General features: G+C 64.3%; 50 protein-coding genes and 1 pseudogene (2 of these 51 cut by a window edge). 16 read left to right on the forward strand and 35 right to left on the reverse strand.

The genetic code is table 11. The features are described from left to right. Positions 1–3,035: the 5' portion of a PAS domain-containing hybrid sensor histidine kinase/response regulator gene (locus CK222_RS03540; RefSeq protein ID WP_095799390.1), read on the reverse strand. The gene continues 451 nt to the left of window position 1, outside the view; 3,035 of the gene's 3,486 nt are visible here — the first part of the coding sequence; it begins with the start codon at positions 3,033–3,035; the stop codon falls past the left edge of the window. Between the two features lie 250 nt (positions 3,036–3,285). Between CK222_RS03540 and mscL the strand changes: the two genes are divergently transcribed. Together mscL and CK222_RS03550 are read left to right on the forward strand one after the other, a co-directional pair. After that, positions 3,286–3,708, forward strand: coding sequence for a large conductance mechanosensitive channel protein MscL (gene mscL / locus CK222_RS03545; protein WP_095799391.1), 423 nt, complete (start codon positions 3,286–3,288; stop codon positions 3,706–3,708). 103 nt (positions 3,709–3,811) lie between these two features. Then, complete coding sequence (locus tag CK222_RS03550) at positions 3,812–4,978, forward strand: pyridoxal phosphate-dependent aminotransferase (protein ID WP_095799392.1); 1,167 nt, start codon at positions 3,812–3,814, stop codon at positions 4,976–4,978. Between the two features lie 11 nt (positions 4,979–4,989). On the opposite strand, the gene hemA is transcribed toward CK222_RS03550, so the two are convergent. Then, positions 4,990–6,267, reverse strand: a complete 1,278-nt coding sequence (gene hemA, locus CK222_RS03555; RefSeq protein WP_066996827.1) for a 5-aminolevulinate synthase — start codon at positions 6,265–6,267, stop codon at positions 4,990–4,992. A 280-nt stretch (positions 6,268–6,547) separates the two neighbouring features. Here hemA and galE point away from each other — a divergent pair, with 280 nt between their 5' ends. Continuing rightward, a complete protein-coding gene (gene galE, locus CK222_RS03560) occupies positions 6,548–7,543 on the forward strand; it encodes a UDP-glucose 4-epimerase GalE (protein ID WP_095799492.1) in 996 nt (331 codons plus the stop codon). Positions 7,544–7,724: 181 nt separating this feature from the next. After that, a complete protein-coding gene (locus tag CK222_RS03565; protein ID WP_095799393.1) occupies positions 7,725–8,981 on the forward strand; it encodes a D-amino acid dehydrogenase in 1,257 nt (418 codons plus the stop codon). 85 nt (positions 8,982–9,066) lie between these two features. Here the strand turns inward: CK222_RS03565 and CK222_RS03570 are convergent, their stop codons facing one another. The 7 genes from CK222_RS03570 to CK222_RS03600 form a co-directional block, all read right to left on the reverse strand. After that, positions 9,067–10,431 carry an FGGY-family carbohydrate kinase gene (locus CK222_RS03570; protein WP_095799394.1) on the reverse strand — a complete coding sequence of 455 codons (1,365 nt, stop codon included), beginning with the start codon at positions 10,429–10,431 and terminating at the stop codon, positions 9,067–9,069. Beyond that, on the reverse strand, positions 10,428–10,742 hold the full coding sequence (gene rhaM, locus CK222_RS03575) for an L-rhamnose mutarotase (protein ID WP_067322795.1): 315 nt from the start codon (positions 10,740–10,742) through the stop codon (positions 10,428–10,430). Before rhaM ends, CK222_RS03570 begins: the two co-directional genes overlap by 4 nt. After that, positions 10,742–11,743: an ABC transporter permease gene (locus CK222_RS03580; RefSeq protein ID WP_095799395.1), complete on the reverse strand. Its 1,002-nt coding sequence runs from the start codon at positions 11,741–11,743 to the stop codon at positions 10,742–10,744. The genes rhaM and CK222_RS03580 overlap by 1 nt, the downstream gene beginning before the upstream one ends. Then, positions 11,740–12,717, reverse strand: coding sequence for an ABC transporter permease (locus CK222_RS03585; RefSeq protein ID WP_067322800.1), 978 nt, complete (start codon positions 12,715–12,717; stop codon positions 11,740–11,742). Before CK222_RS03585 ends, CK222_RS03580 begins: the two co-directional genes overlap by 4 nt. Next, on the reverse strand, positions 12,714–14,270 hold the full coding sequence (locus CK222_RS03590; RefSeq protein WP_245322491.1) for a sugar ABC transporter ATP-binding protein: 1,557 nt from the start codon (positions 14,268–14,270) through the stop codon (positions 12,714–12,716). The genes CK222_RS03585 and CK222_RS03590 overlap by 4 nt, the downstream gene beginning before the upstream one ends. A 119-nt stretch (positions 14,271–14,389) precedes the next feature. Continuing rightward, a complete protein-coding gene (gene rhaS / locus CK222_RS03595) occupies positions 14,390–15,385 on the reverse strand; it encodes a rhamnose ABC transporter substrate-binding protein (protein WP_095782942.1) in 996 nt (331 codons plus the stop codon). Between the two features lie 55 nt (positions 15,386–15,440). Then, the gene (locus tag CK222_RS03600) at positions 15,441–16,250 is read right to left on the reverse strand and encodes a DeoR/GlpR family DNA-binding transcription regulator (protein WP_095799397.1); all 810 of its coding nucleotides are present in this window, start codon (positions 16,248–16,250) and stop codon (positions 15,441–15,443) included. Between the two features lie 187 nt (positions 16,251–16,437). Between CK222_RS03600 and CK222_RS03605 the strand changes: the two genes are divergently transcribed. The 3 genes from CK222_RS03605 (at position 16,438) to ggt (ending at position 21,960) form a co-directional block, all read left to right on the forward strand. Then, positions 16,438–18,540 carry a bifunctional rhamnulose-1-phosphate aldolase/short-chain dehydrogenase gene (locus tag CK222_RS03605; RefSeq protein ID WP_095799398.1) on the forward strand — a complete coding sequence of 701 codons (2,103 nt, stop codon included), beginning with the start codon at positions 16,438–16,440 and terminating at the stop codon, positions 18,538–18,540. Positions 18,541–18,704: 164 nt separating this feature from the next. After that, the gene (rhaI, locus tag CK222_RS03610) at positions 18,705–19,997 is read left to right on the forward strand and encodes an L-rhamnose catabolism isomerase (RefSeq protein ID WP_095799399.1); all 1,293 of its coding nucleotides are present in this window, start codon (positions 18,705–18,707) and stop codon (positions 19,995–19,997) included. A gap of 223 nt (positions 19,998–20,220) precedes the next feature. Continuing rightward, a complete protein-coding gene (gene ggt / locus CK222_RS03615) occupies positions 20,221–21,960 on the forward strand; it encodes a gamma-glutamyltransferase (protein WP_095799400.1) in 1,740 nt (579 codons plus the stop codon). Here the strand turns inward: ggt and CK222_RS03620 are convergent, their stop codons facing one another. From CK222_RS03620 to CK222_RS03630, 3 genes are all read right to left on the reverse strand, one after another. Beyond that, the gene (locus CK222_RS03620; protein ID WP_067322821.1) at positions 21,961–22,308 is read right to left on the reverse strand and encodes a hypothetical protein; all 348 of its coding nucleotides are present in this window, start codon (positions 22,306–22,308) and stop codon (positions 21,961–21,963) included. Positions 22,309–22,427: 119 nt separating this feature from the next. After that, complete coding sequence (locus tag CK222_RS03625) at positions 22,428–23,816, reverse strand: sigma-54 dependent transcriptional regulator (protein WP_067322825.1); 1,389 nt, start codon at positions 23,814–23,816, stop codon at positions 22,428–22,430. Beyond that, positions 23,813–25,678, reverse strand: coding sequence for a sensor histidine kinase (locus tag CK222_RS03630; protein WP_095799493.1), 1,866 nt, complete (start codon positions 25,676–25,678; stop codon positions 23,813–23,815). Before CK222_RS03630 ends, CK222_RS03625 begins: the two co-directional genes overlap by 4 nt. A gap of 234 nt (positions 25,679–25,912) precedes the next feature. On the opposite strand from CK222_RS03630, the gene CK222_RS03635 reads away from it, so the two are divergent. Continuing rightward, positions 25,913–27,247, forward strand: a complete 1,335-nt coding sequence (locus tag CK222_RS03635; RefSeq protein WP_095799494.1) for a dicarboxylate/amino acid:cation symporter — start codon at positions 25,913–25,915, stop codon at positions 27,245–27,247. Positions 27,248–27,443: 196 nt separating this feature from the next. Next, complete coding sequence (locus tag CK222_RS03640; RefSeq protein ID WP_095799401.1) at positions 27,444–28,025, forward strand: histidine phosphatase family protein; 582 nt, start codon at positions 27,444–27,446, stop codon at positions 28,023–28,025. A gap of 12 nt (positions 28,026–28,037) precedes the next feature. On the opposite strand, the gene CK222_RS03645 is transcribed toward CK222_RS03640, so the two are convergent. The 3 genes from CK222_RS03645 to CK222_RS03655 form a co-directional block, all read right to left on the reverse strand. Next, entirely contained in the window at positions 28,038–28,802 is a 765-nt protein-coding gene (locus CK222_RS03645; protein WP_095799402.1) for a pseudouridine synthase, read from the reverse strand. A gap of 254 nt (positions 28,803–29,056) precedes the next feature. Then, a complete protein-coding gene (locus CK222_RS03650) occupies positions 29,057–29,641 on the reverse strand; it encodes a hypothetical protein (RefSeq protein WP_245307477.1) in 585 nt (194 codons plus the stop codon). A 9-nt stretch (positions 29,642–29,650) separates the two neighbouring features. Next, positions 29,651–30,091, reverse strand: coding sequence for a hypothetical protein (locus CK222_RS03655; RefSeq protein ID WP_066993921.1), 441 nt, complete (start codon positions 30,089–30,091; stop codon positions 29,651–29,653). Between the two features lie 356 nt (positions 30,092–30,447). Here CK222_RS03655 and CK222_RS03660 point away from each other — a divergent pair, with 356 nt between their 5' ends. Genes CK222_RS03660 through CK222_RS03680 form a run of 5 tightly spaced genes read left to right on the forward strand, consistent with a single transcriptional unit; the run spans position 30,448 to position 36,091 of the window. Next, a complete protein-coding gene (locus CK222_RS03660) occupies positions 30,448–31,701 on the forward strand; it encodes a sarcosine oxidase subunit beta family protein (protein ID WP_095799403.1) in 1,254 nt (417 codons plus the stop codon). A 13-nt stretch (positions 31,702–31,714) separates the two neighbouring features. After that, positions 31,715–31,984 (forward strand): sarcosine oxidase subunit delta, encoded by a 270-nt coding sequence (locus CK222_RS03665; protein ID WP_095799404.1) that lies wholly within the window; start codon positions 31,715–31,717, stop codon positions 31,982–31,984. Further along, a complete protein-coding gene (locus tag CK222_RS03670; protein WP_095799405.1) occupies positions 31,981–34,860 on the forward strand; it encodes a sarcosine oxidase subunit alpha family protein in 2,880 nt (959 codons plus the stop codon). The genes CK222_RS03665 and CK222_RS03670 overlap by 4 nt, the downstream gene beginning before the upstream one ends. Then, positions 34,853–35,377, forward strand: a complete 525-nt coding sequence (locus CK222_RS03675; protein WP_095799406.1) for a hypothetical protein — start codon at positions 34,853–34,855, stop codon at positions 35,375–35,377. Before CK222_RS03670 ends, CK222_RS03675 begins: the two co-directional genes overlap by 8 nt. Positions 35,378–35,428: 51 nt before the next feature. After that, positions 35,429–36,091, forward strand: a complete 663-nt coding sequence (locus tag CK222_RS03680; RefSeq protein WP_095799407.1) for a TetR/AcrR family transcriptional regulator — start codon at positions 35,429–35,431, stop codon at positions 36,089–36,091. Between the two features lie 50 nt (positions 36,092–36,141). Here the strand turns inward: CK222_RS03680 and CK222_RS03685 are convergent, their stop codons facing one another. The 3 genes from CK222_RS03685 to CK222_RS03695 all read right to left on the reverse strand — a co-directional run bounded on the left by CK222_RS03685 (position 36,142) and on the right by CK222_RS03695 (position 38,789). Then, entirely contained in the window at positions 36,142–37,041 is a 900-nt protein-coding gene (locus tag CK222_RS03685) for a dihydrodipicolinate synthase family protein (protein WP_095799495.1), read from the reverse strand. A gap of 300 nt (positions 37,042–37,341) precedes the next feature. Further along, a complete protein-coding gene (locus tag CK222_RS03690; RefSeq protein WP_066994002.1) occupies positions 37,342–37,695 on the reverse strand; it encodes a Rieske (2Fe-2S) protein in 354 nt (117 codons plus the stop codon). 11 nt (positions 37,696–37,706) lie between these two features. After that, positions 37,707–38,789, reverse strand: a complete 1,083-nt coding sequence (locus CK222_RS03695; protein ID WP_095799496.1) for an amidohydrolase family protein — start codon at positions 38,787–38,789, stop codon at positions 37,707–37,709. Positions 38,790–38,917: 128 nt separating this feature from the next. Between CK222_RS03695 and CK222_RS03700 the strand changes: the two genes are divergently transcribed. Then, positions 38,918–39,775, forward strand: coding sequence for a LysR family transcriptional regulator (locus tag CK222_RS03700; protein WP_095799408.1), 858 nt, complete (start codon positions 38,918–38,920; stop codon positions 39,773–39,775). A gap of 99 nt (positions 39,776–39,874) precedes the next feature. Here the strand turns inward: CK222_RS03700 and CK222_RS03705 are convergent. The 9 genes and pseudogenes from CK222_RS03705 to CK222_RS03745 all read right to left on the reverse strand — a co-directional run bounded on the left by CK222_RS03705 (position 39,875) and on the right by CK222_RS03745 (position 49,408). Then, a pseudogene (locus CK222_RS03705) lies at positions 39,875–40,471 on the reverse strand (DAK2 domain-containing protein). A gap of 164 nt (positions 40,472–40,635) precedes the next feature. After that, entirely contained in the window at positions 40,636–41,715 is a 1,080-nt protein-coding gene (locus tag CK222_RS03710) for an ABC transporter ATP-binding protein (RefSeq protein ID WP_095799409.1), read from the reverse strand. After that, positions 41,712–42,512 (reverse strand): ABC transporter permease, encoded by an 801-nt coding sequence (locus CK222_RS03715; RefSeq protein WP_067328485.1) that lies wholly within the window; start codon positions 42,510–42,512, stop codon positions 41,712–41,714. The genes CK222_RS03710 and CK222_RS03715 overlap by 4 nt, the downstream gene beginning before the upstream one ends. Position 42,513: 1 nt before the next feature. Continuing rightward, a complete protein-coding gene (locus tag CK222_RS03720) occupies positions 42,514–43,374 on the reverse strand; it encodes an ABC transporter permease (protein ID WP_067328488.1) in 861 nt (286 codons plus the stop codon). A gap of 61 nt (positions 43,375–43,435) precedes the next feature. Continuing rightward, positions 43,436–44,440, reverse strand: coding sequence for an ABC transporter substrate-binding protein (locus CK222_RS03725; RefSeq protein WP_095799410.1), 1,005 nt, complete (start codon positions 44,438–44,440; stop codon positions 43,436–43,438). Positions 44,441–44,505: 65 nt separating this feature from the next. Beyond that, on the reverse strand, positions 44,506–45,978 hold the full coding sequence (locus tag CK222_RS03730) for an aldehyde dehydrogenase (RefSeq protein ID WP_095799411.1): 1,473 nt from the start codon (positions 45,976–45,978) through the stop codon (positions 44,506–44,508). A 22-nt stretch (positions 45,979–46,000) separates the two neighbouring features. Beyond that, the gene (locus CK222_RS03735; RefSeq protein ID WP_095799412.1) at positions 46,001–47,038 is read right to left on the reverse strand and encodes an LLM class flavin-dependent oxidoreductase; all 1,038 of its coding nucleotides are present in this window, start codon (positions 47,036–47,038) and stop codon (positions 46,001–46,003) included. Beyond that, a complete protein-coding gene (locus CK222_RS33335) occupies positions 47,035–48,828 on the reverse strand; it encodes an alpha/beta fold hydrolase (RefSeq protein WP_095799413.1) in 1,794 nt (597 codons plus the stop codon). The genes CK222_RS03735 and CK222_RS33335 overlap by 4 nt, the downstream gene beginning before the upstream one ends. Further along, positions 48,821–49,408 carry an amino acid synthesis family protein gene (locus CK222_RS03745; protein ID WP_095799414.1) on the reverse strand — a complete coding sequence of 196 codons (588 nt, stop codon included), beginning with the start codon at positions 49,406–49,408 and terminating at the stop codon, positions 48,821–48,823. Before CK222_RS03745 ends, CK222_RS33335 begins: the two co-directional genes overlap by 8 nt. Before the next feature lie 135 nt (positions 49,409–49,543). Here CK222_RS03745 and CK222_RS03750 point away from each other — a divergent pair, with 135 nt between their 5' ends. Next, positions 49,544–50,221 (forward strand): GntR family transcriptional regulator, encoded by a 678-nt coding sequence (locus CK222_RS03750; RefSeq protein WP_067328502.1) that lies wholly within the window; start codon positions 49,544–49,546, stop codon positions 50,219–50,221. Between the two features lie 101 nt (positions 50,222–50,322). On the opposite strand, the gene pqqE is transcribed toward CK222_RS03750, so the two are convergent. From pqqE to CK222_RS03790, 8 genes are all read right to left on the reverse strand, one after another. Then, positions 50,323–51,444, reverse strand: coding sequence for a pyrroloquinoline quinone biosynthesis protein PqqE (gene pqqE, locus CK222_RS03755; RefSeq protein ID WP_095799415.1), 1,122 nt, complete (start codon positions 51,442–51,444; stop codon positions 50,323–50,325). Beyond that, the gene (gene pqqD, locus CK222_RS03760) at positions 51,441–51,737 is read right to left on the reverse strand and encodes a pyrroloquinoline quinone biosynthesis peptide chaperone PqqD (RefSeq protein WP_067328506.1); all 297 of its coding nucleotides are present in this window, start codon (positions 51,735–51,737) and stop codon (positions 51,441–51,443) included. Before pqqD ends, pqqE begins: the two co-directional genes overlap by 4 nt. Next, positions 51,734–52,492, reverse strand: coding sequence for a pyrroloquinoline-quinone synthase PqqC (gene pqqC / locus CK222_RS03765; protein WP_067328508.1), 759 nt, complete (start codon positions 52,490–52,492; stop codon positions 51,734–51,736). The genes pqqD and pqqC overlap by 4 nt, the downstream gene beginning before the upstream one ends. Continuing rightward, positions 52,489–53,427, reverse strand: coding sequence for a pyrroloquinoline quinone biosynthesis protein PqqB (gene pqqB, locus CK222_RS03770; protein WP_067329083.1), 939 nt, complete (start codon positions 53,425–53,427; stop codon positions 52,489–52,491). The genes pqqC and pqqB overlap by 4 nt, the downstream gene beginning before the upstream one ends. 536 nt (positions 53,428–53,963) lie before the next feature. Next, entirely contained in the window at positions 53,964–54,824 is an 861-nt protein-coding gene (locus CK222_RS03775; protein ID WP_067328510.1) for an ABC transporter permease, read from the reverse strand. 11 nt (positions 54,825–54,835) lie between these two features. Continuing rightward, positions 54,836–55,624, reverse strand: a complete 789-nt coding sequence (locus tag CK222_RS03780) for an ATP-binding cassette domain-containing protein (RefSeq protein ID WP_067328512.1) — start codon at positions 55,622–55,624, stop codon at positions 54,836–54,838. Between the two features lie 78 nt (positions 55,625–55,702). Then, complete coding sequence (locus CK222_RS03785; RefSeq protein ID WP_095799416.1) at positions 55,703–56,674, reverse strand: PQQ-dependent catabolism-associated beta-propeller protein; 972 nt, start codon at positions 56,672–56,674, stop codon at positions 55,703–55,705. A gap of 19 nt (positions 56,675–56,693) precedes the next feature. Then, on the reverse strand, positions 56,694–57,311 hold the 3' end of the coding sequence (locus tag CK222_RS03790) for an ABC transporter substrate-binding protein (RefSeq protein ID WP_095799417.1). The gene runs 630 nt beyond the window's last position; only the last 618 of its 1,248 coding nucleotides appear in the window; its start codon lies beyond the right edge, outside the window — the gene reads right to left on this strand; it ends in the stop codon at positions 56,694–56,696.

Here is a 57,311-nt window from a genome sequence, read left to right on the forward strand (position 1 = left end):
ACGGAAAAACGCGTGCCCTTGCCGGGGCTGGAGAAGATGCGGATCTCGAGCCTGAGAACCCTGGCGATGCGGTCGACGATGGAAAGGCCAAGGCCAAGGCCTTCGGCCTCGCGAGCGCCCTCGTCCAACCGGGTGAATTCGTGGAAGACGGTGTTCAGCTTGTCGGCGGCAATGCCGATGCCGGTGTCGATCACCTGGATCTCGGCCAGCTCGCCGCGCCTTCTCACGCCGACCAATATGCGGCCTTCGCGCGTGTATTTGATCGCATTGGAAACGAGGTTCTGGATCAGCCGGCGAAGCAAATTGCGGTCGGTCATCACGCCGAGCGACGACGGCATGATTTTCAGGCCGAGCTTCTTTTCGGCGGCGAGCGGGCGAAAATCGTTGCCGATCTGGCCAAGCAGCCCGCCGAGGCTGAAGGCGGTGTCCTCGGGCTTCAACGCGCCGGCGTCGAGCCGCGATATGTCGAGCACCGCGCCGAGGATGGTCTCGACCGATTCCAGTGAGGATTCAATGTTGGTCGCGGCCCTGCCGGCGGGCCCCTTGCCGGCCTTTTCGATCAGCGAGGAGCAATAGAGCCTGGCGGCGTTGAGCGGCTGCAGGATGTCGTGGCCCGCGGAGGCGAGGAAGCGCGTCTTGCTGAGATTGGCCTCCTCGGCAAGCATCTGCGCCTGCGCCAGCTCCTCGTTGACGCGGGTGAGCTCGGCGGTGCGGCTCCTGACCCGCTGCTCCAGCGATTCATTGGCCCGCTTCAGCGCCAGGTCCTGCTCGACGCGACCGGAAATGTCGGCATAGGTGGCGACGATGCCGCCGTCGGGCATCGGGTTGGAACGCAGCTCCAGGATGCGGCCGCTGGTCCTGAGCTCCATCTGCCAAGGACCGACGAAGCTGGTCAGCCGGTTGAGCATCGTCACCCGCTGGTCGGCGGCGATATCGCCGCGCTCGGCCAGATGCCGCAGGATCTGGTCGAGCGACACGCCCACTTGGCCCATCTCGTCAGGCAGATCGAACAGCGCCCGGTATTGCCGGTTCCAGCAGATCAGCCGCAAATCCCGGTCGAAGACGGTGATGCCCTGCTCCATCTGGTCGAGCGCGATCTGCAGCAGGTCGCGGTTGTGCTGCAGCGCCTCGGTGGCGTCGTCGAGCAGCCGGAAGGCATCCTTGGAGTCGCGGTCGTTGCGGCGGAACAGCAGCGACAGGATCAGCCGCGCCGACGACGACCCGACGGCGCTCGCCAGCAACTGCTCCGAGAAACGGATGACGTCCATGCTGGCCTGTTCCTTGCCGTGCAGGGAGACGTTCGCGTTCTTCTCGAAGGACTGGAAGGAGCGCTCGGTGCGCTCGACGCCGAGATAGCGGGAAATCGTATCCTTGAGGTCATTGACCGTGACCGCGGTGCGGAAGCGGCGCAGGCTTGGCATCGGCCCCGCCTCGCGCGGCACGAAGATCGCCGCCTGGATGCGCTCCAGCGGCACCGATGCGCGGGACAGCGAACCCATCACGAAGAACAGCGTGTTGACTGACAGGCTCCACAGCACGCCGTGGTTCAGCGGCTCGCCGAGGGTGCCGAACAGCGCCTGGGGTCTCAGCGCCTCGAAGCCGAACAGTCCATGGACGACAAAGTCGGAGCCGGGACCGACGAGCGAAGGGAGTAGCAGCGTGTAACCCCAGACCGCGATGCCGGCGACCATGCCGAGCGCGGCGCCCCGGCCATTGGCGCGGCGCCAGATCAGCCCGCCGATCAGGGCGGGCGCGAATTGCGCGATCGCTGCGAAGGACATCAGCCCGATCGAGGACAGCCGCGCGCTGTTGGTGCTCTCGCGGTAATAGAGGAAGGCGATGAACAGCATGATGAAAATCGACGCTCGCCGAACGTTCAGGATCAGCGTCGACCAGTCTTCGTTCTCCGAAGAAGTGGTCTTGAGCAATCGACGCACGAACAGCGGGATGACGAGATCGTTGGAAATCATGATCGACAGCGCCACGCTCTCGACGATGACCATGGCGGTGGCCGCCGACAGGCCGCCGATGAAGGCGATCATCGCCAGCACGTCGTGGCCGCTGAAAAGCGGCAGCGACAGGACGTAGAGGTCGCTGCTGGTCCTTGCGCCGACCAGCGACAGCCCGGCAAAGGCGATCGGCAGGACGAAGAGGTTGATCGCCACGAGATAGAGCGGAAACACCCAGGTCGCGGTGCGCAGCTCGGCCTCGCTGCGATTCTCGACGATGGTGACGTAGAATTGGCGCGGCAGCATCAGGATGGCGAAGCCGCTCAAGGTCGTCAGCACAAGCCAGGTGACCAAGGACGTGTTGTAGCCCATCGCCTGGCGCACCTCGGCATTCGCCCCGAGCGTCGCCAGCATGTCGCCGGGGCCGCCGAAGATGAGAAACGTGACCATAAGGCCTATGGCGAGGAAGGCGGCGAGCTTGACCACCGTCTCGACCGCGACCGCCAGCACCAGCCCGTCCTGGTGCTCGGTGGCGTCGGCGTGGCGGGTGCCGAACAGGACCGCAAACAGCGCCAGCAGCATCGCCACCACCAGCGAGATGTCGCTTACAAAAGGATCAAAGGAAGGCGGCGATCCCGTATAGTGCTCGATCATCAGGCTGACCGAGCCGGAGATCGCCTTGAGCTGCAGCGCGATATAGGGCACGGCGCCGACCGTGGCGATCAGGGTCGCGATCGCCGCGACGGCAAAACTCTTGCCGTAGCGGGCGCCGAGAAAGTCCGCAATCGAGGTGATCTTTTCGCTCTTTGCCAGCCGGACGATGCGGTTGAGCAGCGGGAAGCCGAACACGAAGACCAGCACCGGGCCGGTGTAGATGCCGAGGAATTCGAGACCCCGCTCGGAGGAGAGCCCGACCGAGCCGAAGAAGGTCCAGGAGGTGCAGTAGATGGCGAGGCTGAGCGCATAGATGGAGGGCCGTGCGCGGCCGAGCCCGGCTGCCACGGAGCGCCGGTCGCCGACGCTGGCGATCGCAAAAAGCAGCGTCACATAGGCGATCGCGATGATGACGACGAACCAGCCTTGCACGGTTCGAACTTCCTTCCTGACCGGCTGCTCGTCCGGTTATCAAACGCAACCACAGCTTTGACGCCAAGTCCACCCGCGGCTTTCGGCGCATAGGTGCGCGGTGACCTCGGAAGCGCGAACCGGTTAGGCACAAACCGACGGTTCCGCCCTTTTTCCGGTTTTGCAACTGGGGGTTTTTGTTATTGTGGCTTCGGGGTCGGCGCCGGAGAGCCGGGGCGGCAGCGCGGCCCGTAATGACAAGGAGGGTCGGATGCTGAAAGAATTCCAGGAATTCATCTCCAAGGGCAATGTGATGGATTTGGCCGTCGCCGTCATCATCGGCGCCGCCTTCTCCAAAATCGTCGATTCGCTGGTCAATGACATCATCATGCCGATCATCGGCGCGATTTTCGGCGGGCTTGACTTCAACAATTACTTCTTTGGGCTGTCCTCCAATGTGCACTCGGCCACGCTGGCCGAAGCCAAGAAAGAGGGAGCCGTTTTCGCCTATGGCAGCTTCATCACCGTCGTGCTGAATTTTCTGATCCTCGCCTTCATCATCTTCCTGATGGTCAAGGCGGTGAACAATCTGCGCAGGCGGCTGGAGCGAGAGAAGCCTGCGACTGCCGCGGCGCCGCCGCCGGCGGATGTCCAGCTTCTGACCGAAATCCGCGACCTGCTCGCCAGGAAATAACGCATCCAACGTTCTCGCTGGACCAAAATCCCGGCCGCTTGCGGCTGGGGTTTTCTGTTCAGTGATCTGGTAAGAGCGCAGCAAAACGAGCACGGATTTGTCCATGATCCTGAGTGAGACCTTGCGCGCAGAAGCCCGTGCTGCCCCCGAAAGCGGCATTGTCGCCGTCGTCAATCACGGCCGCTTGCGCGAAGGCCTGATTCCGCTCTGGGCCGGAGAGGGCGACCTGCCGACGCCTTCCTTCATCAGCGATGCCGCCGCAGGCGGCCTCGCCAATGGCGAGACCTTCTACACCTGGCAGAAGGGCATTCCCGAGCTTAGGCAGGCGCTCGCCCGCTACTATGCCAGGCATTTCGGCCAGCGCTTCGCCGAGGAAGAATTCATCGTCACCGGCTCGGGCATGCATGCCATTCAACTGGCCATCGACGCGATCGCCGGCAGCGGCGACGAGGTCGTCTATCTCTCGCCGGCGTGGCCGAATTTCGCTGCCGCCGCCGGTGTTGCCGGCGCTGTTCCCGTGCCGGTCACGCTCGACCAGTCCGGCAATGGCTGGTCCTGCGATGTCGACAAGATCGCAGCCGCCATCACGCCGCGTACCAAGGCGCTGTTCATCAATACCCCCTCGAACCCGACCGGCTGGACAGCCGACAAGGAAACGCTTCAAGCGATCCTCGATCTGGCCCGCACGAAGAAGCTTTGGATCATCGCCGACGAGATCTATGCGCTGTTCCACTATGGCCACGGCCGCGCGCCGTCTTTCCTCGATATCGCAACGGCGGAAGACCGCATCCTGTTCGTCAACAGCTTCTCCAAGAACTGGGCGATGACCGGCTGGCGAGTCGGCTGGATCAAGACCCATCCGGCGCTGCAGCAGGTGTTCGAGAACCTGATCCAGTATTCGACCTCGGGCGTCGCCCAGTTCATGCAGCGCGGCGCGGTTGCGGCCCTCGACGAGGGTGACGGCTTTATCGTCGAGCAGGTGGAGCGGGCACGTGCGGCGCGCGATCTGGTCTGCGACATCCTGGGTGCCACCGGCAAGGCGCGCTTCACCGTGCCGCAAGGTGCGTTCTACCTGTTCTTCACCGTCGACGGCATCACCGATTCCCGCGCCGCCGCCTTCGACATCGTCGACAACGCCAATGTCGGCCTGGCGCCCGGCACGGCCTTCGGCCCCGGCGGGGAGGCCTTCCTCAGACTGTGCTTCCACCGCCGCCTCGATCAGCTCGAGGAAGCGGCAAATCGCCTCGCGAAATGGATGAAGACGGTCTGAGACGGGCGGCTTCAGCCGCCTGATTTCGGCACCAGGAGTGGAATAATCCGGTCGCTCTTGGCGACGGCCGGGCGGCCGGAGGCGGCATAGGGGATGCCGAGCGCGTCCCAGGTCTCGACCAGCGCGTCCTGCAGTTCGGCGATCAGCGCGTCGGAATGGAAAGGTGTCGGCGTGATGCGTAGCCGTTCGGTGCCGCGCGGCACCGTCGGATAGTTGATCGGCTGGATGTAGATGCCGTGGACGCCGAGCAGGCGGTCGCTCGCCATCTTGCAAAGCTCGGGATCGCCGACCAGCACCGGCACGATGTGGGTGGCGGATTCCATCACCGGCAGCCCGGCCGCGGCAAGCACCTGCTTGGCCCGCGCTGCCTGGCGCTGCTGGGCGTCGCGCTCGGCCTGCGAGCGCTTCAGATGCCTGATCGAGGTGGTGGCGGCCGCCGCGATCGCGGGCGGCAGCGCGGTGGTGAAGATGAAGCCCGGCGCATAGGAGCGCACCGCGTCGATCACAGCGCTTGTGCCGGTGATGTAGCCGCCCAGCGTGCCGAAGGCCTTGGCCAGCGTCCCCTCGATGATGTCGATGCGGTCGGCAAGACCCTCGCGCTCGGTGATACCGCCGCCGCGCGCACCGTACATGCCGACAGCATGAACCTCGTCGATATAGGTCATGGCGTTGTAGCGCTCGGCGAGCTCGACGATCTGCTTGATCGGCGCGATGTCGCCGTCCATCGAATAGACGCTTTCGAAGACGATCAGCTTGGCGCGCTCGCGTCCTGCAGCCTGCAGCAGGCTTTCCAGATGCGCAACGTCGTTGTGGCGGAAGATCTTCTTCTCGGCCCCGGAACGCCGCACGCCTTCGATCATCGAGGCATGGTTCAACTCGTCCGAGATGATCAGGCAGTTGGGCAAGAGCCTGGCGATGGTCGAGATCGAGGCTTCGTTGGAAACGAAACCGGAGGTGAAAACCAGCGCCGCCTCCTTGTCGTGCAGGTCGGCGAGCTCATGCTCGAGCTCGACCAGCGGGTTGGACGTGCCGGAAATGTTGCGGGTGCCGCCGGCGCCCGAGCCCATCCGGCCCGCCGCGTTCTGGAAGGCGGCGATGACGTCCGGATTCTGGCCCATGCCGAGATAGTCGTTGGAGCACCAGACGGTGATTTCCTGGGCGCGACCGTTGGAGCGCCAGATGGCGCGTGGAAACTTGCCCACGATGCGCTCGAGGTCGGCGAAAACGCGGTAGCGCCGCTCGGCATGGAGCTGGTCGATCGCGTCTTCGAAGAACCGCTGGTAGTTCATGTCGGCTTCCCAATTTTGCGCCGGATCATAGTCACGGGCCTATGTTACGTCCACCGCGCCGCACCGGTCAAAATGCCACGCCCCGCGCCTGTTCCTAACGATGCCGGATCATGGCCTATTCCCGGGGATGTGAACCAGCTTTGTTTCGGTACGATGCCTCGGGCAGGCGGAACTGTTACAGACTTAACACTAAAATGGGAGGCTAATGGGCTTACGGCGGGGTTTCCAGCACGGCGGCTGTTGAGACAGTTTCCGATAAATCTTGATCAGCGAGGAAGCGATGACGGTTTTGGTGACGGGCGGTGCCGGCTATATCGGCAGCCACATGGTCTGGGAGCTTTTGGACGCTGGCGAAAGCGTCGTCGTGCTCGACAGGCTTTCCACCGGCTTCGAATGGGCGGTGGCGCCGGAGGCGAAGCTCGTCGTCGGCGACGTCGCCGATCGCGATCTGGTCGGCCGGATCATCCGGGAAAACAAGGTCGACGCCATCATCCATTTCGCCGGCTCGATCGTGGTGCCGGAATCGGTCGCCGATCCGCTCGGCTATTACGAGAACAACACCTGCAAGACACGCGCGCTGATCGAAACCGCCGTGCGCGAGGGCGTGCCACATTTCATCTTCTCGTCCACCGCAGCCGTCTATGGCGGCGCCGGGCTGGAGCCGGTGCGTGAGGACGCGCGGCTGGCGCCGGAATCCCCTTACGGCCTCTCCAAGCTGATGAGCGAGTGGATGCTGCGGGATGCCGCGATTGCGCACGACATCCGCTATACGGCGCTGCGCTATTTCAATGTCGCCGGCGCCGATCCCAAGGGCCGCACCGGACAGTCGACGCCCGGCGCCACGCATCTGATCAAGGTCGCCTGCGAGACGGCGCTCGGCAAGCGGCCATTCATGCAGGTCTTCGGCAAGGACTATCCGACACCGGACGGCACCTGCATCCGCGACTACATCCATGTGAGCGATCTGGCGGCGGCGCACCGGTTGGCACTGCAGCGGCTGCGCGATGGCGGGGAGAGCCTCGTCGCCAATTGCGGCTACAGCCACGGCTATTCGGTGCTGGAAGTGATCGACAGCGTGCGCCGCGCCTTCGGGCATGATTTCGACGTTCGCATGGGTGAGCGACGGCCGGGCGACGCCGCCGCCGTGGTCGCCAATTCCGATCTTGCCCGCAAGGAGTTCGGCTGGACGCCGCAGCGCGACGATCTCGACCAGATCGTCAAGGACGCGCTGGCCTGGGAACGCATCCTGACGACCAAGAACTCCGTTCGAAACTAAGCAGTTCAGGAAAGTGAGTGGCGGTTGGGTTCGGCGACTTCGCCGTAGCCTTCATCCGGAATTGCGTAAATGACACTGACCTGTTGGGCCAAGGGCTCGTCCGGCGCTTTTAGACGCGGTATTGAGGCTCATGCGGCAGTGCGCCGAAGGCGCACTATTGGAATGAGCCTTGAGGGACGGCATGAAGGTCTTGGTGCTCGGCGCCGGCGTGGTTGGCACGGCGGCCGCCTACTATCTGGCTAAAGACGGTCATGAAGTGACGGTGATCGAGCGCCATGAGGCAGCGGCGCGCGGCACCAGCCAGTCGAACGCCGGCCTGGTCTCGCCGGGCGACGCCACCGCCTGGGCCTCGCCGGCGGCGCTGAAGACCTTTTTGCGCGCGCTCTGGAACCATGACCTCGGCATCAAGGTCCGGCTGCGCCTCGATCCGTATTTCTATGCCTGGAGCCTGCGCTTCCTGCGCGAATGCACCATAGCGCGCCTGCGCGCCAACACCGACGTCAAGCTGAGGCTCGCGCTCTATTCGCGCGACTGCATCAATGCGCTCTCGGAGGCGACCGGCATCCACTACGACGAACGCAAGAAAGGCATCCTCTACTTCTTCCGCTCGCAGAAAAGCTTCGACACCGGCACCGACAATTACCGCTATCTCGGCGAGCACGGCCTACCGATCGAGATCGTCGGCCGCGACCGCCTAGCCGAGCTAGAGCCGGGCCTTGCCGGCGTGAAGGACAAGATCGCCGGCGGCATCTATTCGCCGATCGACCAGACCGGCGATTCCAAGCAATTCGTCGACAAGCTCGCCGCCTATGCGGCCGAGAAGCTTGGCGTCAGGTTCCTGTTCGGCACGACAATCGAGGGTCTCGACATCGAGGGCGACCGGGTGCGAGCCGTGATGACCTCGGCCGGACCGGTTGCGGGCGACGCCGTCGTCATCTCGATGGGACCCGAAAGCGGCCTGTTCGGCCGCCGCTACGGCATCGACCTGCCGGTCTACCCGGTGAAGGGCTACACCGTGACCGTCCCGCTCGAGGACGAGAGCAGGGGTCCGACCATGGGCGGCGCCGACGAGGACCGGCTGATCGGCTATTCGAGGCTGGGCAACCGGCTGCGAATGTCCTCGACGGCGGAATTCATAGGCTTCGATCGCAGCTTCAAGCCGCGTGATTTCAGAACCATCCTGGAAACCGGCAAGGACCTGTTCCCGGGCGCCTTCGACGAGAAGAAGGCGCTGCTTTGGGCAGGCCTGAGGCCGATGATGCCGAGTTCCGTGCCCATCTTCGGTCAGGCGAAATACCGCAACCTCTATCTCGACACCGGCCACGGCCATCTCGGCTGGACCATGGCTTGCGGCTCGGGAAAATTCCTGTCCGACCTCGTCGCCGGCCGCAAGCCCGAGATCGATCCGCAAGGGTTGCTTTACGCGACAGCGGGCTGAGACGTTCGGTCCGCAAGTTGCCACCGGCCTATGTCGGCGCTGGTCGGCGTGACCTGTCAAGTTGTGGCAAATACCATGGCGGGGATCACGTCCCGACGACCCGCTGCCACGCTCGCGCGTAATCATGCCAAGCCGGATCTGCGGGTAGCTCGGTCCGCTCGCCTTTGCTGATGACGGTAGCGCCGTCTGACGCCAGCAGTGCCGCGCCGATGCTCGTTCCTGTCGACGTCTCCGACGCAATGACAGCCCGTCCCGTTGCCGCCGCCAGCATGCGGATGAAAAGCGGGTTCCGCGCAAAGGGCCCTTCGACCGTCGTCCGCCCGTCGCCGCCAATCAACTCCAGGCAGGTCGCGGTCATCAGCGCCAGATAGAACGAGATGGCGGCGAAGCGCTGGCCGGAGGGCAAGCCCTCGGCGTTGACCCATTGCGCGGCATGGTGCGGGAATGGCCCAGACCCCTGTTGGGTTGAAGGCAGCAGCAAGGCCTGGCGTGCCAGCACGGCGGCAACATCGGCCTCGGTCCAGTCCTGCGCCTGGCCCTCGGTCAGCAGCGAAAACTCGCGTCCACCCATGAAGCGCGCCGACGGCACGGGATGGCCCTGCGCATTGACATTGACCAGCGTGTCGCGCGCCGCATCGAGCTCGACCTTCTTGCCGCCGACCGCCATCGAGACCACCCATGTGCCGGTCGAGACGACGGAGAAGGGCGGCCGATCGGACAACAGATGCGGCAGAAGCGAGGCGTTGGAGTCGTGCAGGCCGCAGAACACGGGAGTCGCGGGGTCGAGCCCTGTCAGTCGGGCAATCGCCGGCAGGATCGATCCGAGCTTGTCCTTCGCCCGACGCACGGGCGCCATCAGCGGACGCCAGCCCATCCTGTCGACCAGCGAGGAATAGTCGGACGTCCAGGGGTTCCACAGATCGGTGTGGCAGCCCAGCGATGTCACTTCGTTGGCGGCGACGCCAGTCAGCCGCAGCGCCCAATATTGCGGATACATGAGGATCGCGGCGGACTTGGCGAATTCCACTGGAAAGCGCTTTTGCTGCCAGAAGAATTGCGCGCCGAGATTAAGGCCGATGGGCAACCGCGGCGTGCCTGTTTCGGCGAAGGGAGCGCGTACGGCGTCGTAGTCGGCCGCAAGCTGGTCGGGGCCGTCGAACTCATAGTCGAGCACCGGCAGCACCAGTTCGCCGGCGGCGTCGACCAGCGCCCCGGTCGCGCCATGCGTGGTGATCGAGATCGCATCGATCCGCCGCTCGCGGTTGATATCGGCGAGGCTGTTCAGGATGAACGTCCACAGCGCCTCGACATCGTGATGGGGGTAGGGCGCCTGCCAAACGGGCGCGTTCGCGGTGCGGCGCAGCGCGATCTCGCTCGGCGTCGTGAGCTCGACCAGCGCCACCTTGGCGTTGGTCTTGCCGATATCGATGACGGCGACGTGGCGGATCATGCCATATGGAACATGGTTTCCAGCGGCACCGCCACCGGCTCATTGTCGGGTTTGGTTTCCATGAGGTCGGCCATATGCGCCCACCAGCGCTGCATCACAGGATGTTTCGGCAGGTCGGCCATGCCGTGATCGTCGCGTCGCCACAGCACGCCGAAGAGGATGCTGGTCTCCTCGTCGAGATAGATCGAATAGTCGGAGACGCCGGCATCTCTCAGCAGCTCCGCCAGCTCAGGCCAGATCTCGTCATGACGGCGCTTGTACTCGGCCTTCATGCCGGGATTGAGCTTCATCTTGAAGGCGTGTTTCTCCATCAGGCGAAACGTCCTTCGCGCAGCCGCCGCCAGACGATCGGCAGCGCAATGACGATGATCAGCAGCAGGCCGATGAAGATCGACATGACGATGCCGGGCACGTTGAGCAGGCCGAGGCCGAAGGTCACCAGCCCCATGATAAAGGCGGCAAGAACCACGCCGAGGATGCTGCCGGCGCCGCCGAGGATCGACACACCTCCCAGCACCACCATGGTGATGGCCTCCAGCTCATAGCCCTGCGCAATCGACGGCCTTGTCGAGCCGAGCCGCGACGTGATCAGCACCGAGGCGATGCCCGACATCAGCCCGGTGAGGCAAAACAGGATGAATTTGATGCGGTCGACGCGCACACCGGAGAACTGGCAGGCGACCGGATTGTTGCCAATGGCAAAGACGCGGCGGCCGAAGCTCGTGCGATGCAGCACGAACCAGTAGACCAGCGCCGCGAAAAGGAACAACGCCAGCTCGAACGAGAAGACCCACCAGACATAACCCTGGCCGAAGAAGGCGAAACTCTCCGGATATCCCTTATAGGCCTGGTCGCCGAGGATGATGAAGGCGATGCCGCGAAACAGGCTCATCGTGCCGATGGTGACGACGATGGAAGGCAGGCCGAGCCTGGTGACGAGCAATCCGTTGAAGGCGCCGCAGCCGAGCCCCACGGCGATGCCGATCGCGACCAGCACCGGCGTGCCGGCGCCCGCCTGCGCCGCCATGCCCATCATCGTCGAAGCGAGCGCGACAATCGCGGCAACCGACAGGTCGATCTCGCCCGAGATGATCAGCAGCGCCATTGCAAGCGCAATCAGGCCCTTTTCGGTGAAGTTGAAGGTCAGATCCGAGAGCGACCACGGGTCGAGGAAATAGGGCGAGGCGAAGCTGTTCACCGCGAAGATGAGGATCGCGATGACTACGAGCAGTGCCTCCCAGGAAAAGATCGCCGAAGAAAGCGGCTTGTCGAGCCGGTCGGGGATATGGCGCGGGGCAGGGGTGTCGGTCATGCCGCTTCCGCCTTTCTGAGGATGATGCGACCCTGCCGGCGCTCGCCGCGCGCGTTGAGCACCACGGCCAGGATGATGGCGCTGCCCGAGATCGCCATCTGCCAGAAGGGCGAGATGTTGATGACCGGCAGCGCGTTGGAGATGATGCCGAGGAAGAGCGCGCCGAGCACCGCGCCGCCGACCGAGCCAATGCCGCCGGCGATCGAGATGCCGCCGATGACGCAGGCGGCGATGATGTTGAGCTCGTAGCCGTTGGCGACTTCGACCGAGGCGATCACGTAGCGCGAGATCCATAAGTACCCGGCTAGCCCGCCGATCATGCCGGAAATGCAAAAGACGATGAACTTGGTGCGGCCGACATCGATGCCGGCATAGACCGAGGCGGTCGGGTTGACGCCGATGGCATAGATCGAGCGGCCGATCTGCGTGCGCGTCATCGCCAGAAAGAACAGCGCAATGACGAGAAGCGCGATCCACGACAGGACCGGCAGGCCGAGGAAGGCGGCGCGCTGGAAGTTGATGAAGTCGGGGCTCATCTGGTCGGCATTGACCCAGGCGCCGCCGGAGACGACGAAGGTGGCGCCGCGATAGATGGTGAGCGTGCCGAGCGTGACCACGATGGACGGGATATTCAGCCGCCACACCAGGAAGCCGTTGATGGCGCCGAGTAGGAGGCCGACAAGCAGTGCGATGACGATCAGCACCGGGATCGGGATCGCCGGATGGGCAGCGTTGAGCATCGCCACCACCATGCCGGTGAAGCAGAGGTTGGACGCCATCGACAGATCGATCGAGCGCGTCAGGATCACCACCATCTGGCCGAGCGCCAGGATCATCAGGATCGAGGTGTCGTTGAACACCTGGCGCAGATTGGCCGGATCGGCAAAACCGGGGAAGCGGGTCGAGATCAGCCCGATCAACAGGACGATGCCGGCGAGCAGCCAGATCTCGCGATATTTGAGAAAATTCTTCATGCCGCGATCCCCGCTGCGGTCCTGACCAGCGTCTCGGCGTCGAGGCCTTTGTTGTCGTAGGTGGCCGCGATACGGCCTTCACGCATGACCACGACCCGGTCGGACATGCCGAGGATTTCCGGCAGTTCCGAGGAGACCATGATCACCGATAGCCCCTGCGCCACGAGCTCGGCCATGAAGCCGTGCACGGCGGCTTTGGAGCCGATGTCGATGCCCTTGGTCGGCTCGTCGAGGATGATGACCTTCGGCGTCGTCGCCAGCCATTTGGCGATGACCACCTTCTGCTGGTTGCCGCCGGAAAGCGTGCCGACATCCTGGCTGAGCGACGAGGCGCGCAGGTCCAGCCGCTCGGTGTAGGAGCGGGCCAATGAGAATTCTTCCGCCAGCTTGAGCACACCGGATTTCGAGGTGCGCGCAAGCGAAGGCAGCGATACGTTCTGAAAGATCGGCAGGCCGATGACGACACCCTGCTTGCCGCGCTCTTCCGGCACATAGACGATGCCGGCCTCGATCGAATCCGCCGCCGATTTCGGCGCGATTGAGTTGCCGTCCAGCGAAATCGTGCCGCGGCTGGTGCGCGTAATGCCGGCGATCGCCTGCATCACCTCGCTGCGGCCGGCACCGACGAGGCCATAGAAGCCGAGGATTTCGCCCTTGCGCAATTCGAAGCCGATATCGTCGAACTCGGTCGGGTGCGACAGGCCGGAGACCGACAGCACCGGCGCGCCGATCTTCGGCTCGCGCTGCGGAAAGATGTGGTCGACGTTGCGGCCGACCATCATACGCACGATCTCGTTCTGGCCGGTGTCCTTGAGCAGGCCTTCGCCCACCATCTCGCCGTCGCGGAAGACGGTGTAGCGGTCGGCGATGCGGTAGATCTCGTCGAACTTGTGGCTGATGAAGAGCACCGCCTTGCCTTCGCTCTTCAGGAATTCGATCAAGAGGAAAAGTTCGTCGATCTCCTTCATCGAAAGTGCGGCGGTCGGCTCGTCCATGATGACGATGCGCGCGTCGATGGACATGGCGCGCGCCACCGCCACCAGATGCTTGTTGGCGATGCCGAGGTCCTTCAGGCGGGTGTCGGCGTCGATGTGGCCGGCGCGCATCGTCTCCAGCACCTCGCGCGCATTTTTGCGCATGGTGCGCCAGTCGATGGTGCCGAAGCGGGTGCGCGGCGCATGGCCGAGGAAGATGTTTTCGGCGACCGAAAGGTCGTCGAACAGCACCGTCTCCTGATGGATGGCGGTGATGCCGTGGCCGAAGGCGGCATGCGCGCTGGGCAGCGTCGTGGCCTGGCCGTCGATGCTGATTTCGCCGGCGTCGGGCTGGTAGATGCCGGTCATGATCTTGACCAGCGTCGACTTGCCGGCGCCGTTCTCGCCGATCAGCGCCGTCACCTGTCCGGGATAGAGCGACAGGCTGACATTGTGCAGCGCCCGAACGCCCGGAAAACTCTTGGAGATGCCTGAGAGCGTCAGGCGCGGGGCCAATTTGTCCTCGCCCTCGCGGGGAGGGTCGCGAACAACGTGAGCGGGATGGGGGTTGTCTAGCATATCAAATTAAGGTCCTGGTGCATGGAAGCGTCGTCATCCCCGCCCCGTCTCGCCAGTTTTGCTTCGCGACACCGCCTCGCCGACCCTCCCCACAAGGGGGAGGGTGCAAGCTCCTCAGATCAATAGATCTTTGAGAACTTCTCGATGTTGGTCTTGTCGAACTGGAAGGGCGGAGCCATCGCAGCCGAGTTGGTGTCGTCGAGCGTCACCTTGCCGACGCGGCCGATCGACAGCGTGGCGCCGGGCTTGGCCTCTTCTTTCTTCACCGCCAGGTCATGCGCGAGATAGATCGCCGAGTAGCCGAGGTCGATCGGGTTCCACAGCGCGACCGCCTGGCTGGCGCCGTTGTCGATGAACTTCTTGAACTCCGACGGCAGCGCGAGGCCGGTGACGTTGACCTTGCCGATCAGGTTCTCGTCGGTGACGACCTGCGCGGCGGCAACGACGCCGACGGTGGTCGGCGCGATGATCGCCTTGAGGTTCGGATAGGATTTCAACAGGCCCTTGGCTTCGTCGGTGCTCTTGGCGGAGTCGTCGTCGCCATAGACGGTGGCGACCAGCTTGATCTTCGGGAACTTCTCCGGCAGCACCTTCTTGGCCGCTTCGATCCAGGCATTCTGGTTGGTCGCGGTCGAGGATGCCGAGAGGATGGCGACATCGCCGCCTTCCGGCAGGTAGTCGGCGGCGAGCTTGATGATGGTCTCGCCGATCAAATTGGTGTCGGACGGGTTGAGGTGGAGCTGGCGGCCTTCCTTGGCGACGCCGGAGTCCCACGAGATCACGGTGATGCCGCGATCCATCGCCTTCTTCAGCACCGGCACCAGCGCATCGGCGTCATTGGCCGAGACGGCGATGGCATTGACCTTCTGCGCGATCAGCGAGTTGATCACCTCGATCTGCGCCTCCGCCGTCGCCTTGGTCGGGCCGGTGTAGATGACGTCGACGTCGCCCAGTTCCTTGGCCGCTTCCTCGGCGCCCTTGTTGGCGGCGTCGAAGAAGCCGTTGCCGAGCGACTTCACGACCAGCGCGATCTTGACGTTCTCGGCATAGGCGCCATTCACGAACATGGCGGCGGAAAAGGCCGCCGTGACCAGCAGTTTCTTCAAAAAGCTCATCGAATATCCTCCCTTGAGCGTTGCATTCCATCGCCGCTGCGGGCGCGAGTTGTCCTCAGGCCTGCAGTGAAGATTCCTCCTTGTCGCTTGACTGTTTGCGGGCGACCATCAGCGCCACACCCGCGGTTTCCAGCATCTTGGCTTCGCGGTCGTCGATACCTTCGTCTGTGATCACGGTCGTGATGCGCGACAGCCCGCACAGGATCAGGCTGGAGCGCATGCGAAATTTCGAGGAATCGACCAGCACCACCAGCTCGTCGGCCTGGTCGATCAGTTTTTGCTCCGCCTGGATCAGCAGCGGGTCGCCTTCCATCAGGCCGAGCGGGCCCAACCCTTGAGCGCCCATGAACATGCGCCGCGCATAGAAATTGCGCGTCACGTCATTGTCGAAGGGCGACAGGATGATGTTCTGCTCGCGATAGATCGTGCCGCCCGACATCATCACCGTGTTCTTCGAGTGCTTGAGCAGATGCTCGGCGATCGGGAACGAGTTGGTGAAGATCGGCATGCGGCGGCCGGTCAGGAAATGCACCATCTGGAAGGTCGTGGTGCCGCCATTGATGATGATTGGCTCGCCGTCCTTGCAAAGGCTCACCGCTTCCCGCGCGATCGCCCGCTTCTGCGCGGCGTTCAGCGTTTCGTTGACCGAGAAGGGCCGGCCGGCAAGGCCGATGACTTGCGGCGGTGAGATCGCCTCGGCGCCGCCGCGCACCCGGCGCAGGCGCTTTTGCACATGCAGCGCCGCGATATCGCGCCGGATCGTCGCCTCGGAGGAGTCCGTCAGGTCGACCATTTCCTGCACCGTCACCACAGGCTTTTCCTGGATGGCGGACAGAATGATCCTGTGGCGCTCTTTTTCGTGCATGGTTCCTCCCTGCCTGGCTATCAGGCACCAGAAAACGCGCAGTGTCAATCATTTCCGATCACATATTTTCATTGTGCAGTGCAATATGATCGATCTTGATCGTTTATGATTGACAAGAGGTCCTGTTGCGTAGACATTCCAACCAAATTGGACTGCGCATTTTTTAGCGTCCCAAGGGAGGATACCTATGCTCGACAAGCGCTCTGGCTCGCGCCTCGCCAATCTGTGGGACGACGCAAAGGCTGAAGGGATGAGCGGCCCCGAGCTTCTGGTCTATCGCTCGAACACGCTGGGTTCAGACAAGCGCGTCACCAATTATGGCGGCGGCAACACCTCGTCCAAGGTGTGGCAGAAAGACCCGCTGACCGGTGAGGACGTCGAGGTGCTGTGGGTCAAGGGCTCGGGCGGCGACAGCGCTTCGATCAAGCTCGACGGGTTTGCGACCCTCTACATGGACAAGCTGCGCGCGCTGAAGAGCCTCTATCGCGGCGTCGACCACGAGGATGAGATGGTGGGCTATCTGCCCCACTGCACCTTCAACCTCAATCCGCGCGCGGCCTCCATCGACACGCCGCTGCATGCCTTTGTGCCGAAGGCTTGCGTCGACCACATGCATCCCGATGCCATTATCGCGATTGCCGCGGCGAAGGACTCCAGAGCGATCACGAAAGAGGTGTTTGGCGAGGCCATCGGCTGGCTGCCCTGGAAGCGGCCGGGCTTCGAGCTTGGGCTTTGGCTGGAGAAATTCTGCCGTGAGAACCCCGACGCCAAGGGCGTGGTTCTCGAAAGCCACGGCCTGTTCACCTGGGGCGACACGCCGAAGGAATGCTACGAAACGACGACTTCGGTGATCAACCAGGCGATCGACTGGTTCGAGCGCAAATCCGAGGGCAAGGCGATCTTCGGCGGCGAGATGGTGAAGGCGCTCGAGGCGCCGGCACGGCGTGCCATTGCCGCGAAACTCATGCCGAGAATCCGCGGCATGATCTCGGAAAAGAGCCATAAGCTCGGCCATTTCGACGACCAGCCGGCAGTGCTCGAATTCGTCAATTCGAAAGACCTGCGCCCGCTGGCGGCGCTGGGCACGTCCTGTCCGGACCATTTCCTGCGCACCAAGATCCGGCCATTGGTGATCGAGTTCGATCCGGCAAAGCCGGATGTCGATGCCGTCATCGCGCGCCTCGCCGACGACATTGCGGCCTATCGGGTTGGCTACCAGGCCTACTACGACAGCTCCAAACATAAGGACTCGCCCGCCATCCGCGATCCGAACGCGGTCGTCTATCTGATGCCGGGCGTCGGCATGTTCACTTTCGCCGGCGACAAGGCGACGGCGCGCATCTCCGGCGAGTTCTACGTCAACGCCATCAACGTCATGCGCGGCGCCTCGACGGTCTCGTCCTATGTCGGCCTGCCGGCTCAGGAGGCCTTCGACATCGAATACTGGCAGTTGGAAGAAGCCAAGCTCCAGCGCCTGCCGAAGCCGAAGGCGCTGGCGGGACAGATCGCCCTGGTCACCGGCGGTGCCGGCGGCATCGGCCGCGCCACCGCCAGCCGCCTGCTGCGCGAAGGCGCCTGCGTCGTGCTGGCCGATATCGATGAGACCGCGCTTGCCGGCGCTCACGAAGAGCTGTCGAAAGCCTACGGCAAAGACTTCGTCCGTCCGGTGCGGATCGACGTGACCTCGGAAGATCAGGTCACGTCGGGCTTTGCCGAAACTTCGGTCGAGTTCGGCGGCATCGACATTCTCGTTTCCAATGCCGGCCTGGCCTCCTCGGCGCCGATCGAGGAGACGACGCTGGCGTTGTGGAACAAGAATATGGACATCCTGTCGACCGGCTATTTCCTCGTTTCGCGCGAGGCTTTCCGGCTGTTCCGCGCGCAGAAGATCGGCGGCAATGTCGTCTTCGTCGCCTCCAAGAACGGCCTTGCCGCTTCGCCCAACGCCGCCGCTTACTGCACGGCCAAGGCGGCCGAGATCCATCTCGCGCGCTGTCTCGCGCTTGAGGGTGCGGAGGCGCAGATCAGGGTCAACGTCGTCAATCCGGACGCCGTGCTGCGCGGCTCCAAGATCTGGACCGGCGAATGGAAGGAACAGCGCGCCGCCGCCTACAAGATGTCGACCGACGATCTCGAGGAGCACTACCGGTCGCGTTCGATGCTGAAACGCTCGGTATTTCCGGAAGATATCGCCGAAGCGATCTACTTCTTCGCGTCCGACATGTCGGCCAAGTCGACCGGCAACATCGTCAATGTCGACGCCGGCAACGCGCAGAGCTTTACGCGGTAAATTGTCAAAGCCAGCGCTGCCCCTCACCCTTACCCTCTCCTCGTAAGAACGGGGAGAGGGGGGCGCCAGCGCTGGAGCGCGTCCCTTCTCCCCGTCACTATACGGGGAGAAGGTGCCGGTAGGCGGATGAGGGGCAGCGCCGACGAATATTTGGGAGGGACAGAATGTCCAAACAGATCATCTCAGCCGACCTCGTCGCCAACCACAACTCAGCTCGCCAACCCGCCCTCGAGCGTGACTACGCCTCACTCGGCGAGCGCCTCGACCGGCGCGGCATCGCCATCGATGCGATCCGCGACCAAGTCGAAAAATTCGGCGTCGCGATCCCGTCCTGGGGCGTCGGCACCGGCGGCACGCGCTTTGCCCGTTTTCCCGGCCCCGGCGAGCCGCGCGACATCTTCGACAAGATCGAGGATTGCGCCGTCATCAGCCAGCTGACCCAAGCGACGCCTACCGTCTCGCTGCATATCCCGTGGGACAAGGCCGATCCGAACCGGCTGAAGCAGGCGGCGGCGCGTTTCGGGCTCGGGTTCGATGCGATGAACTCCAACACCTTTTCCGACGCGAAGGACCAGAAGCTCTCCTACAAATTCGGCTCGCTGTCGCACGCCGATGCCGGCACGCGCCGCCAGGCGGTCGAGCACAATCTCGAATGCATCGAGATCGGCAGGACGCTTGGGTCGAAGGCGCTGACGGTATGGATCGGCGACGGCTCGAACTTCCCCGGCCAGGTCAGTTTCGCCAAGGCCTTCGAGCGCTATCTCGACGCCATGCGGCAAATCTACGCCGGCCTGCCGGACGACTGGCGGCTGTTTACCGAGCACAAGATGTACGAGCCGGCCTTCTATTCGACCGTCGTGCAGGACTGGGGCACGAACTACATCATCGCCAAGGAGCTCGGCGACAAGGCCTTCTGCCTCGTCGACCTCGGCCACCACGCGCCCAACGTCAACATCGAGATGATCGTGTCGCGGCTGATTCAATTCGGCAAGCTCGGCGGCTTCCACTTCAACGATTCCAAATATGGCGACGACGATCTCGACGCCGGTTCGATCGATCCTTACCGGCTGTTTTTGGTCTTCAATGAGCTGGTCGATGCAGAGCTTTCGGGTGCCAAGGGATTCCATCCCGCGCATATGCTCGACCAGAGCCATAACGTCACCGATCCGATCGAAAGCCTGATGCTGTCCGCGGTCGAGGTGCAGCGCGCCTATGCGCAGGCGCTGCTGGTCGACCGCAAGGCGCTGGACGGTTTTCAGGAAGCGAACGACGCGCTGATGGCGACGCAGACGCTGAAGACCGCCTACCGCACCGATGTCGAGCCGATCCTCGCCATGGCGCGGCTGAGAACCGGCGGCGCCATTGATCCAGTCGCCGCCTATCGCGAGGCCGGCTACCGGGCGAAGGTCGCGGCGGAGCGGCCGGGCGTCGCCGGCGGTGGCGGCGGGATCGTCTGACACCCTCATCCGGCCGCTTCGCGGCCGCCTTTCTCCCAAGGCAGAAGAGGTTGGCGTCGGCGCTGACGAGCTCCTTCCCCCGCGGGAAGAGGTCGGACTGCCCCGAATTGCCCTTCGCAATTCGGGGCAGGTGAGGGGCTCTGCCCAATGCTACTCCAATTGTTATTGGACTAACGCGCTCCAACGGTCTTTCCTGGGTGTCCCCCCGCCTTGGAGACCCACCATGCATCTCACCCGCCGGACGCTGATCGCCGTCAGCTTTGCGCTCACTGTTGCCTTCACACCATCGGCCGCCGTTTTTGCGGCTTCGCCGGCTCCCGCCAAGGGCGAGCACGGCATGGTGGTGACCGCCCAGCATCTCGCCACCGAAGTCGGCGTCGACGTGCTGAAGAAGGGCGGCAACGCCGTCGATGCGGCGGTCGCCGTCGGCTATGCGCTGGCCGTCGTCTATCCGAATGCCGGCAATATCGGCGGCGGCGGTTTCATGACCATCCGCTTGAAGGACGGCCGTTCGACCTTCATCGATTTCCGCGAGCGCGCGCCCCTTGCGGCGACCAAGACGATGTATCTCGATAAGGAGGGCAAGCCGATCAAAGGTGCCAGCCTCGACGGTTATCTCGCCGTCGGCGTGCCTGGTTCGGTGGCCGGCTTCGAGATGGCGCGCGAGAGATACGGGACCTTGTCCAGACAGGATCTCATGGCCCCGGCGATCGCCTATGCCAAGGACGGCTTCGTCCTCAACCAGGGCGACGCGGCCTCCTTCGCCGGCGGCGCCGACCGGCTGGCCAAGGATCCGGCAGCGGCCGCTATTTTTCTGAAAAAAGACGGGAAGCCCTATGGCATCGGCGAGAAGCTAGTTCAGTCGGACCTTGCGGCCTCGCTCTCGGCGATCTCCGAGAAAGGCCCCGATGCCTTCTACAAGGGGCCGATTGCCGCCGCGATCGTCAAGGCGAGCGGCGCCAAGGGCGGCATCCTCGCCAAAGGCGATTTCGAGCAATACGCGGTGCGCGAGCTGAAGCCGGTGACCTGTTCCTATCGCGGCTACGAGATCATCTCCTCGCCGCCGCCGAGTTCGGGCGGCGTCATCATCTGCGAAATCCTCAATGTGCTCGAAGGCTATCCGCTGTCCTATCTCGGAGCCGGCTCGGCCGAGACCGTCCACGTCATGGTCGAGGCCATGCGTCATGCCTATGTCGACCGCAATTCGGCGCTCGGCGATCCCGATTTCGTCGACAATCCGGTCTCGAAACTGCTCGACAAGGGCTATGCCAAGGACATCCGCGACAAGATCGATCCGTTCCGCGCCGGCGTCTCGAAGGACTTGATGCCCAAGGGCTTCGGCGAGTCGAAGGAAACCACCCATTATTCTATCATCGACAAGGACGGCAACGCGGTAGCCGTCACCTATACGCTCAATGGTTCCTTTGGCGCCGGCGTCGTCGCCGACGGCACCGGGATCCTGCTCAACAACGAAATGGACGATTTCACCCAGAAGCCCGGCGTGCCCAACCTCTACGGACTGATCCAAGGCGAGGCCAACGCGATCCAGCCGAAGAAGACGCCGCTGTCCTCGATGAGCCCGACCGTCGTTGTGAAGGACGGCAAGCCGTTCATGGTCATCGGCAGCCCGGGTGGCTCGCGCATCATCACCATCACGCTGGAGGCAATCGTCAACGTCATCGACCACGGCATGAACATTCAGGAGGCGATCGACGCTCCGCGCATGCACCATCAATGGCTGCCCGACACCGTCTATGTCGAGCCTTTCGGGCTTTCTCCCGACACCGAAAGGCTGCTTGCCGGCATGGGCTATCATCTCGATCTCAGTGACCAGACCTGGGGCCAGGCGGCCGGCATCCTTGTCGGCGGCAAGAGCCTGGCGGAGATCGAGAAAGGTGGCGGCGCCCGCTACAACGGAGCCATCGACAGCCGCGCCGCTTCCGGCGAGGCGCTGGGCTACTGACTATACGACAAGGGTAATGGTCGAGGCAATCAGCAGCACCGCCGCGATGCCGACGAACAGCGCATACATGCGCGGCCGGTCAATCAGCAGCGCGTTGCCCGAAATCCAGGCCGAAGTGGCGCCGCCCAACGCAAACAGGAAGCCGTTGCGGTGGCCGAAGGTCATCGAGGCGGCCATCAGGCCACCGATGATCAGCGCGCCGAACACGATGATGACGGCAACGGCATATTTCTCGAAATCATTGCCGCTGCCCATCGCCGGTCCCATTGCGTTGAGATTCGGCAGATCGTCCGGATCAAAGGGGCTGGCCGAGCCGTATTCGTCTTGACCGAGGGATTCGCGCATCATTCGTTCTCCGCTGAGCGGCAACAAACCATCAACGCTTGCCAAGTGCAACCGGCAACGCCACCGCCATCATGCGTTCGCCACCCGGCTGGTGCCAACGTGCCACGGTTTCCTGGATAGCCTCAACGCCGAGGGCTTCGATCCGGTTCCACAAGCTTGATCTCTCTGGAAAAATCGCTGCGCACGATGCCGTGCCGCTGCAGCTTGTCGTAGAAGGTCTTGCGCGGAATGCCGAGCGCCTCGATCGTACGCCGGACATCGCCGCCATTGCGGCCAAGTGTCTCGCGGATGATCTCGGCCTCGTAGCGCTCCAGCCGTTCCGGCAAGGGCATCGAGACGTCCAAATCTGTCGGCTGAGCGGCGGGGCTGCTGCCGATCTCTTCCAGACCGAGCACGAAGCGCTCGGCAAAATGGGCGAGCTCGCGGACATTGCCGGGCCAGTCGTGTTCGCGCAGATGGCGCTGGACGGCGGCCGGCGCCGCGGGCACCTGGCGATGAAAGCGGGCAGCGGCGCGCTCGGCGAAATACCCGAACAGCAACGGCACGTCGTCCCGGCGCTCGCGCAATGGCGGGATCGAAAGCGTCACCACATTCAGCCGATAATAGAGGTCTTCGCGGAAATTGCCGCGCTGGCCGGGATCGCCGAGATCGATCTTGGCGGCGGCAACGACGCGCAGGTCGACCGGCCGGATTTCGTTGGTGCCGAGTGGCGTCACCTCGCGCATTTCGAGCACGCGCAGCATCTGCACCTGAGTGGAGGGCGGCATGCTTTCGATCTCATCGAGGAACAGCGTGCCGCCGCTCGAATGCTCGATGCGGCCGACGCGCTTCTTCTGCGCGCCCGTGAAGGCACCGGCCTCATGGCCAAACAATTCGCTTTCGATCACCGTCTCCGGCAACGTGCCGCAATTGAGCGCGACGAAATTGCCCTTGGCGCGGCGGCTCCAGCGATGCAGCAGGCTCGCCACCACCTCCTTGCCCGAGCCTGTCTCGCCGGTCACCAGCACATCGACATCGGTGTCGGCGATCTGTCTCAGCGTGCGGCGCAGCCGCTCCATAGCCGGTGTCTGGCCGATCAGCGGAAGGCCTTCCTGCGCCTGCTCGGCCGCTTCGCGCAAGGCGCGGTTCTCCATAACAAGACGGCGCTTTTCCGCGGCGCGCCATACACTTTGCGCCAGCCGGTCGGCCGCGAAGGGCTTGGTGATGAAGTCATAGGCGCCGTCCTTGATCGCCTTTACCGCCATGGCGATATCGCCGTGCCCGGTGACGAGGATGACGGGGATATCCGGGTCAAGGTCGACCACGAGGTCGAAAAGCTGCAGGCCGTCCATTTCGGGCATGCGGATGTCTGACACCAAGACGCCGGCAAAGCCGGCATCGAGGCCGGCGAGTGCCTCGCTTGCCGAGGAAAAGGCAGACACGGCAAAACCGGCGAGTTCGAGCGTCTGCTTCGTCGCCTTGAGCAGGTCACTATCGTCATCGATCAGGATGACCGGATTGCCGTCTGTCATCTCGGGCCAGCCTTCGAGAGATGGATGGTGAAGCGGGTGCCGGTCCCGCTGCTTGTCACCTCGATACGCCCGCCATAGTCGGCGACGATGTCCTTCGAGATGACGAGCCCGAGCCCCAAGCCCTTTTCCTTCGAGGTATTGAAAGGCGTGAACAGCGATTTCAGGATCGCCGGCGGAATCCCCGGTCCGTTATCGGACACGATCAGCGCGACGCCGTCGGCGGTTTCCGCGGCGGACACTTCGACCCGAGCACCGTCACGCCCCTCGAGCGCTTCCAACGCGTTCTGGAACAGGTTGATCAGCACCTGCTCCAACCGCAGCCGGTTCCCCATCACTTTCAGCGTCGCCGGCGGCAGCGTGATCGCCAGCGCGTCCAATCGGCCGGCAAAGCGGCTCCTGAGCAGCACCACTGCGCCTTCGATGACGCTGCGCAACTCGACCGGCTCGGCGGCGGTGCGACCCTTGCGGGCGAAAGCTTTCAGCTCCTCGGTGATGGAGCCGATGCGTTCGGTCAGCGCGGCGATGGCGCCGAGATTTTCCTCCGCCGGCGCCGTCTGCTTGCGTTCCAGGAAAACGCGCGCATTGTCGGCATAGGCGCGGATGGTCGCCACCGGCTGGTTGATCTCATGCGCGACGCCCGCGGCAACCTGGCCGAGCGTCGCCAGGCGGTTGGCCTGCACCAGCTCCTGCTGCATGACCTGCAGCTTGGCTTCGGTGCTGCGGTGGTCGGCGATCTCGGCCTGCAGCCGGTCGCGCGCGAGGCTGAGGTCCTGCGTGCGCTCGACGACGCGCCGTTCGAGTTCGGCGCGCGCCGCCTGCTCGGCAGCGATCCGCATCTGCGCGGACTGCCGGCGCCACAACAGATAAGCGGCCAAAGCGAGCAGCGGGACAAGGACGCCGAGGGCCAACAAACGCATTTCGCGCTGCGCCGCCGCGATCGGCGCTTCCGCCGGCACGAGATAGTCGAGGCGCCATGGCGTCGACGGCACGGCGGTGGATAGCCGCAGATACTCCGCGTCGCTGCCGCCGGGCGTGATGGCGTGCACCAGTGCGACATCGAGGCTCAGCGGTTGCGGCCTCGTGATGGGCAACGGCACCAGCGGAGCCTCGCCGAACTGCTGGCTGGCGCGGATGTCGGCCGCGACTGGAGCGGCCAGCGGCGCCGTCGTCATGAAGCGCCAGGAGGGCACGCTGGTGATCAGCACCACCCCATGCTCGTCGCTGACATAGGCCGGGCGGTTCGCCTCGTGCCAGTCGGCTTCGAGCTGGTCGAACTCCATCTTGACCACGACGACGCCGAGCGGGGCCGCCGCACTCCCGACACGGCGCGAAATGTAGAGGCCCGGGCGCTTGCTGACATTGCCGAGCGCGAAATACTCGGCCGTGCCGGATTGCATGGCGCCCGAGAAATAGGCGCGAAAACCGTAGTCATTGCCGACAAAGCTAACCGGCTCGCGCCAGTTGCTGGAAGCGATGGCCAGCCCGTCCGGGCCGGTGACGTAAAGCACCGAGGCCTTGGTGCCCGAAACCAGCCCTTCGAGCTTGCGGTTCAGCACGTCGATCGAGGCGGGGCTGCGCTCAGCGAGCGCGTCATGCACCTGCTGGTCTTCGGACAGAAGCAGCGGCAGCGCGCGCGGGTTTTCGAGCACCGCACGCAGCAGCGCCACCTTGAGATTGGCGTCGGTCCGCCCTTGCGCCGACAGCGCCTCGATCTCGGTCGAGCGTCCGTAGAGGCCGGCGCCATAGAGCGCTGCAAAGACGATGAGAAGCGCCACCGTCGCAAACAGCAGCCAGGCGCGCCGCGCCCGCCCGGCGAGCAGTTCGGGCGTCGAAGCGAGGGCAGCGGCGGGGCGTTGCAGCATCGCCCATTTGTGCATGATTTCGCACAAAGCACAATTCGAGCTATGCGGATCGCCGCACTGTGCTGTCGAATGGCAAAGCGCGTTGCGTCAGAAAACCAAACAAAATCAATGCTCGACGCCTTAAAGCGCAATCTGGCACGGCTGTTGCAAATGCATCCGCAGCAGCCGCGAGGCTGTGAAGGTCAACTGCCCCGGGAGGTCGAGCTTCTCGATCGGGGCCGAACGGAGGACATCATGCAGACGGCAATCGTTGCCGCGGAACCGCGCGGCAAAGTTCCCTTTTATCGGCATCTTTACGTGCAGGTCCTGGCGGCGATCGCCGCCGGCATCCTGCTCGGCCATTTCTATCCCGACATCGGCGCCTCGTTGAAGCCGCTCGGCGATGCCTTCATCAAGCTGGTCAAGATGGTGATCGCGCCAGTGATCTTCCTCACCGTCGCGACCGGCATCGCCGGCGTCTCCGACCTGCACAAGGTCGGCCGGGTCGCCGGCAAGGCGATGATCTATTTCCTCGTCTTCTCGACACTGGCGCTCATCGTTGGCCTGATCGTGTCAAATGTCGTCCAGCCCGGCGCCGGCATGCACATCAATCCGGCGACGCTCGACGCCTCGAAGGTCTCGACCTTCACCGAGAAGGCCCATGATACGACGATCGTCGGCTTCCTGCTGAACATCATCCCCGACACCATAACCGGCGCCTTCGCCCAGGGCGACATCCTGCAGGTGTTGTTCTTCTCGGTGCTGTTCGGCGTCGCTCTCGCTTTGGTCGGCGAGCGCGCTCGCCCGGTGGTCGACTTCCTGCAGGCGCTGACGGCGCCGATCTTCCGCCTCGTCGCCATCCTGATGAAGGCTGCGCCCATCGGCGCCTTCGGCGCCATGGCCTTCACCGTCGGCAAATACGGCATCGGCGCGATCGCCAATCTCGCCTTCCTGATCGGCACCTTTTACCTGACGTCGCTGCTCTTCGTGCTGATCGTGCTGGGCGCGGTGGCATGGTACAACGGCTTCTCCATCCTGGCGCTGATCCGCTACATCAAGGAAGAGCTGCTCCTGGTGCTCGGCACCTCATCGTCGGAGGCAGCACTTCCCGGCCTGATGGCCAAGATGGAGCGCGCCGGCTGCAATCGCTCGGTGGTCGGTCTTGTCATCCCGACCGGCTATTCTTTCAACCTCGACGGCACCAACATCTACATGACGCTGGCAGCGCTGTTCATCGCCCAGGCGACCGATACGCCGCTCACCTTCGGCGACCAGATCCTGCTGCTGCTCGTTGCCATGCTGAGCTCCAAGGGTGCCGCCGGCATCACCGGCGCCGGCTTCATCACCTTGGCGGCCACGCTTTCGGTCGTGCCTTCGGTGCCGGTTGCCGGCATGGCGCTGATCCTCGGCGTGGACCGCTTCATGTCGGAGTGTCGCGCGCTCACCAACTTCGTCGGCAATGCCGTCGCGACCATCGTCGTGGCGCGCTGGGAAGGCGAGCTCGACCAGAAGCAGTTCGCCGCCGCCATGGCCGGCCAGATGCCGGAGGAGGCAGACCTCGCGCTCTCAGGCGGCCTGCAGCCGGCCTGAGCGATCGAAACAATTCCCGGAAAATTGCCTCGGTGACTTCACCGTAGCCTTCGATCCGGAGTTGCACAGACAAAGAGCGCCCACCCAAGCCGAAACAGGCCGTGGCTCCGCCGCGGCCTGTTCTTTTTGTCGGACGCCGCATAGGGTGGCGCGGGCCGGCATTCTTGCCGGTGCATCCAAGCGTGAGGGCCGGCGGATGAGCAGCGCGTTTCCCGAGATCTACCTTGTCCGCCATGGCGAGACGGAATGGAGCGCATCGGGAAAGCATACCGGCCGCACCGACATTCCGTTGACCGCGAAAGGCGAACAGGCCGCACGCGGCGTCGCCGACCGCCTCAAGGAGCAGAGCTTCCAGGCGGTCTGGTCGAGCCCATCGCAGCGCGCCTTCGACACCTGCCGGCTGGCCGGCTTCGGCGGGCGCGCGCTCAAGAAGGCCGACCTGCAGGAATGGGATTATGGCGCCTATGAAGGCGTGACGACGAAGGAAATCCTTGCCGGACGTCCCGGCTGGCAGTTGTTTCGCGACGGCTGTCCGGGCGGCGAGACGGCAGCCGATGTCGGCGCAAGGGCCGATGCGATCGTGGCCGAAATCCGGACGGCGGCCGGCAATGTGCTCATCTTCTCGAGCTCGCATTTCCTGCGCGTGCTTGCGGCGCGCTGGATCAGCCTGCCGCCGGAAGGCGGCGAACATTTCGTCCTCGATACCGCGAGCCTCAGCATCCTCGGCTACGAGCACGACCTGACCGAACCGGTCATCCGCCGCTGGAACCAAAAGTAGTTCCGGCCCCTGTTAAGCGGCAAGCATCGCCAGCTCCACGGCCGTCAAATGCCGCGCCTTGCCCTTCGCGAGATCACCCAACTGCAGCCTCCCGATCGCCACCCGCACCAGCCTAAGCACCTCGATGTCGAAGGCGCCGAGCATGCGGCGGATCTGGCGGTTGCGGCCTTCGTCGAGCACGATCTCCAGCCAGGCCGTGCGCCCGCCGCTGCGCAAGAGCGCGATCGAGCTCGCCGTCAGCAATTCCCCGTCGACGACAGCGCCTTGGCGGAACCGCTCGAGCATCTTCTCGTCGGGCGCGGAAGCAATCTGCACATGATAGGTCTTGGCGACATGCGAGGCAGGATCGAGCAAGCCGTTCGCCCAGCGCGTGTCGTTGGTCATCAACAGCAGACCTTCGCTCGCTTTGTCGAGACGGCCGACCGGCGACACGAAGGGCAGGTCAAGATCAGCAAGGCAGTCATAGACCGTGCCGCGCCCGTCGGGGTCGTCGCGCGTGGTGACCAGCCCGCGCGGCTTGTTGAGCATCAGATACACTTTTCGTTCCGCGGCGACCTGTGCGCCATCGACTGCGATGCGGTCGCGATCCGGATCGACGCGCAGCGACGGATCGCGCGCCACCTTGCCGGCAACGCGCACGCGTCCTTCGGCGATCATCAGTTCGGCCTGCTTGCGCGAGCAGAATCCTAGCTTCGACAGCGCTCGGTTGAGGCTGACTTTTCCAGCGATCGGTCGTCGCGGGAATTCGGGAAGCTGTCGTAGGGGCTTGCGTGTCATCGGCCGACAGATGCCATGCCGGGCAACGCCGGCGCAACCTGGCCGCCGTGCTTGCACTTCTCGCATTGCCTTTCGCTCCCAGATCGGCCGCACCTTGATCCCGCGCCAGATCCCGGCCGGCCTGGTCGCCACGCTCGCTGGCGGTCCCGTGCTGATGTGACTGCTCCGGTGACGAGAAGCGGTGCAGCCAGCGTTTCGGGTGGTGACGAGTACCTGACTTTGCTGAACCGGCAGCGTCGTCGACCGCAATCAAATCACGGTTCCGGCGGAGCGCTCAACCGCCGGTAAGGGACGCCGTCGAAGGTTGCCGTCACGAAGCTCTTCACCGACATCTTGCGCTTATGGCCGTCGCTGCAGGCATAGACCGGCCAGCCGGCCTCGCTGCATTCGCTGGCCGCGCAGAGGCGGGCAAGGCAGTTGCCGACAGTCAGCCGGAAGCCGCCTTTGCCGGCGAAGCCCTGCAGCAGGCTGCCATCGGCCGAGCGCCATGTCCGCTGGCGAAATTCCGGCCGCAGGGCCAAAGGTTCGAGAGGGGCGGCGAGATTGGCGGTGCCGGTACGCGCCATGAGCTGAAGACGGTACCGGGCCATCCCGGTCGTATATGCGGTTACGAGGTCGGACTCACCCGAATACGCGGACGCCAGATCGGAGCGGTCGAAGAGAGGAGCCGCTCGCTCGCCTGCTTCTGTTGGCCTCGCAAGGGCAACAAGGGCGACAAGGGCCAAACAAGCTCGCACCATTTTGATTTCCAGCAGCCATGCATCTCCGGCCTGCCAGCGCCCCCGGCTGCCTTCCACACCATCCCGCCAATTGCTGCGCGGTGCAAGCCGCTGCGCCAATAACCCGTGTCACCCATTGGGCGCCGGCGGCAGTTCGAACAGGGTGGCGCCATTCTCCTGTCCCCGCTCGACATAGCCGATGAGCCGAAACCATTTTGCGACGTCCGGTCCATCGAGCCAGCTGCGCGAGTGCACGGGCAGGTTGCCGGCGAGCGCCTGGATGTGGCGGATGTGACGCCTGCAGAAGCGAACGGTTGCCGCTCTGAAGAAGTCCTCCTGCGCGGCAAACAGCGTGTCGGCCGCGTCGCCATGCTCATGCCAGGCGATAAAGGCGACGGCCTGCGCGCCCTCGACCAGCGCATGGGCCCGGCCTTCCTTCAGGTTCATCATCAGATTGTCGTAGGCGGCCTTGCTGTCCTTGCCGGCCGCCAGGTACTCGTCCGACATTCGCTTGGACAGGCCGCGGAAAACATCCTCGAGATCTCCGACCGTCGCTGCGCGTGCTCTCATTTCTCCTCCTGACAGCCCGGCGGGAGTTTGGCCCATGGGAGGAGGATCACCAAGCAAATGAGATCCGCCATGCGCCTGACACGCGCAAATGCATTTCACTTGGCTTAGATGGCCGGTTGCCGCGCTCCCTGCGAGGCGCAGCCTCGATTCCTCAATGGACACAGGTGTCCATTCAAGCTAAGTTCGCCCCGCGCGAAGGTGGACGACTTTGTCGAACCGCGGCAGAACGGGATGGGTTATGGACTTTCGAGGACGGGGCGAGTTGATTGCGCCGGTTCGGTACTGCGCCGCCGATATGGCGTCTCAAGGTTTCTTGGCCCGTTGCACTATCGCTCACGTGATGCGGGCCTGAGCGCATGACAAGGCACTATTCAGCGCTTTCGCTATTCAAGGAAGGCGTCGCCGGCCAGACGGGCTGGGAGAAGGCCTGGCGCTCGCCGGAGCCCAAACCGCGTTACGACGCCGTCATCGTCGGCGGTGGCGGCCACGGCCTCGCCACGGCTTACTATCTCGCAAAGAACCACGGCGTCACCAATGTGGCGGTGCTCGAGAAAGGCTGGATCGGCGGCGGCAACACCGGCCGCAACACAACCGTCGTCCGCTCAAATTACTTCTACCCTGAAAGCGCGGCGATCTACGGATTGGCGCATAGTCTCTACAAGAGGCTATCGAAGGATCTGAACTACAATGTGATGTTTTCCGCGCGCGGCATTCTCACCCTCGCGCATAGCGAAGCGGGAATGGAAACCGCTGCCCGGTCCGTCAACGCCATCCAGGTCAACGGCATCGATTGCGAATTGTTCTCGGTCGAGGACGTCCGCCGGGTGGTGCCGATCTACAATTTCGGCCCGGATGCCCGCTACCCCGTCTATGGCGGCACCTGGCAGCCGAGCGGCGGCACGGCCCGTCATGACGCTGTCGCCTGGGGCTATGCGCGCGCCGCCAGCCGTCTCGGCGTCGACATCATTCAGAACTGCGAGATCAGCGACTTTATCATTGAGAACGGGCGCTGCCGTGGGGTCGTCACGTCGCGCGGCGCAATCCGGGCCGAGCGTACGGGGATGGCGGTGGCCGGCCACTCCTCGGTGCTGGCGACGAAGGCGGGATTCCGGCTGCCGGTCAATTCCTATGCACTGCAGGCCTGCGTGTCCGAGCCGGTCAAGCCGATCATCGACACGGTGGTGATCTCGCCGGATACGGGCGTCTATGTCAGCCAATCGGACAAGGGCGAACTGGTGATCGGCGGCGCGCTCGACCGCATCCCGTCCTATGGCCAGCGCGGCAACTTGCCGGTGCTGGAAGGCGTGATCGCAGGCATGCTCGAAATGTTCCCGATCTTCGGCCAGCTGAAGATGATGCGGCAATGGGCAGGCATCGTCGACGTCGTCCCCGATTCCTCGCCCATCATCGGCGAATCGCCACTGCCCGGGCTTTTCCTCAATTGCGGCTGGGGCACGGGCGGCTTCAAGGCGATTCCCGCCGGCGGCACGCTGCTTGCCCATTTGCTTGCCACCGGCAGGCACCACGACATCAGCCGGCCTTTCGATCTCGACCGCTTCGCCCGCGGCCGGCTGATCGACGAGGCTGCCGGCTCCGGCATTGCCCATTGAAGGTGTAGAGAAGATGCAGCTCTTTCCCTGTCCGTTCTGCGGGCCGCGCGAAGAAAGCGAGTTTCACTATGGCGGCGAGGCCGGCAATTTGCGGCCCGACGGTGGCGAAGTGGGGGCCGAGCGCTGGGCCGGCTATCTCCACATGCGCGACAACCCGAAGGGGCCGACTCGCGAGATCTGGATGCACCTGACCTGCGGCGAGTTCTTCGCCATGAGCCGCGACAGCGTCAATCACAAGGTGTCGGGTTCCTCCGTGCTCGGCGACGCGGAGCATGGCGCATGAGCGCTTCGCGACTTGCCAATGGCGGCAGCGACATCGATCGGGCCCGCCCGCTGAGCTTCACTTTCGACGGCACGCGCGTCGACGGCTTTGCCGGCGACACGATCGCTTCTGCCTTGCTGGCGAGCGGCCGGGCGATCGTCGGCCGCAGCTTCAAATATCACCGGCCGCGTGGCATCTGGGGATCCGGCGTGGAGGAGCCCAATGCGCTGGTCGATGTCGAGAGCGCCGGCGGCCGCATGCCCAATGCGCGGGCAACGACCGTGCCGGCGCGGGACGGCCTCATGGTCAAGAGCGTCAACGCGTCGCCGACGGCGCTGGCCGACCGCAACGCGGTGCTGGACCGCCTTGCCCGTTTCCTGCCCGCCGCATTCTACTACAAGACCTTCATGTGGCCGGACTGGCACCTGTTCGAGCCGCGCATCCGCGCCATGGCCGGGCTTGGCGTCGTCGACCGCAATTGGAAGCCGCGTCCCGTCTCGGACCAGATCAACCACCATTGCGACGTCCTGGTGGTCGGCGCCGGACCGGCCGGCCTCGCCGCGGCTGCCGGCGCGGCGGCAGCCGGGCACTCGGTCGTGCTGGTCGATGAGCGGACGCATCCCGGCGGGTCGCTGCGCCACCGTGCAGGCGAAATCGACGGTGTCAAGGGTGCGGCATGGATCGATGCGACGGTGGCCCGGCTGAAGAGCAGTGGGCATCTCGTGCTCAGCGATACGACCGCCTTCGGCCTCTATGATCACAATCTGGTCGCGCTCAACCAGATTCACCGCGACGGCCGACCCGACACGCTGTGGCGCGTGCGCCCGCGCCGCATCGTGCTGGCGACGGGCGCGATCGAGCGGCCGGTCCCGTTCGCCAACAACGACCTTCCGGGCGTACTCTCCGCTGACGCGGCGTTGAGCTACCTGCGCAGGCATGGCATCCTTGTCGGCCGGCAGATCGTGGTCGCAACCAACAATGACAGCGCCTACGAGCCGGCCTCGGCGCTGGCTGCGGCCGGCGCTTCGGTGACGGTGGTTGATTGCCGGCGTGAGGGTGGCGTGCAAGCCAAGGCCGGTATTCGGGTCCTCGCCGGACGCGCCATTGCAGCGGCGCGCGGCCGCAACGCCGTTCAGGGTGTTCTGCTCGACGACGGTACCGCCCTTGCGGCCGATTGCCTGCTCGTCTCGGGCGGCTGGACACCCACCGTGCATCTGTTCTCGCAGGCAAAAGGCAAGCTCGCCTGGAGCGATCAACTGTCGGCTTTCATTCCCGCAGAAGCGATCGAGGGGATCGGCGTAGCCGGCGCCGTCGCCGGCACGGTCTCGCTTTCCGAGACCTTGGCCAGCGGCCTGGCGGCCCTCGGCGGGTTCGGCTCGGCGCCGCCGGCACCTCGCAGCACTGGCGAGGAAAGAACGCTTGGCGTCGTCAGCCTGTGGCCGAAGCCCAAAGCCAAGGGCCGCGTCTGGATCGACTACCAGAGCGACGTCACCGCCAAGGACGTCGAACTGGCGGCGCGGGAGAATTTTGTTTCCGTCGAGCACCTGAAGCGCTATACGACGCTTGGCATGGCGACCGACCAGGGCAAGACGTCGAACCTGAACGGTCTAGCGCTGCTGGCCGCGGTTACCGGCCGCGCCATCTCGGATGTCGGCACCACCACCTACCGGCCGCCTTTCACGCCTGTGCCGTTCGCCAGCCTGGCGGGAGCGCGTCGGGGCAGCATGCACGCCCCGGTCCGTCGCCTGCCGCTAGAGGCAAACCATCGCGCAGCAGGCGGAGTGTTCCAGGAATATGGCGGCTGGCTGAGGCCGGCCTATTACGGAAGCGGCGAAGCCGGAGCCACGATCCAGGAGGAAGCGCGGCGCGCCCGGCAGTCCGTTGCGCTCTTCGACGGCTCGACGCTCGGCAAGATCGAGGTGATCGGTCCACGCGCGGCCGAATTCGTCGACTTCATCTATTACAACACCATGTCGACCCTCAAACCCGGCCATTGCCGCTACGGTTTCATGCTGTCGGAAAATGGCGTCGTCTTCGATGACGGTGTGCTGGTTCGTCTCGACGAGCACCGCTTCATCGTCTCCTGCTCGTCGTCGCATGTCGCCGCTGTCCACGCGCGTCTCGAAGAATGGCGGCAGGATCGTTTCGGCCGCGATGCGGTCTATATCCACAACGCCACCGCGCAATACGCCACCTTGACGATTTCGGGTCCGAAAGCGCGCGGCCTGATAGAGGCGCTCGATCTGGGTGCTGCGCTGGACGATGCCAGCCTGCCGCACATGGCGGTTACCGCCGGCCGCTTTGCCGGCGACGAGGTGCGCATTGCCCGGGTCTCCTTCACCGGCGACCGAAGCTACGAGATCTCCATCCGCGCCGACCGGGCCGAGGCGCTCTGGGCAAGAATGCAGCAGGAAGGCCGCGCGTTCGACGCCGTGCTGCTCGGGCTTGAATCCCTGATGATCCTGCGCGCCGAGAAGGGCTTCATCGTCATCGGCAAGGACACCGACGGCAACGTCATGCCGCACGACCTCGGCGTCGCGGGACCGCGGACCAAGCGTACAGGTGAGTTCGTCGGCCGGCGCTCGCTTTTCACCGAAGCGGCGAGCCGAACCGATCGCAATCAGCTTGTCGGCCTGGCTGTCGCCGAAGGCGAGGCGCCGCTGGCGACCGGCGCGCATGGTGTGGAGAAAAGCGGCGGCCGGCTCCGGAGCATCGGCTTCGTCACCTCCAGCTATCAAAGCCCGACCCTGGGCCGCCCCGTCGCCCTGGCGCTCATCGAACGGGGTGCCGCACGGCATGGCCAAACGATCGACGTTCAGCACCTCGGCGTCCTGCGCCAGGCCACCATCGTCGCGCCCTGCGCCTTCGATCCGGAAGGGAGCCGCCTGCATGCGTAACCTTGCCGAAAAATGGCCCGCAGCGCCCGACTGGACCACCGCGGTCCTGAACACGGACGGGATCAGCGTGGGCACATTGGACGGGCTGAAGCAGCTTCTGGTCAGCGGCGACCTGACGGCTTGGGCGCAGGCTTCGGGTCTCGCGGGGGAAGGTGTCGGTGCCGGCGCGGTTGCCAATGGCGACAAATACATGGTGCGCATCGCGCGCGATCGCATTCTCGCCGTAAGCGAACGGCCATTGCCCGTCGAGGCCGGCTGGCACGCGGCCGGTTTCGCGGTCACGGTCATGGATGCCGGGCTGCATGTATTCGAGATGAAAGGGCCGGGATTGGCCGGTCTGGTCGCCAGGGGCACGGCGCTCGATCCGAGGCAGGCAAGTCCCTCGGCTTCGATCCTTTTTGCCGGCGCCGGCGTTCTCTTCTACCGGTTCGGCAACCCCGATCGGGCGCGTGTGCACGTCGACCGGGGCCTTGCCCCGTATCTTTGGGAGTGGCTCGAACAGGTGCAAGTATTGTAGCGGGGCGGTTTCAGGTCTATCTAGCCGGCATTCAAACCTGGCCGGCCCGACATGCTTTCCGATTCCAGTGCAGAGGCAGTCGTGCGACGGTCCGGTCTGATCGGCAACACCAAGGTGACGCGCGAAGACTGGATGAAGCTCGCGCTGGAGACGTTGATCTCCGAAGGCGTGGAGGCGGTGCGCGTCCTCGCGCTCGGGCAGAAGCTGAACGTCTCCCGTTCCAGTTTCTACTGGTACTTCAAGAGCCGTCAGGACCTGCTCGATCAGCTTCTCGACTATTGGCGCAACAACAACACCCGCTTCATCCTCGAGCAGGCCGGCCGGCCCGCCGCGTCGATAACTGAGGCCGTGCTCAATGTCTTCGAGTGCTGGCTGGATGAGAAGCTGTTCAATCCGCGCTTGGATTTCGCCGTGCGTGCCTGGTCGCGCCAGTCCGCCAAGGTCCATCGTATCGTGAATGAGGAAGACGATGCGCGGGTCGATGCCATCCGGGCGATGTTTTTGCGGCACGGTTACGCAGACACCGAAGCCTTCGTGCGGGCGCGCGTGCTGTACTTCACGCAGATCGGCTATTACTCGCTCGAGATCGTCGAGCCGGTGAGCAACCGTCTGTCTCTGACGCCGGCCTACCTGCTCACGCACACCGGCAAGCAACCTCGCCAGGGCGAGGTGGAGGCCTTCGCCGAAAAGGTGCGGGTGCGAACCGGCAGTTGACGATGGCCGACTGCTCGGCGCTCCGCAGCGCCGTCACCTGCAAACGTTTCTCAAACACGTTTCAGCGCTGCGAGATCGGAAATCGTCTTCCTGATCACCGCTTCCACCTTCGACCGTTCCTCGCCGCCGATCGGCAGGCGCGGCTTTCGAACGTGTTCCGGAGCGCCGTACACCAGATGCTCGGCGAATTTGATGTACTGCACCAGCTTGACGTCCGTATCGAGATGAAATGCCGGCGTCATCAGCCGATAGAGCGGAAGCGCTACCGCATAATCGCCGCCGCGGGCGGCGTTGAACAGCGATACGCACTCGGCCGCCCATGCATTGGTCATGCCCGAAACCCAGCCGGCGACACCGAGCGTCAGGCTTTCAAGGATAAGATCGTCGACGCCGCAAAAGATGTCGAAACGGTCGCCGAAGGCGTTGAACAGGTCGGTTACCCTGCGGATATCGCCGGTCTCTTCCTTGATGGCGACGATGCCAGGAACATCGACCAGCGCCTTCAGCGTCTCGACGTCGACGTCGACCTTGTAGGCGAGCGGATTGTTGTAGATCATCACCGGCAGGTCGCTGGCCTCGGCCACGGTCTTGTACCATGCCACCGTCTCATGGCGGTCGGTGCGATAGGCGAGACTGGGGAAGGTCATCAGCCCCTCGGCTCCAAGCTTCTGGTAGTTGCGAGCCGCCGCGGCCGCGTCGTCGGTGGATAATTCCGCAAGACCGGAGAGCAGCGGCACCCGTCCCGCCACGACTTCCCTGGCCGCTGAAACCACGGCATCGCGCTCGGCCTGTGTCAGCGTGGCATTCTCGCCAAGCATGGGCAGGACGATCACGCCTGACACGCCGTTCTGAACAAGCCGCTCGATGCTGGCTTGCGTGGCTTTCAGGTCGACTGCGCCGGAAGCCTGCATCTTGGTCGTCACTGCTGGAAACACGCCGCTCCAGGTCATGGAATGCTCCTTGGTTGGGGTGTGGCCGGCGGAGGCGTCATAGAAGGGACGCATGCCGTATCGCCGGTCGGCACCAGCTTCCCATTTCTAACGCCACATGTTGACCTGCCAAGCCGCAAATGCGTCTTCGCCATAGCCCAGCGGTTTGTCGCGAAGAAACCGGCGCCGATCCGTCAGCGGCCTATTGCAGCGGATGCCGATGCGATCGGCGCCAGCAGCAGCATGCCAAAAGCCGGGCGCATAAGACGGCTGCTTCGGGTAACGGCGCCCAACCGGTCGCCAAGGCGCGCGCCGCTCCGATCAGGCCGTCACGTAAATGCTCCCGGCCTCGACGGTGACTGGGAACGTCCGCGCGCGAACGGACGGGTTGACCAGGGCCGCACCCGTCTGGATGTCGAACTCCCACCCATGCCAGGCGCAGCGAACGATTTCGTTCTCGCGGTGGTAGATGAATTCGGGTCCCTCGACGGGAGCGGTCGTTCCGCATTGCGGCCCTTCGCAAAGCGGAGCGCCTCGGTGAGGACAAACATTCAGCAGCGCATGGAAACTATCGCCGATCCGGAACACGCCGATCGACAGGCTGCGCACCTTGGCGATGAATGGCGTCCCGACCTGGATCTCGTCGGCGCGACAAATATACGTCTTCTCGGCCATTTGGGTCCTCGTCACGCTGCCGCGGCGGCTTGCGGGCGGGGGATCCGCTTGTAGACATCGAGCGCATTCTGGCCGAGCACCTTGCCGCGCCATTCCGGCGGGATGTGCAGCGTGTTGACGTCATCGTAATCCCAATGCGGGTAGTCGGACGCAAACAGCAGCGTGTTCTCCCCGTCCATCGCTTCCAGGAGCGCCCAGAGGTGTTTGACGTTCGACGGTTGCTCCAACGGCTGCGTGGAGAAGCGTATGTTGCGTCGACAATATTCCGACGGCAGCATCTTCAGCCATGGCGTCTCCTTGCGCAGGGCTTTGTAGTCGGCGTCAAGTCGCCAGAGCACCGACGGCACCCAGGCGATGCCGCACTCGATGACGACAAAGTAAAGATCCGGCCATTTTTCGAACACACCATGCGCGATCATGCTCGCGACATGCGACATGGCCGACATGTGCAGGATCGCATGGGTCTCCCAGAAGAAAGTCGTGGGCGCGGGCGCGACGGCATTCCAGTTGATGCCGCCATGCCCGCCAAGATGTATGGCGAACGGCAAGCCGACCTCGGCACAGGCCTCGAAGATCGGGTGATAGAACGGATCGCCATACGGCCGCACCGAGCCTTGGGAGGCCAGAACTTGCGCCATCCGGGGATGCGCGCCGAGCCGCCGGATCTCCGCCGCCGCAAGGCGTGGGTCCTGCGGCGCGATGACGATGGAGCCCATCAAGCGGCTGTCTTTCGGCAGCCATTCATTGATCTGATAGTCGTTATAGGCGCTTACCAGCGCGCTGGCGTAATAGGGATTTGCCAGCGTCGAAGCCTCGATCGGCTCGTCGCCAGTCAGGATTGCCACTCCGATATTGTATTTATCGAGGTGCTTCTCCTTCATGATCAGGTAATTGTCCGCCTCGACCTTCGGCCGCACGTCCTTCCGGGAGAAATCCTGCGGATGAAACCAGGGGCGATGGCCGTGCGGAAAGGCGCCGACGGGGCCGGTCTTCTCGCCTTCGATGAACATGTCTTTCCAGACGCCGGACAGGTAGGGCTCCAGCACCGTCGCGCTGGACCAGTAATTGTGGCAATCGCAATCGACTATGAACACTTGTCCCTCTTGATGATGCGGGCGCCGCTGAACGCCTCTGGATTCCTGCATCGAACTTCCGCCTTGTCAGTGTTTGGATCAAGCGTATGATCGGGCCGATACGATCGTAAAAATCGATTGGCTTGCCTATGCAACTGGAACAGGTCGAGACCTTTCTGGACATCATAGAATCGCGGAACTTCAACCGGTCGGCGGAGCGCCTCGGACTGACGCAATCGACGGTCAGCACCCGTATCAAGAACCTGGAAACCGCCGTTGGATCCGAGCTCTTCCACCGCGGCCGCGCCGGTGCCGAGCCGACGGCGGCAGGGCGGCGGTTTGAGGCCTATGCGCGGTCGATGCTGTCGACCTGGTCCCAGGCGCGTCACGATGTGCGCGCCTTCAACAGGTTCGAGGGCAGCCTACGGGTCGCTGCCCAGGTCGGGATGACCCGCTCGATCCTGCCTGGTTGGCTGGAAATGCTGCTGCAAGTCTTGCCCCGGTCCTCGATCCACGTCGAATCCGATTATTCGCCGCAGATGATATCGGATCTAAGCCTGGGAAACCTCGATATTGCTTTTGTTTATGCTCCGCGCTACCTGCCCGAGATCACATATGACCAGCTCATGGTCGAGGAATATGTGATGGTCTCGACCACGGCGCGCAGGCTTTGCGATGTAAGCCCCGACAGTTACATCCGGCCGGGTTACACGGTGGTGCTCGAGAAGGCTCATGCCGAGGCGCTGCCAAACCTGACTGCGTGCCGGCTTTCGATGGGCTCCGAGACGCTTGCGGACAATATGCTGCGGCGGGCCGGCGGCACATGCTACATGCGCGCCGACGATGCGCGACGCTTCACCGCCGAGCGCCCCTCCCACATCGTGGAAGAAGCTCCAACTCTGCATCAGCCCGTCTACACGGCGGTCCTCGCCCGACGCCGACATGAGCCGATCATTAAGAAAGGCGTCCGCGCGCTTCACCTTGCCGTCATGTCGCTGGAGAGTTGATCGATACAATCGATCGTAAACGGCTGAAGCGCCTCCTGTATCGAATGCAGGCCTGCTGGCAAGTGCTGATCGCATGGCGGTACACCGCCTAAGCGATCTTTATCGCCCTGCAGATTTCTTCGACCAGCATTGCGGCCGAGACCGAGCCGGGGTCCGCATGGCCGAGCGAGCGCTCGCCGAGACGCGCGGCGCGACCGACGGTTGCGATCATGTCGCGCGTCGCTTCCGTGCCCGGCGGGCAGCGGCGGCTATGGCATCGGCGTTGTGGCCATTGACTGCCGCGTCGGCGGCCGGCCCCCAGGCGTCGAGCATTGTCTTCTGGCCGGGTTCCGCCTTGCCACGCTGGGCGATGCCGTCGCGCATCGCCGCAATGATGGTACGCAACTCGCCGGTCGGCATCGATGCGCGCGGACCCGCGGCCTTGCCGGCGCGCAGAAGGGCGGTCGCGTAGAGCGGTCCGGAGGAGGCGCCGATTGCGTTGAGAAAGCCTTTCGCGGCGGCATTGAATATATCCTGCAGCGTGCCTTCCGCGGCTTGCGCCGCTTCGGCCGCGGCCTTCATGCCTTGTTCCATGGCAATGCCGTGATCGGCGTCTCCGATCACTCCGTCCAGCGCGCAGAGCCTGTCGCGTTCCGTCGCCATCCGTTCGGCGAAAGCGCCGAAGAGGGCTTTCAAATCCCCGGTCGTGAAATCCATCGCGCTCAGCTCCGGAACATGGCGCAGTCGCACGGATGGTCGATCATGCGTTGCAATTCGTCATCGAGATGCATGACGGTGATCGAGGCGCCGGCCATGTCGCGGTTGTGACGACGTGGCACTGGATGGCGGCGAGCCAGTCGCCGGGATGACCCAGCCCGGCTTCAGACCGGAAACAGGAAGGCCGTAGCGGGATCGAAGAAAATCTGCCGTCCCGAAGCGGCATCGGTGCCGCCCGGTTCGGCTGTATCCGAAGTTGGCCTGACGTCGATCTCGTCGCCCGACCCGGTGCGCGCCACGACGCGCCGGCGATCGCCGAAGAAGGCGGTGTCGACGATCTCGACGGCAAGCGACGCATTCCCCTCCATGGGCGTCAGGCGGAACGCTTCCGGCCGCACCATCAGCCTGGCCTTTTGGCCGCGGCCGAGCCCCTGTGTGGCTTTCACGCCCTTGACGATCGAGCCATCAGCCAGCCGCACCAAGGCAACGCCGTTCTCTGTTTCGAGGTGCTCCGCCGGCAGGAAGTTGGAATTGCCGATGAAGCCGGCGACGAACTCGCTCGCTGGTCTGAGATAAAGGTCCTCGCCGGTGCCGATCTGCTCGATGCGGCCTTCCTTGAACAAGGCGATGCGGTCGGAAAGGTGCAGCGCCTCTTCCTGGTCGTGCGTGACATAGAGGATGGTGACGCCGGTCTCGCGGTGGATGCGGCGGATCTCGGCCTGGATTTCCTGGCGCAGTTTCTTGTCGAGGGCCGAGAGCGGCTCGTCCATCAACAGGATCGGGGGATCGTAGGCGAGCGCGCGGGCAAGCGCCACGCGCTGCTGCTGGCCGCCGGACAGCGCGCCGGGATAGCGCTCAGCGAATTTTTCCAGGCGCACCAGCGCCAGCATATCGGCGACCTTGCGCTTCACTTCGGCATCCGGCCGGCGGCGCACCCGCAGCGGAAAGGCTACGTTCTCGGCGACGCTCAGATGCGGGAACAGCGTGTAGCGCTGGAACACCATGCCGATGTTGCGCTTGTGCGACGGCACCGAAAGCAGCGACTTGTCTTCCAAAAGCACGTCGCCCGACGTCGGATCCTGGAAACCGGCGATCGCATAGAGCGTCGTCGACTTGCCGGAGCCTGACGGCCCGAGAAAGGTCAGGAATTCGCCCTTCGGCACATCGATGGTGACGTCGTGGACGGCGACGAAGGCGCCGAACGCCTTTCTCACCGCGCGGATGGACAGGAATGGCCGGGTCATCTGGACAGTCTTCTGCGAAGGAGTGCGGTGACGATCATCAGGGCGAGAGTGAGGCCGACGAGCAGGCTGGAGGCGGCGGCGACGACCGGGCTCAGATCGGCACGCAGGCTGCCCCAGATCTTCACCGGCAAGGTCTGCAGGGTCGGGCTCGCCATGAAGATCGCCACCACCACCTCGTCCCATGAGGCGAGGAAGGAAAAGATCGCCGCCGAGAAGATGCCGATGCGGATCGAGGGCAGGGTGATCCTGAGCCTTGCCTGCAGCGGACTGGCGCCGCACACGATCGCCGCGTCCTCGATGGATTTGTCGAAACCTTCGAGCGCGGTGGCGATCGGAATGATGGCGAAGGGCAGCGCCAGGATCGTGTGGGCGATGACGAAACCGATCGTCGTGCCGGCGAGCCCGATGCGCAGGAAAAAGGCGTAGATGGCGATGGCGAAAACCACCACCGGCAGCACCATCGGCGTCAGCAGCAGGCCGCGCAGGAACTGCCGGCCGCGAAATTCGCCCCTGACCAGGCTGAACGAGGCGAGCAGGCCGATCAGAACCGCGAGGATGGCGGCCATCGCGGCGATCTTCGCGCTGGTCAAAGCGGCGTCGACCCAGGCCGGGTCGGCAAGAAGTTCCTGATACCATTTCAGCGTCCAGCCTGGTGGCGGAAAGGCCAGCCAGCGCGACGAGCCGAACGACAACAGGACGATGAAGACCACCGGTAACAGAAGGAAAGCCGCGATGAGCGCAGTGAAGCCGGCGAGCGCCGCACGCAGCCATCCGAGCCGGTCGTAGTCGAGCAGCATCTTAGAGCCCTCCGGCGAGGCGCCTGGCGCCGACCATGCGCAATTGGATCGCGTAGAGCACCATGGTGACGGCGAGCAGCACGAAAGCCGCAGCACTTCCGAGCCCCCAGTTGAGCAGCGACTGCACCGTCTGGGTGATCATTTCGGCGAGCATCATGTTCGATGTGCCGCCGAGCAGCGCGGGCGTCACGAAATAGCCGAGCGACATGACGAAGACCATCAGCCCGCCGGCGGCGATGCCGGGCAGCGACAGCGGTAGCAGGATGCGGCGGAATGCCTGCGACGGGCTAGCGCCGCAAAGGGCGGCGGCGCGCAGCGTCATCGGATCGATGGCGCGCAGCGTGCCGACCAGCGGCAGGATCATGAAGGGCAGCATGATGTAGACCATGCCGATGGTGACGCCGGTCAAATTGTTGATGAGCGGCAGCGGCTCGTGGATGACGCCGAGCCCCATCAGCGCCCGGTTGATCACACCGGTGCGCTGCAAAAGCACCATCCAGGCATAGGTGCGGGTGAGGAGATTGGTCCACATCGACAGGATGATGATGCCGAAGACGACCGAACCGAGCGCCGGCGGCATGATCGCCAGCATCCAGGCGACCGGAAACGCGACGAGGATGGTCACGACGGTGACGACGGCCGCGACCAGGAAGGTGTTGAGAAACACCCGCACATAAGTGCCGCTGCCGAACAGCGCGGCATAGTTCTGCAGGCCGGGCTCGGGATCGGTGACGCTGCGCAGCAAGAGCGCGACCACCGGCACGACAAAGAACAGGCCGACCAGCACCAGGGCCGGCAGGGCGCCGCCGCTGCCGGCCGGCAGGCCGGCAACCGAGCCGCGGCTGAGGGAGTGTGCTTGCATCGAGCGGTTCCCGTCGTCCCGAAGGGGGCGCGGCTTGCCGCGCCTCCGGCTTGCTGTGGCGCTACTTGGTCTGCCAGGCGTACCAGCGCGTGGCGATCTCGTCGCGGTGCTCGGCCCAGTAGTTCATGTCGAGATTGATCTGACCCTCGACGTGCGCGTCGGGCAGCCCTTTCACCACGTCGGCGGGCATTTCCGCCTTGGCCTTGGTGTTGATCGGCGCGTAGCCGCTTGCCTCGGCGAATTTCGCCTGGCCGGTCGGGCTGGTCGCGGCGGCGAGGAATTTCATCGCGCTGTCCTTGTTCTTGGCGCCCTTCGGCACGACGAGAACGTCAGCGGCGGTGAGGTTCTGGTTCCAGGAGACGCCGACATCGGCGCCGTCCTTCTCGAGCGCGAAGACACGGCCGTTCCAGAGCTGCCCGAAGGCAGCCTCGCCCGAAGCGATGAGCTGCTGCGACTCCGCGCCGCCGCCCCACCAGACGATATCCGACTTGATCGTGTCGAGCTTCTTGAAAGCGCGCTCGAGATCGAGCGGATAGAGCTTGTCCGCCGGCACGCCGTCGGCGAGCAGCGCGATCTCGATCACGCCCGGCGCCGACCATTTGTAGAAGGTCCGTTTGCCGGGAAACTTCTTGGTGTCGAACATGTCGGCCCAGCTTGTCGGCTCACCCGAAACGGCGCCCTTGTTCCAGGCCAGCACGAAGGAATAGTAGAAGCTGCCGATGGCATGCTCGTTGCTGAAGCGCGGGTCGAGATCGGCCTTCGGCACGGCGGCGAAGTCGATCGGCTCGAGCAGCCCGTCCTTGGCGGCCTTGATGGCGAAATCCATTTCCACGTCGACCACGTCCCAGGTCACGTTCTTGGCGTCGACCATGGCCTTCAGCTTGCCGTAGTCGGTCGGGCCGTCCTGCAGCACCTTGATGCCGGAGCTCGCCGCGAACGGCTCGGCCCAGGACTTGGTCTGCGCTTCCTGCGTGGTGCCGCCCCAGCTGGTGAATACCATTTCGTCGGCCTTGGCGGCGGTTGCCGATAGCAGTCCGGCGAGCACGCCGGCTAAGATCAGTCTCATGTCATTCTCCTCTGATTTCTCTGTTCCGTTTCTTGTTCTTGTCGCTGCACCCTCGGCATGCGTTCTCAGCGCATGACGAAGGGATCGGGAATCGGCTCGTCCGAGGTCTTGATCCAGACCGATTTCGAGCGCGTGTAGTCGCGGATGGCGTCGAGCCCGCCTTCGCGGCCAAGACCCGACAACCCGTAGCCGCCGAAGGGAACGAGCGGCGACACGGCGCGATAGGTGTTGACCCAGACGACGCCGGCACGGATGTCGCGCGCCATGCGGTGCGCCTTGCCGAGATTCGAGGTGAAGACGCCGGAGGCGAGACCGAAGGGCGTGTCGTTGGCTAGAGCCAATGCCTCGGCCTCGGTGTCGAAGGCGAGCACGCTCAACACCGGCCCGAACAATTCCTCGCGCACGCAGGGCAGGTTGCTATCACCGGCATCGATGATCGTCGGCGCATAGTAGAAGCCGGCGCCGGCGTCGGGGCGCCTGCCGCCGGTGACCAGCGTGCCCCCGGCGGCGAGGCTTTCGGCCACGATGGTCTCGATCCGGTCGCGCTGGCGCAGGGTCGCGAGCGGCCCCATCTCGGTGGCCGGATCCTGAGGATCGCCGATGCGGATCGCCTCGGCCTTGCGTTTCAACCGACCGAGGAATTCTTGTCTTACGGTACGCTCGATCAGCAGGCGCGAACCGGCGACGCAGCTCTGTCCGGTCGCCGCAAAGATGCCGGCGACGACCGCATTGGCGGCGCTGTCGAGGTCGGCGTCGGCGAAGACGACGACCGGGCTCTTGCCGCCGAGCTCGAGCGTCGTGTGCGCGAGGTTTTCCGCCGTGTTCCTGACGATGGCGCGCGCCGTGGCCGGGCCGCCGGTGAAAGCGACGCGCGAGACCAGCGGATGACTGGTCAGGCGCCGTCCGCACTCCTGGCCGAAGCCCGTGAGGATATTGACGGTGCCGGCCGGAAAGCCGGCTTCGCTGACCAACTCGGCGAAGGCGAGCAGCGGTGCCGGGCCGTCTTCTGAGGCCTTGAGCACCACCGTGCAGCCCGCGGCAAGCGCCGGGCCGAGCTTGACCGCCGAGAGGAAGAGCTGCGAGTTCCACGGCACCACCGCGGCAACGACGCCGATCGGCTCGCGGCGGATGGTGACGTCGAGATCGGCCTTGTCGATCGGCACATGCGCGCCTTCGTGCTTGTCGGCGAGTCCGCCATAGTAGCGGCAATAGTCGCCGACATAGGCGATCTGGGCGCGCGTCTCGCGGATGATCTTGCCGGTGTCGCGCGTCTCCAGCTCGGCCAGGCGGCCCGCATTGGCGGCCACGAGGTCGCCGAGCCTGACCAGCAGCTTGCCTCGCGCGGTTGCTGTCATCGATGCCCAAGGGCCGGTGCGCAGCGCACGATGCGCGGCCTCGACGGCGCGGTCGACATCGGCTTCGGTTGCAGCCGGCATCTTCGCCCATGGCGCACCGGTCGACGGATCGACGCTGTCGAAGCTGGCCGACGGCTCGTCGAAGCGGCCGTCGATGAAGTTCCTGAATGCGGCGTCGGTCATGGCCTTGCCCGTTCGTTCGCGATCAGATGAAGGCCGGCATCACCCGGTCGATGAACAATTGCAGCGATTTCTTCTTGCGCTCGTGCGAAAGGCCGCTGTCGATCCAGATCGAGTACTGGTCGAAGCCGAGCGTCTCATAGGCTTTCAGCCGCGCGACCACCTCGTGCGCCTCGCCGATCACCAGGTTCTGGCGCATCTTGTCCGGCGCGTATTGCGGCATGGCCGCGATCTCTTCGGCGCTCAGCGGTTCCAAAATGCCCTGGTGCACCGGCTTCTTGTTCTGGAACCAGGCGCCGAACTGGCAGTAGAAGTTCGACAGATCCTGGCTCAGCCGATCGGCATCGGCGGCGTCCTCGGCGACGAACGTGTGCATCAAGAGCATGATTTCCGGACGCGGGATTTCAGGATGCGCGGCGCAGGCGTCGTTAAACCGCTGCATCAGGCTTGCAACCTCATCGTCGCCGGACGCCAGTGGCGTCACTTGGACCTTGCATCCGTTGGCGACAGCGAAGTCGTGCGAGTTCGGATCGCGCGCCGCCACCCAGATCGGCGGGTAGGGTTTTTGCAGGGGCTTGGGAGAGGAGGTGGTTGGCGGGAACTGCCAGAATTTGCCGGAGTGCTCGTAGTCGCCGTCCCAGAGACCTCGGATCGCCGGAATGATCTCGCGCATGCGCTGCCCGGCGCCCCAGGCATCGAGCCCGGGGAAGACGCGCTGATATTCGTAGCTGTAGGCGCCCCGGGCGATGCCGATGTCGAGCCGGCCGCCGGCAATCACGTCGGTCATCGCCGCCTCGCCGGCAAGCTTGATCGGGTGCCAGAAGGGCGCGATGATGGTTCCGGTGCCGAGGCGGATGCGGCTGGTCTTGGCCGCAAGATAGGCGATGTTGATGAATGGATTGGGCGAGATGGTGAACTCCATCCCGTGATGCTCGCCGATCCAGGCGGTCTCGAAGCCCGCCTGTTCCGCCAGCAGGACCAGCTCACCCAACTCGCGCAACAACTCCGAATGCGGCTTGGCGAGATCCGAGCGTTCCATATGCACGAAGAGCGAGAACTTCATCCCTGGTCACCTGTATTGAGGGCGGCGGTCCTGGCGAGCGGCCTTACCTCGCCTTCGACCTCGTTGCCGACATAGACGCCGAATGCGTCTCCAGTGCATTCGCGCACATAGCGGGTGAGCATCGAGCGGATGGCCGGATCGGCGATCTTCAAGCCGTCGATCGCGTCGATGTCGATCAGCCGGATGCCGCGATCGCTGGAAGCCGGCACGTCGAAGGTACCGCGATAGTAAACATGGGTGCGCGAGGGATTGCCCGCGTCGTCCCATACGGCGAAGAGGAAGCCGAGCTGGGCCTCGATGGCCTTTGCGGCCAGAAGCCCGTTGAGGCTCTTGCCGTCCCTTGCCGAGCCCAGCCCCCGGCCGCGCGGCAGTTCGAGGAAGCCGTCTGGCGTTTCCAGGAACAGGATACGGCCGCCGTTTTCGAGGATGGCGCCGACATCGGTGCCGGGCTGGGCGGCGGCCAGCGCCTCCTGACTGAGCCCGGGCGTGATGTAGGCGCCGCGGCAATAGCCGAGAGGCTGCGAGGTATTGTGCTGGAAGTCGCGGACGCGGCCGATCAGGATCGAATGGTCGCCCGCCTCGACCAACCGCTCCATATCGCAGTCGAAGGTTGCGACCGAGCCGTCGAGAACCGGACTGCCGGTCTTCCCCGGGCGCCAGTCGACCGACGCGAATTTATCCGCTGCCTTCGAGGCGAAGATGCCGGAGGCCGCTTTCTGGGTCTCGTTCAAAATGTTGATGGCGAAGCTCTTCGATGTCGCGAACACCGGATGACCGAGCGCCTTGTGGGCGATGCAGACCAGCACCAGCGGCGGATCAAGCGACACCGATGTGAACGAGTTGGCGGTGAACCCGCGCGGCTCGCCTTCCGCGCCGATCGTGGTGACGATGGTGACGCCTGTTAGGAAGGAGCCGAGCGCACGCCGGAACTCGCCGCTGTCGAAGCTGGCGTCCGCTGCTGCTCCTTGCTCCAGGCTTTCACCTTCGTTCAGGAACTCGGCGATGCATCGTGAGGTGAGATCCGGTGCCGCCGCCGCCATCATGTGCCTTTGGCCGGCGAGAACGGTGCAGCGGCCATGCGGCGCGAGCCTGGCCATGGCGGCCGACATTGCCGGCGAGGAGTTCTTGTCCTCGGAGCCGGTGATGAACAGCGCCGGCATGGCCAGGGTCTGCAGGCGCTCGGCGTGGTCGCCGTCGGCACGGGCGAACAGGCGATAGGTGCGGGCGTAGCCTTCGGGATCGACCTCGCTCAACGCTGCCGCCGCCTTCCCGGCCGCCGCCGTGAGCTCGGCCGGAACCGGATCGCCGAACCAGCGGGCGATGGTCTGGGCGACCCCCGCCGCATCGCCGTGGCCGGTGAGCGCCGCCGCGCGCTCGAGCACGGCTTGGGCCAGATCAGGCGGACGACGGAACACGGCGTTGAGCGACACGACACGGCGGATGCGCTCCGGCGCTAGCAGCGCGAGTTCCTGCGCGACCAAAGCCCCCATCGAGTGACCGACGACGGACACCTTGTCGAGGCCGAGATGATCGAGCAGCCGGATCGCCTGCGCGGCATAGTCGGCGAGTTCCGGCTCCTGCGGCGGCAGCGGCGAGCGGCCGTGGCCAAGCATGTCGATGGCGATCAGGTCGAAGCGGTCAGCCATCCGCTGGATCTGCGGCTGCCAGATCGTCGCGTTCATGCCGACGCCGTGGATGAACAGCACCGGCGCGCCCGATCCGGCGCGGATAAAGCCGGTTCCGTCGGGCGCGGCTGCCCGGGTCCATCCAGGTGCGACGGCGTCAGCCATGCAGGTCGCCCACTTCCTTGAGGTCCTGATAGCGGTCGCCGATGCGATGGTGAGGACGGCCGCCGATCGAAGCACCGAGCGCCACGACCAACTCGTCCGGCGCCGGTGCGTCGCCGATCTGGAAATGCACGGTCAGATAGTGCGAGCGGCGGCCCTCGTCATTCTTGTCCATCAGCGGAATCATGATCGGTGTGTTCGGCCCACCACGCAGATTGGTGAAGGCGAGATAGGTCTTGGCGGCGACGGCGCGGCGATAATGATTGCCGAAATGCAGTGTGTGGATCAGCGCCGAGGCATGCTCGATCTCGCCCGACGTGCCGCAGATCGCGGCCTTGCCGTAGCCCTCGATCGCCTCGGCCGAGCCGGCGGCGGCAACGATCTCGCGGGTCAGGGTTTCTCCAAGCACCGGCGCAAAGGCGCGGATCTCGGGCGAAAGATCCTCGATGAAGCCGCGCCCCGCCCAGGGGTTCGTCAGCACGGCGGCGACGCCGATCAGGCGCAGCGGCTTGGATGCTGCCTTGCCGCCTTCGATCAGCGTGTTCTCGCTGTAAATGACGATCTTGCGAATGGCCGGCTGCATGGAAACCTCTGTCAGGTGGCGCTCGAGAAAACGCCAACTTCTCTGTCGTCTTATGGTATACCATAATATGGACCACCAAATACCTTGTCAACCGGCCATGGAATCTGTTTTCGTGGCGGCCAAGGGAGCAGAGACATGCAGGACGACACGCTTCGCATCGATCGCAGCGCCAAAACCTTGAGAACATTGGCCCTTGAGCGCATGCGCGAGGCCATAATGGATTTTCATTTCCAGCCCGGCGAAAGGCTGGTCGAGCGGCCGCTTTGCGACCAGCTCGGCGTCAGCCGATCGGTTGTGCGCGAGGTCCTGCGGCAGCTGGAGGCTGAAGGCCTTGTGCAGATGATCCCCGGGCATGGTCCGGCTGTGGCCAAACCGGATATCGGCCGCACCGACGAGATCTATGAGCTCAGGGCTTTGCTCGAGGGCATCGCGGCGCGCGCCTGCGCGCAATCGGCCACCAATGGCCAACTGGCCGTACTGGAGCACGCCCTCGGCGAGCTCTTCGAGGCCTGGGCCTCGGGCAAGCCGCCGGCAGTGATGCGCGCGACGACGAAGTTCTACGAAGCGCTTTTCGAGGCTGCGGACAAGCGTGTCGCCTGGGAGATCGTCAGCGGGTTGAATGTGCGCATCAACCAGCTGCGTTCGATGACGATCGCCTCGGCAAACCGTCGCGAGCCGGCGATCGCCGAGATGAACGCGATTATGGATGCGATCCGGGCGCGTAAGCCGCGGGAGGCGGAAGCCGCGGCACGGCGCCACGTCGAATCCGCCTGGAAGATCGCCCGGGACAAACTGCGCCTTGACCCTCTCTAAAGCGCGTCGCGCTGGAACGGATTCAGGCGACGCTTTCGCACAAATCCCGCCATGCCGAATTCCGGTTCTATCCTATTGGGGACCACCCAGGGGAAGAACGGTCAGGCGAGCTCCGCCACAGCTCTTATCCGACGGTAAATGAAGGGTTCGCCCGCCGCATTGTCTGCCGCGGCGCGCCGCGTTTCGTCGGTGAGCATGCCCACCCGGGCATGGATCGGCGATTTGATGCAGACCGGATCCGTTGCGGCGGCATCGCCGGCAATCGCCATCGCTTGACATCTGCAGCCGCCCCAATCGATCTCGCGCCGCTCGCAGCTTCGGCACGGCTCCAGCATCCATTCGGTACCGCGAAAGGCATTGAATGCCGGTGAATCGGTCCAGATCTCGGCCAGCGAGCGCTCTCCGAAACGCTCGAAGCGGAGCGCAGGAATGGTCTGCGCGGCATGGCATGGCAGCACCGTGCCGTCGGGCGTCACCATGAAGGCGTCGCGCGCCCAGCCGCCCATGCACGGCTTGGGATAGACGGCGAAATAGTCCGGCGGGACGAAATCGATGTTGATGACGCCGGCAAGCCGTGCTTGCGCCGCCGCGACGATCTCCGCTTGCCGTTCGACCGCGGCGCGTTCGGGCATCAGGGTATTGCGATTGGCCAGCGCCCAGCCGGCATACTGCACATTGGCGATCTCGAGCCGTTCGGCGTCCAGCGAAAGAGCCAGGTCGATGAATTCCGGCACTTCCTCGATGTTGTGGCGATGGATCGGCGCATTGATGGTGAGCGGCAACCCGGCCGCGCGGGCGCGGCGTGCCGTCTCCAGCTTCTTTTCGTGGCTGCCGCTGTGGTTGCCGATACCGTCGGTCGTCGCCGGGCGGGCGCCCTGGAAGCTCAGCTGCAGGTGGTCGAGCCCGGCTTCGGCAAAGGCCGCGATCCGGCCCTCGGCAATGTTGATGCCGGCGGTGATGAGGTTGGTGTAGACACCGCGCGCCGAAAGCCCGGCGATCAATTGCTCGAGATCGCGGCGCAGCGTCGGCTCGCCGCCGGACAGATGCACCTGCAGAACGCCGAGATCGGCGGCCTGCGAGAAAAGATCGAGCCAGGTGTGGGTGTCGAGCTCACGATTGGCCTTGAGCAATTCGAGCGGATTGGAGCAATAAGGGCACTGCAGCGGGCAGCGATGCGTCAGTTCCGCCAGCATGCCGATCGGAGGCAGAAGCGGCTCGCTCATGGCTTCACCAGCAGCTTGTCCGACCATTCCTGCAGGAAGGCGATGACATCGGCCGCTACGGCCTCCTGTTCAGCATCGTAATCGGCCGCAAGACCAGCGATGATGTAGCCGACCGCGGACCGCCCGTCGCAGCGGCGCAATATGTCGAGACTGATATCGTTCGGCCAGAATACCTTTTCCGGCGAAAGCACGGCGAAGGCCTGCCGCACGGGGTCGTACTGAATACGCACGTGCCTCGGCAGCGACGGCATCGATTGCAAGGAGACGATGGCTCTTTCGCGCATCGCCATCATCGGGTTGCCTCCGGCCGGAAGGCGCCCGGTGGTAGGTTTCCCGGCGCGCCATAGGCATGTTGAAGCGCATCGAGCATGGCCCACAATATATCGCATTTGAACACCAGCGCATCGATCGCCTGCTGCTGGCGCTCGGCCGTATCGGCGTGGCTCAGCACATAGGCGAGGGCGAAGTCGGCGTCGCGCGTTGCCTGTTCCGGCCGCCGGCTGAAATAGGCCAGCGTGTCCTCGGTGATGTAGTCGTATTTGGCCAGCATCGCCGGCACTCGCTCGCCGATTATGATCGGCGAGAACATCTCGGTCAGCGACGATGCCACCGCCTCGAGCAGCGTGCGGTTCGTGCAGAAGGAAAGATAGGCGCCGATGGCGAAGCGGGTCGCCGGCAGCGCCAGCCTTTCGCTCTTGACGGCTTCGGCATCGAGCCCGAGCGAGGTCGCCAGATGCAGCCAGCGCGCGATGCCGCCGCTCCAGCCGTCCTCGCCGTCGTGATCCTCGATGCGTTTGCGCCAGGCGGCGCGAAACGCCGGGTCTTCGGCATGTGCCAGGATCATGGCGTCCTTGCGCGGAATGACGGCCTGGTAGCAGTAGCGGTTCAATGCCCAGGCCTGCATTTCGGCCTTCGTCAGCCCGCCACTGGTCATCCTGTGATGAAAGCGATGGCGGTTGTGATAACGCTCGGCGCCGACCTGCCGCAGCACCGCCTCGAGCTCGCTCTTGGACAGACCATGTCGCGCCGCGTCGTGGAAGTCGCTCAAAGTTCGATCTCCATTCCGTCGCTCCCGATTTCCCAGCCAGCCGCTCTGACCGTCGCGTGTTCGGCGGAACTCTCGTCGAGAACAGGATTGGTATTGTTGATGTGGATGAAGACGCGGCGGCCGATCCTCACATCGGCCAAGGCGGCGATCGAACCCGCTTCTCCAGACATTGCGATGTGCCCCATGCGCGCACCGGTCTTCTGGCCGACGCCGGCGAGGATCATCTCGTCGTCTGTATAGACAGTGCCGTCGAACAGAAGGCAGGCGGCGTCCGCCAGACGCGTGCGCAGGGCGGCATCGATGCCCGCGCAGCCGGGAATGTAGAAGACAGCGGCGCGACTTCCAGCCCCGTTGACACGCACGCCGATCGTGTCGCCCGTGTCGGAGCTGAAATCGGCACTTGGATCGCCTCTTTGCTCGAGATAGAGCGCGATCTTGCCGGGCACGGGAAAGGCGTCGACGACCACGCCGGTCTGCTGGCCGTCCGCGTTGCAGATCGCCAGTTCCTCCGTTGGCGCCAGAAGGCGGCGCGGCACGATCGCCGGATCGAGAACGTTGAAGATCGAATTCGCCGCCAGCGTCGCCAGCACCTGTGCCGTTGCATAGATTGCGAAGGGCTGCCGCTCCCGCAGGCTGAGCAGGCCGGCGACATGGTCGACGTCGCCATTCGTCAGCACGACCGCGCGGATGGGCGTCGAGCGCAGCGGCGCATCGGCCGCGGGCTGCAGTTCAGGCGTTTGCGCGATCTGCCGGCCAATGTCGGGCGACGCGTTGAACAGAACCCAGCCTGTCCCGTCCGCCGATACGGCAATGGACGACTGGGTCCGCGAATGCAGGCCGGCCATGCCGCTCCGAGCCGAGCGGCTCAGGCGATAGTTGCAGTTCCATTGCGGAAAGCCGCCTCCCGCCGCCGATCCTATGATCTTCACGCGCATGGCGATGCCTGCTCTGCGGCCCATTTGACCGACGCCAAATTCTCGGTGCCAAACGGCTTCGCGCCCGCGCTTCCCGCGCAACCCCCGTCTCGACGACCTCAAGCGGCAAGGGGATGCATGCCCCCGCAGCCAGGGACACGCAGCTCTGCGGCCTACTTCCTGGGAGGCGTTTCAGCAGGCAGATACCGCGAAATCTCGAAGCCCGCGGCAACCTGGCACATCATCGGTTTCTTCCAGCTCTTCTTCTTCATTGCATTCTCCTCTTTAGCCAGTCCGAAGGGACCGGTCGTCATTGGCGCCATTGCGGGGAAAGCAATAGCCCCTCCATCACCTCACAAACGGACAAATGAAACGCTGGGTTCTCAAACAGCCAAAAAACACAGGAACAAAACACAACTGCCTAGCTCAGGGATCAGTTCCTTAGCTTCGTCTCTCTCCCGTTCGATCAAGCTCACCCCGGCGACTTCGCGGCCATGGCGCCGTGGGCATGAGCATGACAGCCGCAACCAAGCTGCGAACGAGGCTCATCCGTTCCATCAACCGTTTCCTCCCGCGCCTTGTTTGCGGGTTATCAGGCCGCGCGAAGGGTCATAAGCGATGATGGCGCCCCCGAGAAACAGCAGCGTGCAGCCGCCGACGACACCCAGCGACACCCAATCGATCTCCCCGTAGAAGGCGAAGCGGATCAGCTCGACGGCATAAGTAAAGGGGTTGGCGAGGCAGAGCTTGTAAAGCAGCGGGCTCGCTTCCTGGATGCGCCACAAAGGATAGAGCGCCGGCGACGCGAAATAGCCGGGAAAGATGACGAAGTTCATGATCCCGGCAAAATTCTCGAGCTGCTTGATCATCGAGGACAGGAGCATGCCGAGCGCGCAAAGCATCATCCCCGACAGGAACAGAGCCGGCAGCACGAACAGGTAACCGAGCGGCGGCGCCTTGACGCCCCAGAACCAGGCAACGATCAGAAAGGCATAAACCTGCGCGATCGACACGGAGACGCCGGCGAGCATCTTCGACACCAGCAGATACCAGCGGGGAAATGGGCTGACCAGCAGGATACGCATATTGCCCATCTCACGATCGTAGACCATCGACAGCGAAGACTGCATGCCCGAGAACAGCAGGATCATGCCGCACAAGCCCGGAGTGATGTAGACCTCGTAGAGCACGTAGGTCTTGTAGGGCGGGATGATCGAGACACCGAGCACTTGCCGGAACCCGGCGGCAAAAATGAACAGCCAGACGAGCGGTCGCACCAGCGACGAGATGAAGCGCTCGCGCTGGTGCAGGAAGCGCAGCCCTTCCCGCACGACGACGCCTTTGAGGCAGATGAGGTAGTGACGAAAGCCGAACGCGCCGGACTTCACCGGCGTGACGGATGCGACCTTTTCCGGCATTGCGGGAGTGCTCATGGCGAGATCTCCGCCTGGCCGGCTGCTTCGCCGCGGCTGAGTTTGGAAAAGGCGTCGCGGATCGACGCGGCGCCACTCGCTTGGACCACGTCGGCCACTTTGCCTTTGGCGACCAGGTCACCTTGCCGCAGCACGACGACATGGTCGCCGTCTTCAACCTCGTCGATCAGGTGGGTGGCCCAAAGCACGCCGATGCCCTCGGTTTCGACCAGCTTGCGGATGGTGGCGAGAATGCCCGCGCGCGATTGGATGTCGAGACCCACCGTCGCCTCGTCGAGCAGCAGCAGGGACGGGCTATGGAGCAGCGCCCGGGCGATCTCGATGCGCCGCATCTGGCCGCCGGAAAGGCCGCGAGCCTTGTCATGCTGACGGCCTTGCATGTCGACCGTCTCGATCAGCGCTGCAATGCGCTGCCGGGCTTCGTGCCGTCCGATGCCGTGCAGCGAGGCGTGATAGGAGAGGTTCTGGTATACGCTCAGGTCGAGGTCGAGCGTGCGTGCCTGGAACACAATGCCGACCCGCCTGAGCGCCTCGCCGGACGCACGGCGGACATCATGGCCGAAGATGCGGATCGATCCCTGGCGCGTGTCGTAGAGGTGGCTGATCAGCGAGAACAGGGTCGTCTTGCCGGCGCCGTTGAGACCGAGAAGGCCGGTGAAAGTCGCCGGCGCTATCGAGAACGAGACGTCGTTGAGCGCCCGCGTCGGGCCATAGGAATGGCTGACGCCGGCGACATCGAGTGCCGCCGCTCCGGTCCCCGTTTTCGCCGTCCTCGCATGCTGCATGGACGCTCCTTCAGATGCTATCTAGCGCGCTCGACGTCTTTGGCCCGGCTTCATGGCCTTAATCTTTAGCCTGCTTTTCTATTTGGGCGATATGACCACGCCCCACGGCTGCTGCCCCACGGTGACCGACTGAACCGGCTCCTCGGTCGCCGTATCGATGAAAGTGATGTCGTTGGAATTGCCGTTCGTTGTGATCAGTGTCTTCTGATCCGGGGTGAAGTCCAGATGCCAGACGCGCTGTCCGACGAGGATGTAGTTTTCCACCTCGTAGGTTTCGGTGTTGATCACTGCGACATGGTTCGCCGGGCCGAGCGCGATATAGGCCTTCTTCCCGTCGGCGCTGATGGCGATGCCGACCGGCTGGATGGTTTCGGCTCGCAGTCCGGGAATCGCGAACTTGATCCTCTTCACGACCTGGCGCTTGGCGTTGTCGATGACGCTGACGGTGCCGCCGATCTCGGCACTGACCCAGGCCTGCGAGCCGTCGGGCTTGAACGCGGCGACGCGCGGGCGCGTGTCGACCAGCACGTTGTCGGTTACCTCATGGCTCTCGGTGTCGATGAAATGCGCCATGCTGGTGGTCTCCGAGGTGTTGACCAGGGTCTTGCCGTCGGGGCTGACGGCCATGCCTTCGGGTTCCACGCCGACCGGGATCTCGGACGTGACTTGCTTGCTGTCGAGGTCGATCGCGGTGACCAGATTGTCGTTTTCGTTGGCGACGTAGAGCGCCTTGCCGTCGGGCGAAAGCACGAACAATTCGGGATCGTCGCCGGAGGGCAGCGTGCCGACGACCTGCAGCGTCGTGGTATCGATGATTTGGATCGTATTGTCGTCGCTGGCGCACAAATAGATGAACTTGCCGTCGTGCGAGATGGCGATGCCGCGCGGTCTCTGGCCGACGTCGACGGTCTTGACCACCTGCATGGTCGCCGTATCGACGACGGTCATCGTATTGTCCTTCTCGTTTGAGACATAGGCCGTGTAGGCCGATGCCGGGCCGGCCATGACGCCGGTTGCGAGAATGGCGAGTACGCAAGCTCGGCTCTGCACGAATTCCTCCCGATCGGCGCTACCTGAGAACGCATTTCGTTTCCGGCTGATCGATGCCGAGGGTGTCGAGTTCGGAGACTTGGTGGAGATAGCCCTCCTGGGGAGATGTCGAGACGACCGATTTGGCATCGCCAAGCAGGATCGGCTGGCGAAGCTGGAGGTTCCATTTGCGGAAGGTCAGCTTCTGTCCCTTGAACGCGGCGACCGAGAAGTCGTCCGAGCGGATGTAATCGCTGATCTTTTTCGGATCGTCACCATTGGTGCGCGTGGTGGCTTCGGCGACGGCCCGCACGGCCGTCCAGGCCGACATGTCCTTGGACATCATTCGCCGGCCTGCCGTCTTCAGGAAGCGATTTTGCATTTGAATGCCGCCCCACTGTTCACTCGCGGGATGCCATGACGATGCCACAAGACCGGCCGTGCCTGCGACGAGCCGCGGCGTCCAGCTGCGGTAGGGCACGTAGGTCCCGAACACCTCGCTTTCATCGGCCACAAGCAGCACGTCATGCTCCGGCAGGTCCTGCGTGAATACCGAAATCTGTTGCTGTATCTGCGTGGCTCCGGTGTCAGTGCGGCGCGCCGTCCCGGTATCCTTGAATTCCTTCTCCGCGACGATCTGCCCGCCGAAGCGGGCTGC

The sequence above is a fragment of the Mesorhizobium sp. WSM3866 genome, from assembly GCF_002294795.1.
Classification (GTDB): domain Bacteria; phylum Pseudomonadota; class Alphaproteobacteria; order Rhizobiales; family Rhizobiaceae; genus Mesorhizobium.

Bases quoted from the DNA above. Each gene is read 5' to 3' on its own strand.
- rhaS (WP_095782942.1), bottom strand. From the start codon at position 15,385: ATGAGCTTTTTGAAGAAACTGCTGGTCACGGCGGCCTTTTCCGCCGCC.
- CK222_RS03660 (WP_095799403.1), top strand. From the start codon at position 30,448: ATGACAAGGCACTATTCAGCGCTTTCGCTATTCAAGGAAGGCGTCGCC.
- mscL (WP_095799391.1), top strand. From the start codon at position 3,286: ATGCTGAAAGAATTCCAGGAATTCATCTCCAAGGGCAATGTGATGGAT.
- CK222_RS33335 (WP_095799413.1), bottom strand. From the start codon at position 48,828: ATGGCTGACGCCGTCGCACCTGGATGGACCCGGGCAGCCGCGCCCGAC.
- CK222_RS03620 (WP_067322821.1), bottom strand. From the start codon at position 22,308: ATGATGCGCGAATCCCTCGGTCAAGACGAATACGGCTCGGCCAGCCCC.
- CK222_RS03645 (WP_095799402.1), bottom strand. From the start codon at position 28,802: ATGACACGCAAGCCCCTACGACAGCTTCCCGAATTCCCGCGACGACCG.
- CK222_RS03710 (WP_095799409.1), bottom strand. From the start codon at position 41,715: ATGACCCGGCCATTCCTGTCCATCCGCGCGGTGAGAAAGGCGTTCGGC.
- CK222_RS03635 (WP_095799494.1), top strand. From the start codon at position 25,913: ATGCAGACGGCAATCGTTGCCGCGGAACCGCGCGGCAAAGTTCCCTTT.
- CK222_RS03690 (WP_066994002.1), bottom strand. From the start codon at position 37,695: ATGGCCGAGAAGACGTATATTTGTCGCGCCGACGAGATCCAGGTCGGG.
- CK222_RS03655 (WP_066993921.1), bottom strand. From the start codon at position 30,091: ATGAGAGCACGCGCAGCGACGGTCGGAGATCTCGAGGATGTTTTCCGC.
- CK222_RS03665 (WP_095799404.1), top strand. From the start codon at position 31,715: ATGCAGCTCTTTCCCTGTCCGTTCTGCGGGCCGCGCGAAGAAAGCGAG.
- pqqE (WP_095799415.1), bottom strand. From the start codon at position 51,444: ATGAGCGAGCCGCTTCTGCCTCCGATCGGCATGCTGGCGGAACTGACG.
- galE (WP_095799492.1), top strand. From the start codon at position 6,548: ATGACGGTTTTGGTGACGGGCGGTGCCGGCTATATCGGCAGCCACATG.
- CK222_RS03680 (WP_095799407.1), top strand. From the start codon at position 35,429: ATGCTTTCCGATTCCAGTGCAGAGGCAGTCGTGCGACGGTCCGGTCTG.
- CK222_RS03745 (WP_095799414.1), bottom strand. From the start codon at position 49,408: ATGCAGCCGGCCATTCGCAAGATCGTCATTTACAGCGAGAACACGCTG.
- CK222_RS03780 (WP_067328512.1), bottom strand. From the start codon at position 55,624: ATGCAGCATGCGAGGACGGCGAAAACGGGGACCGGAGCGGCGGCACTC.
- CK222_RS03605 (WP_095799398.1), top strand. From the start codon at position 16,438: ATGCTCGACAAGCGCTCTGGCTCGCGCCTCGCCAATCTGTGGGACGAC.
- CK222_RS03550 (WP_095799392.1), top strand. From the start codon at position 3,812: ATGATCCTGAGTGAGACCTTGCGCGCAGAAGCCCGTGCTGCCCCCGAA.
- CK222_RS03630 (WP_095799493.1), bottom strand. From the start codon at position 25,678: ATGCTGCAACGCCCCGCCGCTGCCCTCGCTTCGACGCCCGAACTGCTC.
- CK222_RS03640 (WP_095799401.1), top strand. From the start codon at position 27,444: ATGAGCAGCGCGTTTCCCGAGATCTACCTTGTCCGCCATGGCGAGACG.
- rhaI (WP_095799399.1), top strand. From the start codon at position 18,705: ATGTCCAAACAGATCATCTCAGCCGACCTCGTCGCCAACCACAACTCA.
- CK222_RS03585 (WP_067322800.1), bottom strand. From the start codon at position 12,717: ATGAAGAATTTTCTCAAATATCGCGAGATCTGGCTGCTCGCCGGCATC.
- CK222_RS03720 (WP_067328488.1), bottom strand. From the start codon at position 43,374: ATGCAAGCACACTCCCTCAGCCGCGGCTCGGTTGCCGGCCTGCCGGCC.
- rhaM (WP_067322795.1), bottom strand. From the start codon at position 10,742: ATGGAGAAACACGCCTTCAAGATGAAGCTCAATCCCGGCATGAAGGCC.
- CK222_RS03580 (WP_095799395.1), bottom strand. From the start codon at position 11,743: ATGACCGACACCCCTGCCCCGCGCCATATCCCCGACCGGCTCGACAAG.
- pqqD (WP_067328506.1), bottom strand. From the start codon at position 51,737: ATGATGGCGATGCGCGAAAGAGCCATCGTCTCCTTGCAATCGATGCCG.
- CK222_RS03590 (WP_245322491.1), bottom strand. From the start codon at position 14,270: ATGCTAGACAACCCCCATCCCGCTCACGTTGTTCGCGACCCTCCCCGC.
- CK222_RS03750 (WP_067328502.1), top strand. From the start codon at position 49,544: ATGCAGGACGACACGCTTCGCATCGATCGCAGCGCCAAAACCTTGAGA.
- pqqB (WP_067329083.1), bottom strand. From the start codon at position 53,427: ATGCGCGTGAAGATCATAGGATCGGCGGCGGGAGGCGGCTTTCCGCAA.
- CK222_RS03565 (WP_095799393.1), top strand. From the start codon at position 7,725: ATGAAGGTCTTGGTGCTCGGCGCCGGCGTGGTTGGCACGGCGGCCGCC.
- CK222_RS03600 (WP_095799397.1), bottom strand. From the start codon at position 16,250: ATGCACGAAAAAGAGCGCCACAGGATCATTCTGTCCGCCATCCAGGAA.
- CK222_RS03570 (WP_095799394.1), bottom strand. From the start codon at position 10,431: ATGATCCGCCACGTCGCCGTCATCGATATCGGCAAGACCAACGCCAAG.
- CK222_RS03670 (WP_095799405.1), top strand. From the start codon at position 31,981: ATGAGCGCTTCGCGACTTGCCAATGGCGGCAGCGACATCGATCGGGCC.
- CK222_RS03735 (WP_095799412.1), bottom strand. From the start codon at position 47,038: ATGAAGTTCTCGCTCTTCGTGCATATGGAACGCTCGGATCTCGCCAAG.
- CK222_RS03730 (WP_095799411.1), bottom strand. From the start codon at position 45,978: ATGACCGACGCCGCATTCAGGAACTTCATCGACGGCCGCTTCGACGAG.
- CK222_RS03700 (WP_095799408.1), top strand. From the start codon at position 38,918: ATGCAACTGGAACAGGTCGAGACCTTTCTGGACATCATAGAATCGCGG.
- CK222_RS03625 (WP_067322825.1), bottom strand. From the start codon at position 23,816: ATGACAGACGGCAATCCGGTCATCCTGATCGATGACGATAGTGACCTG.
- CK222_RS03725 (WP_095799410.1), bottom strand. From the start codon at position 44,440: ATGAGACTGATCTTAGCCGGCGTGCTCGCCGGACTGCTATCGGCAACC.
- hemA (WP_066996827.1), bottom strand. From the start codon at position 6,267: ATGAACTACCAGCGGTTCTTCGAAGACGCGATCGACCAGCTCCATGCC.
- ggt (WP_095799400.1), top strand. From the start codon at position 20,221: ATGCATCTCACCCGCCGGACGCTGATCGCCGTCAGCTTTGCGCTCACT.
- CK222_RS03715 (WP_067328485.1), bottom strand. From the start codon at position 42,512: ATGCTGCTCGACTACGACCGGCTCGGATGGCTGCGTGCGGCGCTCGCC.
- CK222_RS03675 (WP_095799406.1), top strand. From the start codon at position 34,853: ATGCGTAACCTTGCCGAAAAATGGCCCGCAGCGCCCGACTGGACCACC.
- CK222_RS03685 (WP_095799495.1), bottom strand. From the start codon at position 37,041: ATGACCTGGAGCGGCGTGTTTCCAGCAGTGACGACCAAGATGCAGGCT.
- CK222_RS03775 (WP_067328510.1), bottom strand. From the start codon at position 54,824: ATGCCGGAAAAGGTCGCATCCGTCACGCCGGTGAAGTCCGGCGCGTTC.